Below are 56,629 nucleotides of genomic sequence, written 5' to 3'. Positions count from 1 at the left end.
CTGGCAATATCGATCCTGAACGGCGCTATCCATCGATGTTTGAACCCATCCACGGATCTGCTTTTGACATTATGGGTAAAGGACTTGCCAATCCGATTGGGACCTTCTGGTCAGCGGTCATGATGCTCGATTTTTTAGGAGAGCCGCTCTTAGGAGCCAAGCTGATGAATGCCATCGAAAAAGTGACGGCCAATCCAAAGTTACATACTCGCGATCTCGGTGGCACTGCCATGATGAGCGATGTTACTAATGCAGTTATCAAGGAGGTATCAAAATGAACGTATTACGATTAATCAGTATTGTCTTGTTCACATTCGGTCTACTATCAGGAGCGAGCGCGCAACCGTTTCCAGATAAAACCATTCAGTACATCATCCCCTTTCCTCCAGCAGGAGAGTCTGATTTAGTGGCACGCTATCAATCTGATATCTCTGCCAAAAAATTTAAGCAGCCGATGGTAGTGATGAATCGAGCTGGCGCTGGTGGCGCACTGGTCTGGAGCGCTCTCAACACCTACCCTACCGACGGAACTACTGTAGTGGGTGTCAATATTCCGCACACTATTTTACAGCCCTTACAAGAGGGCATTCAATATAAGACTGAAGATATTAATGCGATCTACTACTACCACTTCACTCCAGATGCCTTGATGGTCTCTGCTGATAGCCCCTATAAGACCTATCAGGAATTTATTGCAGCAGCTAAAAAAGATCCTGGCAAGCTATCTTTAGCAGGTTCAGCACAGTTCTCAGCAAACCATATGGCAGTAGAGCGACTCAATAAATTGGCTAGCGTCAAAATCAATTACGTACCATTCAAAGGTACGGGTGATTTAATTACTGCCTTAATTGGCATGCACGTAGATGGCGCTATGGGTTATTTACCGCTGGCTATTCAGCAAAAAGGGAAAGTACGCACATTAGCCATTGCTACTGAGAAACGGAACCCTGCACTACCCGATGTGCCCACCTTTAAAGAGTTAGGCTTGAACTGGGTAGACGGAGCCTATCGCGGCGTGGCCGTTGCCAAGGCGACACCTCTCATACTTCAACAAAAGTTATCTGACTACTTTGCACAACTGAATGCAGACCCAGAAACCAAAAAGAAACTAGAGGATTCAGGCTTTGTCATCGTAGATGTGCCTTTGGCAAAAATGCCAGCATTTATGAAAGAGAAAACTGTACAAGCAATGGAGGATGCGAAGAATGCTGGAATGATTAAGTAAATCCTCCAGATTTTATTCTTCAGAAGTAAAAAACCACCGAAATCACTCGGTGGTTTTCTTATTCAATGCTACTGTTTACTGCAGTTTACTGAGCGATCAAGAGGATGTTTTAGACATCATTCATAAAATCACCACCACCACTATCGTCCCAACCACTAGCGCCACTATCATCCCATGAGCCTGCATCACGCACACCAAAATTCTGGTCACCCAGTGGAGAGCCACCTACCTGAGTCAGGTTGGGGTTAGCAGTATTAGAGTTGCCAAAGTTATTATCGCGGCCACCCATTAAGTGACCAGCTAAAGCTTGGCCAGCATACATACCTGCGCCTAAAGCAGCGCCCGTTGCCAAGCTACCCATCAAGCCGCTACCAGCAGCAGGTGCGCCAGGATATCCAGGAGCACCAGGGCCGCCGGGAGCACCAGGGCCGCCGGGAGCACCTGGATAAGGAGCGGGTCCGCCAGGAGTGCCAGAGTTGCCAGCAGCTGGGGAGTTATACATCTGAGCCGCATCGCGCTTACGACGCTTTAAAACAATGATGGTGCCAACCACGAGAATCGCAATCAAACCCCAAAACAAAGGGCTACTAAAAATAGAAGTTGCGCCGACGCTAGGAATAGCTGCTGAACTTGCTAATTGTGTTTGCAATTTTTGCACTGAGCCTGCTTGTGCAAATGGTAATCCTGGCGCCAAGCTTTCCGCTTTCAAAAGGTGGCTACGTGCTGCGTCCAATTTACCTTGCTTGGCATTGATCTCTGCAGCAACGTAATGTGCTTTGGCACTATTAGGATGATTTTGTAAAACCTCTTTAATCATGGTATCGGCTTTAGTCAGTTGCCCTGCTTGCACTGTCTGATATATCTCAGATAAGGTGGCTTCTGCAAAGACAGCATTACTTATCAGCAAAGTCATTGCCGCAAATACACTCAGGAAAAGATTCGTTACTTTACGCATTTTCATAGAAACTCCTTGATGACTAAGTTGCCTACGGATAGGTGAATAAAAGCATTATCCCTACTTTAGGAAATTTTGTTACCTGCACAATATATGCGGTCTAAGTAGGGGAATTCAAGGGGGTCAAACTGCTCAAAAACACTGTTTTTAGGGCCGCTAAATGCCTTAAGCCAGCATTCAATGGGATTGACTATGAATAAAGTCTAAAACCAGTTTATTAAATTGCTCGGGATGACTTCTTGAATAAGCATGCCCACCCTTTTGAAAAAGCATTAATTGCGCATTGGGTATCAGTGACGCCATCTCTTTAGAAAAGTACGCAGGGGTTAAAAGATCATCCTCAGCGCAAATGACTAATGTAGGCGTCTTGATTTTTCTAAGATCAGCACTCACATCAAATTTCAAGATAGATTCAATTCGACTTCCCATAATTTCTGGTGAACTTAATTCAAATTGAGCCGTTCTTGCTTCAACTGCCAATAATTCATCATGATGTGCATTCGTAAATTCTGGCGGATAAAAAAGTAAAGAAGTTGTTCTTGCATAGACCTCGGGGCCCATGACTTCTAAAATTTGTTTTCGCAGACCCCAAACCCGGTGACGGTAATGATCTGCTTTATGAACGCTGGCATAAAGCACTAGACTGGCCAATCGTTCTGGGTAATGAATCGCGATGACTTGACCAATTGCACCACCCGTAGAGTGCCCAACAAAATGAACTTTTTCAATCTTCAATGCATCAAGGAGGCCAATAAAATCTGCTGCTAGTTGCTCAATCGATTCCACCTTCAGCGCAGAGCTTCCACCAGTACCTCTTTGGTCATAAGCTAGTACTTGATGTTCTTTAGCAAAATCGCCAATTTGAGACTTCCAATACGAACGGGAGCCTCCCATTCCAGCGACCAACACAATTGGTATTTCACTGGAGTTCTCTAGTCCATGCCATTCATATTCCTGAGCAATACTATTGGCATCAATAATTGGCATAGATACTTAATTTTCGATATGCGCTGTCGAAGCAATCTCTACCAAAAACTCAGGTTTGACTAATTGAGCTTGAATGCAATAACGAGCGGGTGAAGGCTGAGGGAAATACTCCTTATAAACCTCGTTTACCGCTGCGTAATCATCTAAAGACTTTAAAAAGATCTGATTAAAAGCAATGTCAGACATCGAACCACCTGCCTCTGTGACAACTGATTTAATACTTTCAAGGATGTTACGTGTTTGAGCTTTTACATCACCAATACCAACAATATTGCCTTGTGAATCTAAGGACAACATACCGGAAACATACAAAACGTTTCCAGCTTTGGCCCCCGGTGAATATGGCGCTAAAGGGGGTGCTGAACCTTTAGGAATAATGGGTTTAAAGCTCATCTTCTTCTCCTTGATAGTATTGACTTAATAATATTAATCGACCTTGATGCCAGCATCTTTGACTAACTTGGCCCACCTTTTAATATCCCCATCAAGGAATTTTACAAACTCATCTGTAGGTAAAACAAAGGGCTCTGCACCTATTTCAAAGAGTTGATCTTTTACTTCATTCGTTGAGAGGATCTTGACCATTTCATCATTAAGGCGTTTTGCAATAGGCTGAGGCAAACCATTTGGGGCAAGCACGCCAAACCATGAGGTCACTTCCGCACCCCGAATACCCAGCTCTGCAAGAGTCGGTACATTAGGTAATGCGCGTGTTTGTTTGCTTCCCGCAATCGCTAAAGCGCGTAACTTGCCACCGCGAATATTAGGTAATACCGTTGGAAGATTATCAAACATCATATCGACTCGACCCGAGATTAAGTCAGTCATTGCTAGTGGAGCACCTTTATATGGAATATGGGTTAACTTGATTCCTGTAGATTGCTGAAATAACTCTCCAGCCAAATGAGGAATTGCACCAGTACCGCTACTAGCAAAGGTCAGTGGATCCTTTTGATTTTTGGCAAGAGTTAATAACTCCTGAACTGTATTGGCCTTTAACTCAGGATTGACGACCAGAGCAACCGGAATCTGCGCAACCATCGTGATCGGTTGAAAGGCTTGTGGAGACTGATAGGATAAATTTTTATAGACTGCTGGTGCAATCGATTGGGTTGCTGCAGAACCTAGAAACAATGTATATCCATCAGGGTTAGCTTTTGCAACTGCTGACGCTGCAATGGTGCCTCCAGCTCCAGTCCGATTTTCAACTACGATTGATTGATTTAGGGCTACAGAAAGCTTTTGAGAAACCATTCGTGCAAGCAGATCAGCAGAACCACCTGGCGGAAAGCCTGCAATCATGGTGATCGGCTTATTAGGATACGTTTGTCCCATCACATTAGAGACACTTAATACCGACCCAGCAAGGACAATACAAACTGTTTTGAGCAAATTAGCAGAAAATGTTTTCATCACAAACCTTCTTTGTTGTTCATCTCAAGTAAATACTAACTGAATTATTGCCAAAGTGATTCTTCTACGGGGTAGCGTTCATTTCTACAAGCTCGCCCGTCGCAGAAACTAAATAAGCCTTGCTAGGCTTATCCTCACGGATCTTGGATAACTGCGTTTGATAGATCTGCAATTGCGCGAGGTATTTCTGGTGCAATGGCGAGCCCTTCTGAGGAATGCTCAGTTTGTAATCTAGGATAGCCAAATGATTGTCAAACTCAACTAAGCGATCGATTCGATAGCCTTTACCCTCTGCAGTAGCAATATCTAATTCATTCCAAGCAGCAACCCATTCTCCTAAAGCAATATAGGGCTTGAGTTCTGATGTTGCTAATACGGTTTTGGCACGCAAGATGAGATCTTTTGCCTGCGCTTGATCTATACCCATCCAATTGATGAGTTCTTGCTCACTTGGCATTGGAGGTTTTGCTTGATTGCCAGAGTCTGGGATTAAGAACTCAAGCAAGCGATGAAAGTTCGTGCCTTCTTGCAGGAGTTCGGGATCGGACTGGGTAATTGTTTCATCCTCTCCAGCAAATATATCTACTGTGATTCCAGCTTCAATATCACTGACTAACTGCGCATGATGATTGATCGCTTGCGGCCATTCAAGCACAAAGTCATCTATCGATACTGTTGTACTTATAACTTGAGGTGCTCTCGGAGCATTTTGAGTTTCTAATAAGGTGTTTTCTGCTACCAAATCAACCGTTAGCCCTGCTGTACTGGCCCTTCCATACCAAGACTCCTCATTCAAACCAGTAGGATTATTAGTAGTAGGCTTTTGAGCATCACCACTGATCCACAAGCCTTGTCGAGCACGCGTCATCGCAACATACAACAAGTTCCAATTTTCATTGATACCAATTGCTTTTTCCGCTTCGTTGATTTCAAATCGTCGGCTCGTCAAGGTTTTAGTATTAAATGCGGACAAATGCAAAGGCCCCCTCTCATTCGGTGGCCAATCCATCAGAACACCAATCTTATCGGGATTAGCCTTCGTATTATTTGCATCTAACATAATTACAAAAGGAGATTCCAAGCCTTTGGCACCATGAATTGTCATTAAGCGCACACGCAGATGTTGATCTTCATCAGACAGATCGCTTTCTTGATCTATCTCCACTAAATTGTCATCGGCAGTAGCATCAATCTCCCCCTCATCTGGCGTTTCATCATCATCGCCACGGCGCTTGGCATTAATCTCATGAATAAAGCGACTCAAGCTTGGATATTGACCTCCATCTTGATCTAAAGACAGCATTAAAAACGCATCTAAATTTGCCAAGACCTGCGCGCGATCTCTATCTTGGCAAACAGTGGCATAACGCATGCGTACATCACGTTCTTGATAAATACGATCTAGCAAATCATGTACTGGCAAGCGTTCACTCAATTCATGCCAATGTTTTAAGTATCGAGCTGCTTCTTGCAAACTTGCATCTGCGCTATCTTGCAAAGCATCCCACCAAGAGCGGTATGTATCTGGTGTTTTAGCAATAGCCAACTTTTGCATCTGCTGTTCAGTAAAACCAAAGATAGGGCTTCTCAATACCTGCGCTAGTGGTAAATCATGGCGTGGTGTCACCAATACACTTAAAAGCGCAATCAGATCATCTACCTCTAAGGTATTTAAGAGGCCGCCTAAGCGAGAGCTGTCATAAACCAGACCCATATCTCGCAAAGCCCTCTCGTACTGAGGTAAATATTGGCGGCGCTTTACTAAAAGTAAAAAATCACTTGCTCTAGCAGAGCGCCATATATCTTGATCGCCATCTTTGTCTGCTACTTTACGGGTAGCAATCAAATGGGAAATGAGTTTGCCAACCCTTAAGCCCTCTTCGTGACGCTGCGCCACATTGACTGTTTCATAGGGATCGATAATGGCGCTATCAAATGCACTACCCGAACGCAGCTCATTACCCTTTGTCTCATAAGGTAGCAATGGCAAAAGATATGCTTCACCTTGCTGCGCGTATTCTTGAGAAGGTCTATCTTGATCCGAAGCACGCCAACTGGTTTGTTGCTCTGAGTAAGGATAATCAGAAGGAATCTTGGAACTCGTAAATATGGCATTGACGGCACGGTTAATTTGAGGCGCATTACGACGTGTGACGCCTTGCTCCATATATACCGCGCCCCAGATTGAATGTAAAAACTGTTTAGCGCTCACAAATAAACGGGGATCAGCACGGCGAAAGCGATAAATAGATTGCTTTGGATCACCGACGATAAATACCTTTGGCTTATCAGGAGCGTTGCCATAGCCATCTAACCAAGAACGCAAAATCTGCCATTGCAAAGGATTGGTATCTTGAAATTCATCTACCAAAATTTGCGTATACCGAGCATCTAAGCGTGACTGAAGATAAGCGGCATGAGCAGAATCAGCCATCAAAAGACTAACGCCAATTTCTAGATCATCAAAATCACGCACCCGCATGTTTTCTTTTCTGTCCTGAATATGCGCCATCATGGATTCGTTTAATACAAACCAGGCTTGATTGATTGCATAGATCTCTTGCTCAGCTTGCCATTCTAAATATTGGACAAAAGCTTGGCCCCATTCATTCTTAATAGCGAGGTATTCGTCTGAACGCGTTGCTAGACCTTCATTAATTAAAAAAGTATTTAATGTGCCGACTAAACGGTTATTCCATGAGCGATTAATAGGCGGAGAATCTTTGGTTAAAAAGGTGCTCTGAAATGTTTGCACCACATCCATCACATCTCCGCCACGCTTTTTGCAGGCAATAGCAGGCAATAGATACTCTAGTAATCCTTGATCTTGAGTGCCGCTATGCTCAAAGCAATACGCTACGAACTCCAGGCGCTCTAGCGCATCTGGCGCATTCCATAAGGCGAGCAATGGATTTAGATCATTTAATTTAGGTAGTGATGTCTTAAGACGCTCTATAGGACTAGTATTGCTTTGCTCACAAGCTTTAGCAAAAAAAGTCCAGGCACCTCTTTGCTTTAGTAGGCTCGCTTTACCCATCAGCAATTGCAAGGCATTGAAAGATCCTAGGTGTTTTAACAGGACATCATATTGAGCCTTGAGATCGGCGCTCATTCCACCCCACCAATCTTCCAAACACTCTTCTTGTAAACGCTTGGCATCCTCGCGCAAAGTAAATCCTGGCTGGATACCTAAAGATACTGGCGCTGCTCCTAGTAACTTTCCAAACCATCCATGAAACGTGTCAATCACAATGGGCTGTGGATTTGCTAGCACTTGCATATAGAGTGCTTTAGCTTTAGGTAGATAAGTATCTATTTGAGCTGCATCTAGACCTCTTTCCATTAAGGCATTGACTACTACAGCATCATCGCTAGTGGAAAATTCTTGTAACAAAGCATATAAGCGATCCCGCATCTCTTGTGCGGCCTTGCGGGTAAAAGTTAAGGCGAGAATTTGCTGAGGCTTTACATCGTCAAGCAATAAGCGCACCATGCGCGCTACTAATAACCAAGTCTTACCACTACCCGCACAAGCAGAGACAACAACAGACTGCTGGGGATCACAAGCAATTTTTTTTGAAAACTCGATTACCGGAACGCCATCGGATATTTTCATGGGGCTAGAATCTGCTAAGTTATTCACCATACCCCCTTGCGACAAATACCACGTGCTTCGCAATACTGGCAAACACCATCTGGGGCAAATGCTTTCATTGGCTTTTTAGACCATAAATCTTCAAGATCTTGCGTGATCTGCTCAGTAAACTGCTCCATTAACTCTGGGAATGGACTTACCTCTTGAGATCGCGGCGCATATTGCCCATCTTTAGAGATGTTAGCTTTTAAAGAAACCCACTCAGCTTGCTCTACTTTGCGCCCCACGATTTTATGATTCTCAGAGGCCTCATTAGCTGCTCGCGCATAAATAAGTAGCTGAGGGTCATCTAAGATATGTTCTGCTCGGTCTTGTACTTTTTTATAGGCCTGGTGTTTGTAATCAATCACTGAAGCCAGCTGAGGATCGGAGGTATGAACATCAAAACGATCCGCATAACCTTCAATACGAATTTGGTGAAGCTCTCCATCAGGGCTCTGAATTGGCAAATCAAACACAACTTTTGCCTCCCCATCAAAATACTCCCAACCTTCTTGCTCATGCTGTAATTGCCAATTAATAAAACTAGGAATTTGCTTTTGCCAATCACGCAAAGTCCCCATTACCCTAGCGTCGCCCTCAATGAGATCCTTAAACTCTTGTTCTGAAATAGCAGACAAACGCTTTTCCATCCACTCGCGTCGTAACTGCTGGTCAACCTTGAGTTCAGGATTGTTGTATGCCTCTGTTTTTAACGCATGATAGAAAATTTTGAGAATCGCATGAAGCTTCTGCCCTGCTAAAGATGCATCAAAACCTTCGTCAAGTCCTTTGATTTTTCGCAAACCCAATAGACTACGTACGTAATAGCGATATGGACAATCACGTAATGCCTTATAAGCGCTTGGGCTCATTGATAAAGGCATTGGTAGATCATCCTCAAGATAGGCTACTGATCTTGCTAAGGGGTGTATTTGGATTGACCGTTGCGAAAGATCAGCTTGCAATGGATTCCACTTAAGCTCACTTTGTAGGCGCTGAATCCATGCCGATGGTCGTAAAGGTTCGCCACTTTTGCTATTGCTTTGCCAGAGAAAATCTACTGAAGCAACTGAAGCAAGTAATTGTGATAAATCACGCGCCTGCTGTTGAAATTGCAGGGCTATCGTAGACGTTTTTAAAAGTTGGTTGAGAGCATCTGAGAAAAATAAAGGAGGCTCTGCATAAGAAGGTAACTGCTGCTCATCACAACCAACCATCACTACCGCATCATATTTTCTAAGGCGTGTAGAGCTCAAGGGAAGAATGTCTAATGTTGCAATCGCTTCCTTGCCCTCTTCCTGATAACTTGCCCCTTCAATGACCGTCTTGATTAGACTGAGCCATTCACTCAAGCGCATTCTCACTTGTTGATGTGTAGAGGCCTTTAGATCAAAAGATTGAATCACCTCTAGCAACTGCTTGCCAGCAGAATCTTGAGATAGCCTATTGGCCATTCCAATAGCCTCAAGGTTCTTTTGTAATAAGTTATACGCTTGGTGACAATCTACTTTTAAGTTTTGCCACTCATAATGGCGCTCTCTTAAAAATTGCAATAGCTTAAATAAAGCCGGGTTTGGTAGTGCTGAGGATCTTTTCTGTGCATTTGCATTGGCCCCTTCAATAGCCAAATGAAAGGTCTTCCAACCAGACTCAGCTTTACTAGAAATTAAAATATCTTCGAGCTCAGCAATCAGTCCTGCACATAACTGAGGATCACAATCTAGCCAGTGAGGATTTTCTATTGCAATAAATGGATTTTGTAAAAACTCTAAAAGTACTTTTGCACTAGGGCCATCTTTCGGGGATCTAATGAGCCCTAACCAACTATGAAAGGCTGCGGCAGCACGTGTCGTTGATAGCTTCCAACCAGTCTCATCTCGAATATTTAACGATGGTCCTAGGCGCGTCAATAAGGCTCGTGCTCTTCTAGCAACTAAACGATCTTGCGCTACTAGCGCAATCTTCTTTTTATCGGCAATTACATGTTGTTCGATAGTTTTTGCAGTTAACCATGCTAGCTCTTCAAATCGTTTAACACCTATGAGTCGCCAATGTTCAGGTTGGCTAGCACGAACATTTTCTAAGGCTTGTAATTGCGCCCCATCCCCACCTACTGCTTCTGGCCAGAGGCCAATCGATTGCCAATCCATACTTACCTCAATAACAGAGGTATGACGCGCGTACTGACCTAGAAAGATACTGATCATTTCTTGATCAATTGGTTTTGGGTCTGCAGTTTCGACCCAGATTAGCGGTCGCTCTTGATGATGCTTTTTAGCTTGCTCAATAGCTTCTAAATGTGCGCCCATTGCCAGCTGTTCTCGGAATACTGGATCGCTTACGCTAGTGATATATCGCCAAAATATGAGTAGTACAGAAGCTTCTTGGTCAACTACCTTACGAGATAGCTGTGGATAGACTTCACTAATTAGTTTGTCTAAAAAGATACTGGCTTGATCAACCCACGCTTGACCAATCTGAATGGGTTTGTGATTGGCCGCTTCAAGCTGTTTATAGATTTGCTTTTGTAATTGAGGCAGCATTGCTCTAGACAAAGTGTCACAAGCCTTAATAATGGCCTGCGCTAAACCCCATGCACCCGCCTCGGTTTCTGCTTTAAACCGTGCTTGTAAATCGGGATGCTCACGCAAGGTTGCATAAACCCCTAACCACCGCTCAAGATCCGATTGCTTCTTAGGAAACTTCCAGGCATTGGGTGCAGCCTCTAACCAATCTGCATAGCTAATGACTTGGGGTAAAAAACGCAGGTGGCTTGGTAAATCTTTTGGTCTTGTTTGCTCAAGTGCCGTCCTCAGTCCAATGAGAGGTCCTGCAGTACTCAGCACCACTAGGGGGCGCTGATTCGTTTGTTTAGCGCAACTCCATATTCCTTGCGCTAGATCCTCAAGCGCCCCTGAATTAGGCGTTATTGCCCAAGCATATGGCTGCTTTTGGTCTGAAATCGTGGGAAATGGAAGGGGCATTAAAGAGGGCTAATAAAAAATATTGGGTGATTAATTTCTGATTTTGAGCACAAGGTACAGCTTATTGCTAATATAAGCGGTGTAGCGCCATAACTAAATAAGTCTAAATAAGGAATTTTCATGAGTGCCGGCATTAAATATGTAACTGACGCCTCTTTCGAACAAGACGTCCTCAAGTCCGATAAACCTGTTTTGCTTGATTTCTGGGCAGAATGGTGCGGTCCTTGCAAAATGATTGGTCCAATCCTGGAGGAGCTCTCCGGTGAATATGGTGACAAAATACAAATCGCCAAAATGAACGTGGATGAAAACCAAGGTGTGCCCGCCCAGTTCAATATCCGCGGTATTCCTACATTAATCCTCTTTAAGAATGGCACAGTTGCTGCTCAAAAAGTAGGTGCTTTGGCTAAATCTCAGTTGACCGCCTTTATTGATAGTCATCTGTAAATTGTCTTATGCCGCGGGTTCACTAGGCGAGCCTGTGGTTTTTACTGCTTAAACTCTTGTCACACCCGTTTTTTGGTGTAGTATTACCCATCGCACTTATCAGTGCTCCGATTTTCAGCAACTTACCTCCCCCTTCTTTTAGCAAAACCCCACAACTCTGTTTGCCCATATCTGCCTGATATCCATCTAGGCAGTGATCCCCAAAACATATTGATTGAATCTTTTTCTTCTTATCAAAACCCGAGAACCACATGCAATTAACTGAACTCAAAGTCCTCCACGTATCTGCTCTGCTTGAAATGGCAGCTAGCTTGGAGATTGAAAATACCCAACGGATGCGCAAACAAGAGCTGATGTTTGCCATTCTCAAAAAACGCGCTAAAGCCGGTGAAATGGTTTTTGGTGACGGCACTTTAGAGGTATTGCCAGATGGCTTTGGCTTCTTGCGTTCTCCCGAAGCCTCTTATATGGCTTCTCCAGATGATATTTACATCTCCCCTGCACAGATTCGCCGCTTTAACCTCCATACCGGTGACAGTGTTGAAGGTGAAGTGCGCACTCCTAAAGATGGTGAGCGTTACTTTGCATTGGTAAAGGTAGACAAGATCAACGGTTTGGCACCTGAGGCCCTCAAGAACCGCATCATGTTTGAGAACCTAACCCCATTGCACCCAAATCGTACAGTTCTATTAGAGCGCGATATCAAGGCGGAAGAAAACTTGACCGGTCGTATCATCGATATGATCTCCCCGATCGGCTTTGGCCAACGCGGTTTGATTGTGTCTTCGCCTAAATCTGGCAAGACGGTGATGATGCAGCACATCGCGCATGCTATCGCTGCCAATCACCCTGATGCAATCTTAATTGTGCTCCTGGTTGATGAGCGTCCTGAAGAAGTGACCGAGATGCAGCGCTCAGTTCGCGGTGAAGTTGTTGCCTCAACGTTTGATGAGCCAGCAGTTCGACATGTTCAAGTTGCCGAGATGGTCATTGAAAAAGCCAAGCGCTTAGTAGAAATGGGTAAAGATGTCATCATCTTGCTTGACTCGATAACTCGTCTTGCTCGCGCATACAACACGGTTATTCCTTCATCTGGAAAAGTACTCTCTGGCGGTGTAGATGCCAATGCTTTACAACGTCCAAAACGTTTCTTTGGTGCCGCTCGTAATATTGAAGAAGGTGGCTCCCTTACGATCATCGCAACTGCCCTGATTGAAACCGGTAGCCGTATGGATGATCTGATCTATGAAGAGTTCAAAGGCACCGGCAATATGGAAGTACACCTTGAGCGTCGCTTGGCTGAACGCCGTGTATATCCATCGATTAACCTGAATAAGTCTGGTACTCGTCGTGAGGAATTGCTGGTCAAGGCTGAAAACCTCCAAAAGATCTGGGTACTACGCAAATTGCTGGCCGACATGGACGATATCGAAGCGATGAACTTCATTGTTGATAAGCTCAAATCGACTAAAAACAACGGTGAATTCTTCGACTTAATGCGTCGCGGAGGCTAATTTAGGAGTACGAGGGGCTGTTTTAGGCCCTTTTTACTCCCAAAAGACGCGCTTTGTTGTTGATTTCATGGCATAATTTCGCTTTTATTGCTTTTAAAAACTTGGGAAAGTATTTAGGTTTAGCGACTTAAACGGCTCCCCGCTCATAGGACTCAAAATGAAACCTGGCATTCACCCCGAATATCGTGAAATCGTCTTTGTAGACGTTTCCAATAATTTCAGCTTTAAAACTCGCTCCACCATGAACACCAAAGAGAAGATCAAGTGGGAAGATGGCAATGAATATCCATTGGCCAAGATCGAGACCTCCTCTGAATCACACCCTTTTTACACTGGTACCCAAAAAATCATGGATACCGCTGGTCGTGTTGAGAAATTCCGTCAGAAATTCGGTACCAAAGCGGTTGCTAAATCTACCGGTGATGGCGTTGCTAAAACCGCTGAGAAAAAAGCGGCTGCTGCAGAAGCGAAAGCTGCTGAAAAGACATCTAAGAAAAAGGCTTAATACCCTTCAATTCGTAGGGTGTGGCCATAGCCCCCCTCTGAGATAATCAAGGCAGCGTTTGCTGCCTTTTTTATTTTTTGTTTTAGCTTTAGTTTTAGCTTTAGTTTTAGTACTAGTTCTAGCTTTACCCTTAGTTTCACCTTTTATAAAGTACATGGTTAAACTCACTGCCGCCGCCACTAAATCGATTCCGCGCATCATTATTTTTGCGTTAACTTTGGTTTATGGTTTTTCGGGCTTATTCTTTCGTGACCCCTGGAAGAATGAAGATGCGATTGGCTTTGGTGGTATGTGGACTTTATTTCGGGGCAATTCCATTGACTGGATTGTTCCCCACCTAGCAGGTAGAGATATCTCACTGGGCGCCCCTTTACCTTATTGGATGGGTGCAAGTCTGATTGAACTCTTTGGGCCTTTGATAGGCGCTGCGAATGCTGCACGTTTATATTCTGCCATTTGTTTTTTTGCTGCCGCAATAGCCATTTGGTATGCAACCTATCTTCTCGGTCGTCGTCGTGAAGTTCAGCCAATCGCCTTAGCCGTTGGTGGTCAACCTGACCTCAAAAGCTATGGCATGACTTTAGCTGATGGCGCATTGTTAATTTTCCTTGCTTGCGTTGGTCTTGCACAGCGCGCCCATGAAACCACGCCAATGATGGCGCAACTGATGGGCATCAGCATCATGCTGTATGGCACTGTTCGCGGCCTTGATAAACCTTGGCAAGGCGGTTTTTGGACTGGTCTAGGCGTGACCATCCTTGCACTCTCAAGTAATCTAGCCTTAAGCTTGATTGTGATTACCTCAACCATCATTGCGGTAATTGCTAGTAATGCGCGCTTACGTTATCGCTGGACTATTACAAGTACTTTTTTTGGTATTGTTGGCGTTCTGATCTGGCCAGCACTTTGGTATATCTCTGATATTTCGCCAGAGTGGCGACATATTGCTCAAGAAGGCTGGCGTGATACACCAGAGATGCGCTTACTCCCTGCTTTTGAATCCCTTGAATTTTTAGGTGTGAACTTTTGGGCATACGCATGGCCGGTTTGGCCACTAGCAATGATTTCCTTAGCTCACTGGGGTCGAACTAAGGAGTCTGGTGCTTGGCGTGCGCCCCACCTGTGCATTCCGCTCTGTCTATTTGTAGGCTGCTTCATTTACGTATTATTCCGTAGCCAAGCTAATGAACATGACCTCATGATTTTGATTCCCAGTCTATCGATTATTGCGGCATTTAGTCTACCCATTTTGAGACGCAGTCTCATTAGCTTTATTGACTGGTTCGCGATGTTTAGCTTCACCGTGATCGCCTTAGCGATCTGGATCATTTGGATCGCTAAAGTCACAGGCTATCCAGAACAAATTGCCAATAATGTGGCGCGTTACTTACCTGGCTATGAAGGTCAATTTAATCCATGGTCTTTTATTATTGCAGTTGTCATTACAGGTTTATGGTTGATGATTGTGCGCTGGAGAACCTCCCGAGCACCAAAAGAAATCTGGCGCTGCTTGATCATTTCTGCATCAGGCACTACCTTGATGTGGGTTTTATTAATGACGCTATGGTTACCTACCATTAATTATGCTAAAACGTATCGTCATGTATCCGCTCGTTTGGTACAAGCCATGCCTAGTGATGGTTGCATTGATACGAGTAATTTGGGTTATGCCCAGCTTGCCTCTTTTAACTATTTTACGAAACTGAATTTACGTGATGATCCAGGCTGTCCTTGGCTCTTAACGCATAGTCAATCAGAGGCATTAGCATATGCACGCCTCAATAATAAAAAACTCACTCTGTTATGGGAAGATCGACGTGCCTCTGACCGTGATGAACGCTTACGTCTATACGAAGTTATTCCGGAATAGAACGTGCTGCAATTTAGACTATCGCGCCTGCGCGAGGATGTTCCTGCCCTGCTTAAATTAGCAGGCCCTTTACTAATCGGTCAACTGGCAGTGATTGCCTTTGGCGTATTAGATACTGCGATGACCGCACGCTATTCTGCTGAGGATCTAGCCGCGCTTGCGATGGCCTCTGCAATTTTTATCAGTATTTACGTTGGACTCACTGGCGTTATCTCTGCATTGGCACCAATTGCTGGCCAGCTCTTTGGCGCTAAACGGTTTGATGAGATTGGTGAAGAAGTTAGACAGGCAACTTGGCTAGCAATTGGACTTGCCATATTAGGTTGCATCGTACTTATTAATGCGGATTATTTACTAAGTATTTCACGTGTCAGTATTGATATCGAAGACAAAGCAAAGTTATATCTCAACATCCTCGCAATTGGTCTTCCAGCCAGCATGGGAATGCGCGTCCTCATGGCACTCCATAACGCAGTCTCTAGACCAGCAGTGATCACGGTGATACAACTGATTGGGCTAGCGTTAAAGCTGCCACTCAACCTACTCTTTATTTATGGTGGTCTTGGCATAGAAGGTATGGGAGGTCCAGGCTGCGCAGTAGCCACCGCAATTATCAGCTGGCTCTGGCTCATCATCACGCTCTGCTTCGTTGTATTTGATCGCTTTTATCGTCCCTTTAAAGTCTTCAGTCGTTTTAGCGCTCCCGATTGGCATCGTATCTGGACCTTACTCAAATTAGGTGCCCCGATTGGCTTTAGTTATTTAATTGAGGTCACTTCATTTACCTTCATGTCTCTATTTATAGCTCGGCTTGGCATTACTGCTTTAGCGGGCCATCAAATAGCCGCCAATCTGGGTACAGTGATTTATATGGTCCCACTTTCTTTATCGATTGCTACCATGACTTTAGTGTCTCAATCGATTGGTGCTAATAAGCCTGAGCGCGCTGAAGAAATTGGCTGGTCCTCAGTATTTTTTACTACCGGGCTTTGTATTGTGATTGGCATTAGCGTTTGGGTTTTGCGTTTACAACTACTTGAGCTCTATGACCCGCCAATAGAAGTAAAAATATTTTCGATTCCGCTCTTTTTGTTCATTGCCTTTTATCAAATGTTCGATGCCTTGCAAATAACAGCTGCGTTTATTCTACGCGCCTACCGGGTTGCCTTCTGGCCGATGGTGATTTATGCAGGATCTCTCTGGGGCGTTGGTTTGGGTGGCGGTTACCTATTGGGCTTTAATATATTGGGCAATACTCCAGACTTCCTGCAAGGTGCCAATGGTTTTTGGGCTGCCAATAGTATTAGTCTAGGGCTAGCCGCCTGCTTACTGCTCTATCTATTTAGAAAAACGGCGGCACGCTTTGAAAAAACGCATCCGCCGATTACAGTTTAGTAAAGTGCTGGCTTAGCGAAAGCTTGGTACTTGATTGCCTTTAGCATACATACATTGTTGATAAGCAATGTTGTATTGAACTTGTGCTTGATTTTGTTTGCCAGAAGCATTCATAGAACCCATCGCGGCACCACCTAATAATCCAACGCCAGCGCCTGTTCCAATGTTGGTATGACTGCCACCTTGAATGACGGCGCCAGCCACTGCACCAAGTGCGGCGCCAATAGCTGCACTGGTTGCCGCTTCTTTAAGTGCAGCATCACTAGTGTCTTTTACAGAATTGGCTGCAAAGGTACGGCACTGCTGATCTTCTTGCTGAAATATTTCAAATGGCTTACCTGCACGCGGCATAACGGCAACTGTTGGCCCTGTTGGCGCTGAAACGCAAGCACTGAGGATGGTTACCAAAGTAAAACTGAGCACTAGCGCTGATGTAAAACGTTTCATGTCATACCTTTAAAAAATGGTGCAGTCAAAAGATCTCAATCGATATTTTAAATACCTTTACTACTGAGGTCTTACCGGTGCAACGCCACTAGTCGGAGGAGTAGCAGCCTGAGCTTGCCAGCCTGTTGGGCACTCTTGGACATAAGGAAAATATTTAGCACTGGCCTCGCAGTAATACCAAACTGCTGGTTGTGGCTGTGCAGCCAAGACCATCGGCTGCGGAGGAGAAACATAAGCCACTACTGGTGGCGCGTAATAAGCTGCTGGGGGATAACCATAATAGCCGGCACCCGCCCATTGGCCTCGCCAACCACCGCCGTAACCACCACCATAGCCATAGCCGCGGCCCCAGCCGGGACCATAAGCTGCTGGACGCCAGCCACCACCATAGCCATAGCCACCTGCATATCCGCCACCTACGCTGACATTCCAAGCCACATTGCCAGCATTTGCTGCAATAGGGCTTAAGCCAACTAAGCCAGCAAAGACGATACCGAAAACAAGGTGTATTTGAATCTTTTTCATCATCGACCCCTCTGTTTGGTCTATTAAAACCGCTTAGTAATTTGACTATGTGCCACTTTTATCATGCTTCTTACTTCTATAACGCCCCAAGTAGAAGCAAGCTGACACAAATGACTAAATTTATTGTTCTAATTTTGCGCCAGATTTGACAATGACTCTACCCCACTTGCTAGACTCTGTAGCAATCAATTTAGAGAGTTCTTGAGGGCTTCCAGGGGCTGGATCTAGGCCACCCGCCAATAATCTGGCTTTAATCTCTGGGTTATTAAGGGCTTGGCGAGTGAGCTGATTAAGGCGCATTTGAATATCTGGCGGCAAATTGGCTGGCGCCATTAAAGAAAACCAAGAAATTGCCTCAAAACCAGGCAGACCTTGCTCAGCTAATGTTGGGATCTCAGGGGCTGCTGGAGAGCGTTTTAAGGAAGTCACTCCCAAGGCCTGAACTTCCCCTGCCTTAATTAAGGGAAGTGATGAAGATAAGTTATCAAAAAGCATGGTGATACGAGCGCTCACTAAATCAGGCAGGGATTGCGCACGGCCTTTGTATGGAATATGCCGTATTTGCACTCCTGTCATGTCTTTAAAGAGTTCGCCAGACATATGTAGCGAAGTACCGATTCCGGAGGATCCAAAAGTGAGTTGATTCGGTTTTACTTTAGCAAGCTCAACTAACTCCTGCAAATTGGTGATACCCAATTGCTTACTCACAATCAATACATTGGGAGTACTTGCCAAGAAACTAATCGGCGTGAAATCCTTTACCGGATCAAAAGATAATTTGTCATAAAGCGCGCCATTAATCGCATGTATTCCGACGGTGCCAATCAGTAAGGTATATCCATCAGGCTCACTCTTAGCAACAAAGTCAGCGCCAATATTGCCACCAACTCCTGGACGATTCTCAACCAATACAGGGACATTCAAATTTTTTTGCCATTGCTCAGCCAATACCCGGGCCAAAATATCTGGTGCCCCTCCTGGAGTAAAGGTCACAATAATTCGAATTGGCTGCTTAGGCCATTGAGTCTGTGCCTGTACCCCACTTTGCAGCAATCCAAATAGTACAAGCCAGACTATGAAGAGTCGCTTAGCCGCTATCAAGAATTGCATGTTCAAGTGAACTTAAAAACCAAAGTAGCTGCGTAACCAAATCCAACCTGTATAGGAGACTGGATCATCTGGACAAGAGCCCACACCACATTCAAGCAAAGTAGATATCAAATTAGCCAAGACTAAAACAATAAAAAGGATGACCACAGTATTCGCAAACCAAGATCGCGAACGAATATCACGATTGGGCAGCATTAATAAAATTGCCAGTCCCACCAATAGACCTATATACCCAACAAATGCCCAGGTATAAAAATGGAGCTCTAGAAATGTTGCGCCGTAACCCTTATCTCCAGGCAAGATATGCAAGAAGACCTGACGTAAAGAAACCATCATGCCGATTAGGCCACCCAGAATTCCCCAGCCATAGTGCGCAGAATGAGCACCACATCGAATGTTGAGCACAAGTGCAAACCCAATGATGACAAAGCCTATACGCTGCATCAGGCAAAGTGGGCATGGGAGTTCGCCAAAATAGAGCTGATCCACAAAGGCGTAAGAAAGAACTCCGACTACTGCTAATAGGGCTAGTTGATTACCCAGTGCGGCAAGCGAAGGAGAAGAATGCTGACTCACAGGCTGATATTTAAATGATTAGTTGCATGAAGGCGGAACCAGACAATTAAGATGACGACTGTTATCGCCAGCATGATCAAACCTGCAAGACGTTTCTCAAACCAGACCAATAGCAGCCCGATGAATGCTGTCAGAAAAGGTAGAAACATATACATATAAGAATTCTAGCCCAGTATCAACAAACCATAGCGATTTTGGTCATTACACGACTTTCTGTAGGTCTTTTGTTTAGAATGCACCCATGAGTACAAAATCGATCCCTCCCTGTTTAGACTCGCTGCTTGAGGGGAATATTGCGCGCATCACTTTTAATAATCCTACCGCACGTAATGCCATGACTTGGCCGATGTACGAAGAACTGAAAAGCATTTGTGATGATTTAGCGCAGAACCCAGATATTCGGGTAGTGATCTTTAGGGGTGCAGGCGATAAAGCATTTGTTTCTGGTAGCGACATCGAGCAATTTGTCAGCCTCAAAAAAGACGAGGCTTATGAGCAAGCAATAGATCGAATATTGATCGCCTTACAAGAACTCCCTATGCCCACCATTGCAGTCATTGAGGGATTGGCCGTTGGGAGTGGTTTGCTGATGGCTAGCGCTTGTGATTTTCGGATCTCTACTCCCGATGCCCGTTTTGGTATTCCAGTAGCAAGGACTTTAGGTAACTGCCTTTCTCCTGGCAACCTTGCGTGGATTAGCGCGCATTTGGGTATCCCGATGGTAAAAAAAATGTTGCTTACTGCAGAGCTCATCAAAGCACCCCAATTACTAGAATCTGGATTTCTGTATCAAACAGTTGAGACGTCGGAGATTACTGAAGCTGCTGACGCTTTAGCCAATAAGATGGCTGTGCTAGCACCCATTACCCAAAAATCTAGCAAGCTAGGAATCGCTCGTTTATTACGTAGCAATCTCCCGGATTGCTCAGACCTGATGCGAGAGACTTATAACAGCCAAGACTTTCGAGAAGGCGTTACCGCCTTTCTCGAGGGTCGTCCACCTCAGTGGATAGGCAAGTAGCTAACTCTTAGCGTTTTTGGTGGCTCGATAATGTAATTGGTGCTCATGTATAAGCATTCCAATAAAGGTAATAAGGGAGAGGTCTTATTTCTTTTTTGGCGAAGTATGACGCAATTTCAACAACAAGATACTAAGGGCCAAGGCCAAGGTAAGAGCATTGGCTAAGATCAGAGGCCACTTTTCAATAATGAGGCCATAGATCAGCCATAAACCCACTCCAACTGTAAACAAGGAGTACATACCCAAAGAAACACCAGATAGATTACGAGTACGCCAAGAATGAATGGCCTGGGGTAAAAATGCGATCGTGGTTAAAAACGCAGCGCAATATCCAATGATCTCGATTTCATGAGGCAGAAGGTTCATGCTGCTATTGTAATGAGCTTCTCCCCATTATTGGCCAAGGGCAGAAAATGAATTACTTACTCTTATTCAAGCCTACTTTACGCGCTTCGATTTCTTTATTGATAGCAGCTACAGTAGTGGGATTTGGAGAGGTCCATTTGCCCCCTGAGTTATTCACCATATAAACTAGAGATTCTGCAAAACCTTCTACTGATAAATTGGGACCACCACCCTTTGCTGGCATACCTCTTACGCCAACATAACCATGAGCGGTAAGAATGACTTGCCCTTCTGCAATCAAAGGCGCCCACTTTGCCTTATCACCTAATTTAGGCGCATTCAGAACGCCACTACCATGACAGCTCACGCAATATTGTTTATAAGTCGTTTCACCGGACTGTGCGTTGGTAATCGTGGGGGCGGCCATCACCGTAGCAGCAAGAACCAAGGTTTTAGTGTTGAATGTCATTTCTCTATTTCCGTAATCAAGGGTTAAATATAGTGTTAATGAAAGTTTAATACCTCTGCGCCTTTCAGGCACTCCTCGCTCAACTCAAAAAAAACTTAGCCTGGTCTAAATAAATAACCCGATTGGGCTTTATTGCGTCGTCTAAAAAAAAGGATTTGAATGCATGTGATGAGTGCCCAAAATGCCAACAGTGGATCTAAGACGTAATCCCAAAGATTCGCTGACTCATGCCAATGCCCAGCCCAAGCGATGATGGCAATTGCAAAAATCCATACACCTTTGGTCCAGCCCAGTAAACCGCATACCAAAGCCAACAACACTACGCCAATCAAGAATCCTAAAGATGCATAACCCCATACATAGGGATCAAACATTCCCAGACCTAAGGCTAGAGGGTAGAACATCAGAGCGATGCATATCAGCGCGACTCGAAAGCCTACTGGTACGGGGCGACTAGGGAGCATCACAGCGCTCCATAGTAAGAGTGTTAACACGACACTCAAATCACCAGTAACTCCGCGCACATAGCCAACCAGAGGAAGCTCTAGAGATAAACCGATTGGCCAGAAAAATACATTGGCCAAGATCAACACTACAATCCATCTCACTGGCATTGGTAAAGCTTTGCTGATAATCAAATGGATGAACCAAACAATCACAACACCACAGGTAATGGATAACTCAATCAGCGCTAGGGTCTGCATCCAATTCATCATGGTTTAAGCTCTTTGGCATTGGCATCAGGCACTTGTGTAGGCGACGCTGAAAGTTGCTGGTATTCACGCTTTAACCATGCAGATGAGTAATGCACATGCCGAATCTTTTTGCGATCCCATGTATAGGCTAGATGTGCATCGTTGCCATCACTACTCATTAAATAGGGATAGGAATACTCTTTACGCTGATCATTAGGAAGAGCCTCATCATCCTCAAGTGTCTGCACAATCTGCCATTGATCCGATTGAGGCAGCTTCATTAACAGAACGAGACGAGCACGCCCTACTTCAATATTATTGAGCGCCAATAAACGAATTCCACTCTTTAACGTCAAACCAGCAACAGCAGCATTAGGATTGGCAATTGCTAAATCCTGAGAGACTTGCCACGTTTGCCCTGCATCACTTGTCATGCTGGCTGGTATTACTTTTGGAAGACCAGCGCTTCTGGTTTGGCGAAAATAAGCAGCAGCGTCTTGAGGGCTATTCGTAAAGATCACCGGCTGAATTGCACCGCGACCGGAACTCATCCGGCGCTTATCAATCACTTGGGCTGCATCAACTCTTAAAAACTCACCAAAGCGGCCAATCCATTCATGATAGGCAGGCAAGCCGAGACGTCCATCACTAAATGCTAGCGCAGGTGACTTCACTAGAGTGCTGATATTTAATAAAGGTGAGCTAATCAGGCGTTGTGGCTGACTCCATGTCAGACCTTCATCATCAGAAATGATGGTGGATATCGAGCTGCCAGCCCAACCACCAATCGAAACAGTGACAAAAAATAATTGTAATCGTACATCTGACATTCTGCTAGGGACTGGATTGCCTAGTTTGGCAATGTAGCGAGCTAGACCTTTTTCAGCACCCACTCGATCTATTACGACCGTTGCTGCAGTCCATAAACTCGCCTTGGGATCAAACACTGCGCTATTAATCACCACATCACGAGCACCTTCACGACTTCCAGCAAACCAGAACGCCCGAATACCGCCATCCTTTAAGGCAATCAGAGACGCAGCGTGGACTGATGGAGCATCAGTATCAGGCAACCAAGTGGCGTGAGGTTTTGCAATACTCGGCTCAATGATGGGTTGGGTCGATAATTTATTGACTGATTTATTTACTACTTGTTTTGGTGAAGATGCGGCTAAAGGCAACTCTTCTTCAACCGCCTCCTCAACTACCGTAGCCAAGCTATCAGCAAAAGGCGCCCATGCGGGTCGAGTATCTAAATGCAAAACACCAATCACTGCTGCGAGCAGTAAGAAACAGAATGCTATTACGCGACTCATCTACAAGCATCCTTTTTATCTAACAAAGTAGCAGTATTAGCCACCGGCGTAGCAACGAGGTATTCATTCACAAATAAATATTTTCCAAGGTGACCCTTTAGCATTTCTATAATTTCTTCATCAGAGTGACGTGCTCTCATTTCTATTCTATGGGCAATGATCTGACAAGCATCACATATAGCTGGTTTAACCCCTAATGGTGACTGCACTAATACCAAAGGATAGCTAGCAGTTAATTGAGCTACTTCACCTGCCTCTCCCGCCATATAGCCGTGCAAGCGAGCTCCGGGCAAGAGTAAGCGATATTCTTCATCTTTAGCGCGATAGTCGCAAGGAACCCAAAGGTCCTTATCTTGCACTTGAGAGATTGCCTGTGGTGTAAAGCGCCCCAACTCACCTTCCAAAGGAGATATGCTACTAGTCAATGTGCAGTAAGTTAAAAAACATCCTGCCAGAGCGATTGTCTTGGAACTATCTTTTTTGAATAAGCCTAAGATCACTAGGCCCAAGCTCAGGGCCATGAAAATCCAGTGCCCATCTGAATAGACCCACTCACTAGTGTCGCCTGTGAATGCAGATAAGTGTAGCTGGCTGCCCGCCCAAATCAATACTGAGAAAAGAATGACTTGCAATAACAAGGCAATTCGAAAACCCCATAGGGGTAAGCGATCCCAATGCAATGCTAGTAATGCGGCCAAAGCCGGCATGACTGGTAATAGATAACGGCCCGATCGTTGACTTGGCAAACTAAAGACCACAAAAAATGCCAACACCAGTAAGAGCAATAAGCTCTCTTCAAGAGAGAGGAAACGGCGATTACGCCAGCATTGAATTAGGGTCGACAATAAAACAAAGGTGAACAGGCCAGCATTTGCTAAAGAAGTCAGGATCAACATCCAAATACTGTCGCCACCGCTTACTAAGTCCAAGAAGTAGTTCGTACTCCGAGCATCAAACTTGCCGACGTTCTCACCCAGCACAAATTCTTTCCACACTGCCTGCGGATTAGGGTCTAAGGCAAACCAAAGCGCAAAGATTCCCAATGCAATAACCGCAATGAAAAAAAGCTTATATACATCTTTAATAAGTGTTGTTGATACGCTCCACTCTCGCCAGCGCCAGTAATACAAACCCAGAGCGAACGACGCAGGGACAATATAGGCAAACGACTTTGCAAGTAATGCAAAGCCTAAACAAAGACCCGCAAAGACCGGGAAAATTAATTGAGAATTAAAAGCAGCCTTCCCCCAATACAAAAGTGCCATAAACGGCAAGCTCATCCAAAATACTTCAGGAGGATCTGTTAAAAATGGGCGTCCGTAACGATAGCTAGCAAAAAAGGAAAGCCAGACTAAACCTGCTAATAAGCCAGTCTTTGCGCTGCCACTAAAACGACGAACTGAAAGAAATAAAAATAAAGCGGTAAGGGCTGTATAAAAAAGACTGGGCCAACGTAAATTAAAGAGCGTCCATTGATTTGCCCAATTGGTGCTCACGATGCCCTGCCAGAAAATCAAAGGTGGCTTAGTATTCCTCAATCCCGCCATTTCTGACTGCAATGGGAGCCAATCCCCTGTATTAGCCGTCATCCGAACAATATGCATATAAGGATATTCATCGCCATTCTTAGGGGCAAAACGACTATCTAAGCCATAAAGATAGGTGAAAACACCTAAAAGGAGTATCAAGAGAGCCGAACGGTATGAAAATGAACCTCGCATAGCGCTAGTTTATAGGGCTTAGCAGGAGGCTGTAGAAAACCATTTCATATGCTTTTTCAAATGAGCTTATGAGAAATGAATCTGAGGCAATGATCCATTCTCTCAAGTTCTTGTTTAAGATATGACTGAGTGAAATTCACTGGCATTCAACTTGAATAAACGAAATGGAGATTGTTCCTATGCGGGCAAAACATCTTAAAGCATCAATACTAGCTTCGGCCATCCTTGGTCTTGTCCAATGGAGTAGCACTGCCTTAGCGCAAAACGCTGCTACCACTGATCTTTATAAGCGAGGTTTAGCAGCTACTTGTGCTAACTGTCATGGTACAGATGGTAAGGGAGTAGTCGATGGCGGGATGCCCCTCATCAATAACCTTACCAGCGGGCAAATACTGGAGAAGTTAAAGGGATATAAATCTGGAGCTTTAGAGGGCACGATTATGCCGCAACTTGCTAAAGGCTATACCGATGAGCAACTCGAAACCATCGCCAATCAACTTGGCAAAAGATAAATAGGAGCCCATCATGGATCGTCGACATTTTATTGGTCAAAGTGCTGCAGCACTCGGCTTAGTTACTGGTTTCTCAACCCAAGCTCGTGCCAATTTGCAAAAAGCAGAAATACTAGTTATTGGTGGTGGGTATGGTGGCGCTACAGCCGCCAAATACTTGCGCTTGTTCTCTAACAATACTGCTAGAGTGACCCTGATTGAACCTAATCCCACGTTTATTTCTTGCCCAATGTCTAACTTAGTCATTGGCGGCTCACGCACCTTATCTGAATTAACCACCTCTTATAGCAATCTGAGCAAGCGTCATGGCATCAAAATGATTCAAGATAGCGTTGCCAGCATCGATGCAGATAAGAAGACAGTAAAACTCGCTTCAGGAAAAACTTTACGCTACGATAAAGTAGTCGTCTCTCCAGGCGTCACCCTGATGACGAATACCGTTGAGGGCCTAGCAGAGGCGAACAAGGCAGGTGTGACACTGCAAGCATGGAAGGCTGGCGCTGAAACGGTAGCACTGCATCAGCAGCTGGCTAGTATGCGGGATGGTGGAACCTATATTCTAAGTGTTCCTGAAGCGCCATATCGCTGCCCTCCTGGTCCCTATGAGCGCGCTTGCCAAGTGGCCAGTTATTTTAAGCAAAATAAACCCAAATCAAAAGTAATCGTTTTGGATGCAAATCAAGATGTGACATCGAAAGGTGCACTGTTTAAAAAGGTATGGGCTGAACAGTACCCTGGAATGATTGAGTACTTACCAAAACATAATGTCATTGCAGTCGATGGCAAAACAAAAACTGTGAAATTAGAAGTTCAGGATGATTTCAAAGGCGATGTATTAAACATCTTGCCAGCGATGAGTGCTGGAGAAATTGCTGTCAAAACGGGCTTAGCTAATTCCAATGGGCGCTGGGTGAATGTCAACTTCCTCAACTTTGAGTCAACAGCACAAAAGGATATTCACGTCCTGGGCGATTCTATTCAAATTGCACCTGCGATGCCAAAGTCAGGCCATATGGCAAATTCTCATGCCAAAGTCGCAGCAGCAGCAATTGTTGCTGAGCTGAGTGGGTGGGAAGTCAATCCTGCTCCTGTACTGACAAATACCTGCTATAGCTTTGTCAATAGCAAAGAAGTGGTTCACGTAGCAAGCGTTCATCAATACAATGCTGCCGAGAAAACCTTTAAGACTGTTCCAGGATCCGGTGGATTATCTCCAGCACCTTCAGTACTCGAAGGTATTTATGCTTGGGGCTGGGCGCGTAATATTTGGGCTGATAGCTTGGCTTAATCTAAACAAAGCTCTCCAATTAAAAAGAGGCTTATCAGCCTCTTTTTAATTGCGCTCTGAACAAAATATACTGAGACAAACAATGCAATCACTTAGACAATCTTCAGCAAGAGGCTATGCCGACCACGGCTGGCTCAAAAGCTATCACTCCTTTTCCTTTGCTGGATATCATGATCCTCGCTTTATGGGATGGGGAAATCTCAGGGTCATTAATGAAGACCAAGTTGCTGCTGGACAGGGATTTGGAAAACACGGTCACCGCAATATGGAAATCATCAGTTATGTTTTGTCAGGTGAACTGGCCCATGAGGATAGTATAGGCAACATTAAAGGCATTCCACCGGGTGATGTGCAACGCATGAGTGCAGGCACTGGAGTAACACATAGTGAGTTCAACCATGCCAAAGATCAAACAACCCATTTCTTACAGATTTGGATTGAACCGAATACTTTAGAAGTGCAACCTAGTTATGAACAAAAAACGATTCCACTCGCTGATAAGCAGGGCAAATTGTGTTTAATAGCCTCTCCAAATGGACAAGGTCACGCCGTCAAAATTCATGCAGATGCCAACTTGTATGTAGGTCTATTTGAGGGAGCACAAACCGCAGAACTTGCCCTAGATCCAAAACGTAAAGCCTATCTGCATTTGATTCGTGGCTCACTCAAGATCAATGGGCAAGCACTCGCAGGAGGAGATGCCCTCCTCATCGATGATGAAAGCAATATATTAATCAGTGAAGGTAAAAACGCTGAGGTACTAGTGTTTGACCTCAGCGCATAGAGAAACTCTCACTAGCTCAATCTAACTTGATCTTTGCTTTTTCTATCACCACTTTCCAGCGTGCGATATCCGAGTTATACAAGTCAGCAAATTGCTGGGTGTTCAAAGGGGCAACCTGAACTCCTGCCTTCACAAAGCGTTCTTTCATCTCAGGCGTATCAAGAATTTTAAGAATCGTATTGTTTAGTGTTTGCACAATAGCAGTTGGCGTACCTGCTGGCACAAATACCCCTTGCCAAAGCGCCATTTCATAACCCTTTACACCGGCCTCTTGCATGGTTGGTAACTCAGGTGCACCACTAAAACGATTTTTACTGGTCACTGCTAAGGCCCGGACCTTATCACCCTTATACAAAGGAAGTCCTACCGGCATCCCGGCAAAGTAAAAATCAATCTGTCCACCAACCACATCAGTTGCAGCTGGTGAGCCGCCTTTGTAAGGAATATGAATAGCTTGTAAACCCGTCGTTGCTAAAAATAATTCGCCAGCCATATGATCCGAGTTACCAATTCCGGAAGAACCAAAACTTAACTTTCCAGGATCCGCTTTGAGCATCGCCATTAGCTCTGCAACATTTTTTGCCTTAGAGTTGTTGTTCACAATCAGAATATGGGGTGTTGCAGCAACTCCGACTACTGGCAGTAAGTCTTTTTGCCCGTTAAACGGTAATTTAGGATTGGCTGCTACGTTAATTGCCAGGCCATTTTGCGCAAACAAGATGGTGTATCCATCAGGAGCACTTTTTGCAACGGCATCAGCAGCCAAACTACCAGCTGCACCACCACGATTTTCTACAATTACTGGTTGTTTCAAAGCAAGACTGAGATCGTTAGCAATCATTCTGCCCACAATATCAGTTGAGCTACCTGGGGCATAGCCAACCATCATCTTGATGGGCTTATCTGGATAGGCGGCTACTGCAGAACCTATAAGTGCTGGTAAAACCACTACGCTGAATGCTATGTTCTTTATTATTTTCTGAAACATATCGTCTCCTCCATAAAATTTAAATACTGAATGATGCTACCCCACATTCCTTGGCACAAATATTTAAGGCATCCAATAACTCGGGAGTAAGTGGAATGCCTTGACGCATTCTTTCCGCCATCATTCTTGCGGCACCTTCCCCTGGCACTCGAACCTCTTTTACACCCGGCAAAGTAGAGGAACTCTTCAAGTCATCTACTAAAGCCATCACTCTACTAATAAACTCCTGTTTATCTCCAAATGCGCTGGGATCTACCGCAATAATGGTTTGCCCAGTATTCGTCATTAAATCATGATGCGCATTAAAGTCGATAGTACCCTTACCGACTGCAGCATTATTAAGTGCCCCAGCAAGTAGGCCGATCATGACTGCCAAACCATACCCTTTGTAGCCACCAATCGGCAATAGAGAGCCCTCAGCAGATCTCTTTGGGTCAGTAATAGGCTGACCTTGACGATCAATCATCCAATCATTTGGTATCGATTCACCTTTTTGAGCCGCTAACTTCACCTTGCCGTAAGCCGCAACAGTGGTAGCAATATCAAGCAACACCATAGGGCTATCGCCAGCTGGCACTGCAATCGCAATCGGATTGGTTGATAAAAGTAAATCGATTCCACCCCAAGGAGCCATGTGGTTGGCATTTCCTACAGCCATGTAGATGCCAATGTAACCTTGTTCGGCTAATTTACGAACATAAACAGATGCTGCTCCAGAGTGATTTCCATAGTGACTGCCTACCCAACACACACTATGCTCTTTTACTTTTTTAATGGCTACTTCGACAGCCTTATTCATTACCAGGTGGCCCAATCCATTGTCACCATTAATGAGTGCAGTGGCCCCCTGCTCACGTTCAATACGAATATTGGGGTTGAGATTCACTCCGCCCGCACGAATTCTTTTGAGGTAAGCGGGTAAACGAAAAATACCGTGCCCATCAGCGCCTACCAAATCAGACTTGATCATCAGCTGCGCAACCATTTTGGCATCAGCAGTTGGGACCTTCACTGCGCAAAGTACCTCTGCAATAAAGTTTTCAGCATCGCTGATCGATAGGTATTCGAGATTGCCCATCAGAACTTAAACCTCCGTGCTTGCCCTAAATTCCATACTGTAAACATACTTACCTTCTGGGTGATAAGTCATAGTTACTTCAAAAAGTTTATCTTGATCATCAAAATACCGCCTAATAATAACCAAACACGGATCGCCAGACTTCAGCTTTAAATGTTCGGCAATGATAGGAGTCGCCCCAAGAACATAAACATCTAACTCTGCACGCTCAATTCTAGCGCCATACTTTTTCTCAATTTGCTCGAATACCATCACTTGAGGATGTTCAGGATCGGTAGTCAGTGCGGCAAACTGCGGCAAGATATAAATATCTGACCAGGCGATAATTTCTTCAGTCTCGAGACGCTTACGAATACCTCCAATGTGATACCAAGAGGAGCCGACGGGGCCGCTAATTGCATCGCTTTGTGCCTGATCTAATTCAATGTACTCCTCTACCAAGTTTACTCGGTAGGTATCTCTTGGATAGCTCAATATATCGACTGGGGAGTTAAAGCTTTGTGTAAAACGCCTTAACTTTTTCCTAGAAATAATTTGAGTAGGTGCTCCTTGGCGCCGAAATATCAGTCCATTTGTCTCTAAGATTTGTAGGGCATGTCTTAAAGTATGGCGACTAGCTTGAAAATTTTTGCAAAGGTCTGCCTCTGTTGGTAAGGCAGACCCCACTGGCCAGTCACCGTTATAAATACGCTGCTCTAAGGTATTAGCTAATGATTTATATAAGGGCAGGCGCTCAGTCAATTTAAGATAATCCAAACATCTTCTTGCCGGCGACGGGAAGGCGTGCTTTTAAGATATCTCCCGATAAGGATTCTGTTATGTAAAGGTCTTTGCCATCCGGCCCGCCAAAGCACATATTGGCTAAATGGTGATGGTGTGGATTATCTGAATAGATCAGATGAGTAGGCAACATATTGCTATCAAATCTCCAGATACCAATACCCAAATGGCAAACCAACAAACCATTTTCTGAATCCATTTCAATACCATCAGGCCCTGCTACTCCGCCTGTTAACTGAACAGCAACCCCCGTTTTAGAAACTGAGCCATCAGCCATCAATGGCAATCTCCAGATTTGCTGCGAGCGAGTTGCTGCTACAAATACATGCTTCTCTTGAGTATTTAAAGTAATTCCATTTGGACTAGGTACGTTTAAACACAAACGATCGAGTTGACCGTTGGCGCGCAATCTAAATACCCGACCTGTCGGATCAGCAATACCAGTCTGCCCTTGATCAGTGAAATACAAATCGCCATTAGCAGCAAAATGCAAATCGTTTAGGCCTTTAAAGTTCTCGCTATACATCGACCCTAAAACAGTTTCTATTTTTCCTGTCTTAGTATCTAAGGTAATCAAACCCATTTTGTAATCACAAATAAATGCGCGGCCATCTTTATGAAACTTCAAGCCATTAGGCCAGCCATCATATTGTGTGATGAGCTCCCAATCACCTTTTTGTGTAATTCTAAAAATTCGGCCAAAGGGAATATCGACAAACCATAAATTACCTTCGCGATCGAATGAAGGGCCTTCCAAAAAGCACTCGACTTCAGCACCCTGGCGATTTGGATCAGACCAGCCGGTACGTGCTTTTTTTCTAAACTTAGCAGGCATCGACATAAAAACTTCGGCTTTAATTTTCTCAACTGGCTGGAAAGGGTTATGCATGGTCATAAATGAGGGTTCCTTTTAAAGTTATCCGTACAAGTTATATTTATTCTTCAACTATTAAAACATAATTAATGATAATCTTTTGTAGAGATTGATTCTATATCAATATGAACTACTTTAACTTATCCATATAGGTTCAAATAATGATGAATTATGTCGCCGTTATTGGCACCGGAATCATGGCTGCGGGTATTGCCGCAGGATTTATTGCACAAAGCATCCCTGTAGTGATTTTGGGCAGAACTAAAGAAAAGGCTGATGCCTGCCTAGATAAGGCGATCACTCTGGCTTTTAAGATTGGCTTAGCCGGTGAGAATGCTCAAAAAGAGATAGCAGCAATCAAGCTTGAACAGTCCATCAGCCAATTAGAAGAATGGTCTAACTGGGATCAGTGCATTTGGGTTATCGAGACTGTGGCAGAAAACCTAGCGCTCAAACAACAAGTGTTTGCATACTTAGATCAAGTGGTTCCTGCTCATATTCCGATTGGTAGCAATAGCTCAGGCTTTCCAATCAGCAAAATTGCAGAAGGCCTCAAAACAGCTGAACGTATGATGGGCGCCCACTACTTTATGCCCGCTGAGGTTGTGCCTTTGGTTGAAATTGTGATGGGCCAAAAAACAGCCTTGCCATTTGCTCAACAAGCTTGTGAGCTTTATAAAAAGATTAGTAAAAAACCTGTTCTGGTTAAGAAAGATATTCCTGGGTTTTTGGCCAACCGCATTCAGCATGCCCTGATGAGGGAAGCCCTGTCCTTAGTACAGGAGGGTATCGCCACTCCAGAGGATATTGATGATGCAGTGAGATACAGCTTTGGATTTCGTTATGCCGCTGTTGGACCAATGACCCAAAAAGAGATCTCTGGATGGGATGGAATGGCCAATGCTGCAAGAGAGATTTATCCTTCTCTTTCTAATACCGCATTCTTGCCCCCTAAGGTAGAGCAATTAATGAAAGAAGGTAAAACGGGAATGAAGGCTGGTGAAGGTTTTAGGAAATGGACCCCTGAAGAAATCGCTAAGGTTTCTGATTCTTACTCTAGAAGATTAAAGGCAGCGTTTGATGTCCTTAACATTGAATAAGGGCATAAGCTTTAGCAATGGCATCTTTCACTCTACTCTCTTCAGGCTTGATTCCAATGCCGCTATCAGACAGTTGGGCCACATCTAGGTGCCCGTCTTTAGCTGTTAGCGCTTGAGCGCAAATATCAAACTGCAGATACTGATTTGACATGCTAAAACCCCAAGGGATCTCGCCAAGAGCAAAACCAATCGCAGCTGTTGCAGCCCCTGAGAGAGATGTTTCTGCAATTTTGCATGCCAAGTTAATGCCCAGATGGTTGGCCTTTAAAACTTTCGCAGCCTCAACTGCTTCGAGTACGCCGCCTGTTTTAATGAGTTTCAAGCTTGCCCCATCAAATGCCTTCGCTTGTATAAATTCTTCGATCTCTACTAAGCCATGGATCGATTCATCTAAGCCAATGGGAATCAGTGATTTTTGCTTTAACGCTATAAAGTCACTCAAAGGTAAATCTGCTGGCACCAGTTGCTCAGCAAAACTTAATTTACTCGCTTGCTTTGACTCACAAAAACGCATCGCATCAGCCAAGCTCAAGGCGCCATTCGCATCAACAGAAATCACATCTCCATCAAGCAGTTCAGAAAGCATGGCTACCCGCTCCATATCTTGGTCCAAGGGCAAAGAACCAATTTTGATCTTCCAGTGTTTAAAGCCTAGCGCGCGATACTCTTTAGCATCTGCTATCTCTTTCTCGGGTGAGCCGCCTAGCATGCGCAGCAAAGGAATAGGTAGAGGATCAGCTAGATCGGATAGTTTGTTTGCTAAACGGAGATATTTCCAAAGTGGTATTGATTGCCTTTGGGTAAAAAGATCTAACAAGGCCATCTCAAAACACGATTTTGCTGAGGCATTGCCATACAGGATGCTAGAGAAGACTGCAGCAAAATCCTTTGGCTCTGTCCATTCGCATGATTTTCCATGCTCAACTAGGTATTTCACGCTACCTAAAAGACTATCTAGAGTCTCACCAGTCATCAATGGCGCAACAGATGCTTCACCCCACCCCTGTCTACCCTCATCATCGGTTAAGCGCAGAAGAACTGTTTTGGCATCCCGCACCAATTCCCGCGACATCTTGATCGGCTCAATGAGCGGTATAGAGAGTGGGTAGATAGTCGCTTGAGTAATTTTCATTTGCAGATATTAATACTTAAATTGAACAGCTAAGAAAAAATATGTTGGTCGGTATTTTTACCTAAAATGGGAGAAAATCAGACTAATTCGTCATAATAAAGAATACACCTGAAGCGCTTAAAAGCAATTAATGCAAGGTTTAAACAATATGAAATCACATTACTGAAAGACTGACATGATTGAAACTTCTGGAAAAAAATTAGCTGGCCCAATCATTCGCCTACACCCCAATGACAATGTTGTGGTTGCCCGAGTTGATGTTGGCATTGGTGCTGAAGTCCCAAGTGAACATTTTACAAGCCGCAGCCAAGTTCCTGCAGGTTATAAAATCGCTACCAAGAAAATTCTGAAGGGCGAGCCAATTCTAAAATACAACGTCACTGTAGGATTTGCGAATGTTGATATCGAGCCAGGCACGATGGTTCATAGCCATAACACTGAGTTTCGTGAGTTTGATCGCGACTATGCTTATGCCAGCGAATTTAAGCCGACTAATATGTTGCCAGAGTCTGAGCGTGCGACTTTCCAAGGCTATGTGCGCCCTAATGGAAAAGTAGGAACACGCAATTTTATTGGCATCTTGTCGACAGTGAACTGTTCAGCAACTGTAGTGAACATGATTGCAGACTGGTTTACTCCTGAGCGCTTAAAAGATTATCCCAATGTAGATGGTGTGGTTGCCTTTAGTCATGATATTGGCTGCGGTATGGAAATGAGTGGTGAACCGATGCAACTACTGCGTCGTACTATGGCGGGTTATGCACGTCACCCCAATTTAGCAGCTGCATTAATTGTAGGTCTTGGTTGTGAACGCAATCAACTCAAAGGTCTGATGGATCAAGAGGATCTTAAAGAGGGTCATCTTCTGCATACCTTCATCATGCAAGAAACAGGTGGTACTAGAAAAACAATCGAAGCAGGTATCGAGGCAGTAAAAGCACTGCTTCCAGAAGCCAATAAAGCCAAGCGTCAGACAGTTTCCGCAAGTCACCTTACTGTTGGCTTGCAATGCGGTGGATCTGATGGCTTTTCTTCTATTACTGCCAACCCAGCGTTGGGTGCAGCGGTTGATATTTTGTCGCGTCATGGTGGTACCGGCATTCTCTCTGAAACCCCTGAAATCTATGGTGTAGAACACACCCTTACCCGCAGGGCTGCTAGTAAAGAAATAGGTGAGAAACTCATTGGGCGAATTCGCTGGTGGAAAGATGAATACTCTGTTGGCAGAGATGTACAAATCAACGGCAAGGTTAGTCCTGGCAATCAAATTGGTGGGCTTGCCAATATTTTTGAAAAGTCCCTAGGCTCTTCCATGAAGGGTGGCACAGGTCCTTTGATGGAAGTGTATAAATATGCAGAGCCTGTTACAACTAAAGGATTTGTCTTTATGGATACCCCTGGATTTGATCCAGTATCTGCGACAGGCCAAATTGCTGGCGGCGCTAACTTAGTAGCGTTCACAACCGGCCGTGGATCGATGTTTGGCTCTAAGCCTGCTCCTTGCCTTAAATTGGCTACCAATACCCCTATGTATGAGCGCTTAACCGAGGATATGGATATTAATTGTGGAGAAATCCTCGATGGCACCGTATCGGTTCAGGAAATGGGACAGCGTATTTTTGAGCTATTTCTCCGGACTGCCTCTGGTGAACCTTCCAAAAGTGAGCTTCTTGGCTTAGGCAATTACGAGTTTGTTCCATGGCAAATTGGTGTCATGAGCTAATAAGAACGGTAGAATTCATCCTTGAAGTTCAAGCAAGACTTAAACGAAATTAATACGGCTTATGAAATTTAGGGATTACTACGAAACACTAGGGGTAGCTCGCTCGGCGACCGAGGCTGAGATTAAATCAGCCTACCGAAAATTAGCTCGTAAATATCATCCCGATGTGAATAAAGAATCGGGGGCTGAAGATCAATTTAAAGCGATTGGTGAAGCCTATGCCGTCCTCAAAGATACTGAGAAACGAGCAGCCTATAATCGCTTTGGCGAAAATTGGAAGAATGGCCAAGACTTTACCCCACCCCCAAATTGGAATGAAGGTTTTGAATACTCTGATGGTGGTGGTCACCCAGGATATGGTGGCGGCTTCGAAGGTGATCAAAGCGAATTCTTTGAATCTCTTTTTGGTAGAGGCAGACAAGGACAAGGTGGTCGTGGCGGACAGACGCGCCAGGGCATGAATTTCAAGGGACAAGATCACCACGCAAAAATTCTGATTGATCTTGCTGATGCCTATAACGGCGCAAAGCGCACCATCGCGTTACAGATGCCAAGTATGGATGCAGAAGGTCATGTTGGCACCCAAGAACGTAAATTAGATGTCAGTATTCCTAAAGGAATCAAGGCTGGTCAAAATCTTCGCCTATCGGGCCAGGGCGGCCCCGGTATGGGCCAAGGCGGCGCTGGTGATCTCTATCTAGAAATAGACTTTCATCCTAATCCCATGTATCGCTTAGATGGCAAAGACGTCTACATTGATATTCCACTTGCGCCATGGGAAGCAGCTGTAGGCACTAGCGTGAATGTACCAACCCCTGCAGGCTCGACACTAGAACTCAAGATTCCAGCCGGTACTGTAGCTGGCCGAAAGATGCGCCTCAAGGGTAAAGGTATTCCAAGCGCAGAGCCAGGAGACTTGTATGTCGTTCCAACCATTGCATTACCGCCTGCACAAACTGATGCGCAAAAAGAGGCCTATCAAAACTTTGAAAAAGCCTTTGATTTCAATCCAAGAACTCACTTAAAGGGATGATGAAGATGACACAGACTAATATCACCTGGATCGAAGGTAGTGTTGTAGAAAATGAATTGCATATGACTATTGTGGAGCTCTCTCATGCCTCACGCACTCCCGAAGAGCTCATTATGTCTTGGGTATCAGAAGGTGTTTTAAGCCCTTCTGGCTCAACGCCCCAAGATTGGCGCTTCAGTGGGGACTCGCTACGCAGAGCAAAAACGGCTGCGCATCTCACTCATGATTTAGAACTCAATGTTCCTGGTGTTGCCTTAGCATTAGAGCTACTAGATGAGATAGCGCAGCTGCGCACTCGCATGCAGACCTCTAAATAAACTAAGACTCGGCACGACTTAAGAGCTTTTCCCAACGCTGCAGTTTTTGATCGAGCTGTTCTGTAATCTCTGTCAAGCGTGCCTGCATACTGGCAGCTAACTCAGGCTCATTTTTATATAGCTCAGGCTTACTCATTGCAATCCCAATATCGGCTTGCTCTGTCTCTAGGCCCTCAATTTGTAGAGGCAAAGTCTCTAATTCTTGACGCTCTTTGCTATTGAGTTTTTGCGCTCCGCCCTTACTGATCACTTTAGTCTGAGGCTTTGAGTCTTTCTTCACTTCTGCTTTAGGGCTGAGCTTTTCTGTACTGGTATTTGCATTAGCAGCACGAATTTTGTCAGAGCGGGCTTTCTGAATCTTCCAATCCTCATAGCCACCCTCATACTCACGCCAAAATCCATCACCTTCATTAGCAATAATGCTGGTCACGACGTTATCTAAAAAGTAACGATCGTGACTCACCAAAAAGACGGTGCCCTTGTAATCCTGAAGTAACTGCTCAAGCAGATCTAAGGTATCAATATCGAGATCATTGGTTGGCTCATCCAATACCAAAACGTTTGCTGGCCTAGCGAACAAACGCGCCAAAAGCAATCGATTACGCTCGCCTCCAGATAAGGTACTCACCGGAGAATTAGTACGCTCAGGTGCGAACAGAAAATCACTCAAGTAACTCTTGACGTGTTTTTTATTGCCGTTGATTTCAATCCACTCACTTCCTGGACTAATGTAATCCTCTAGTGAAGCATTGAGATCCAGGCCCTCACGCATTTGATCAAAATAGGCAACCTCAATCCGAGTGCCCATCGTAGCTGTACCAGAGTCAGGCGCAATCGTGCCTAAAATCAACTTTAATAAAGTCGTCTTACCTGCGCCATTAGGGCCAAGCAAGCCCACTTTATCGCCACGCAAAATCGTAGCCGTGAAATCCTGCACGATTGGACGATCGTATGCTTTAGAAATATTTTGTAAGTCGGCAACAATCTTTCCGCTACGGTCACCCGCTGATACTGCCAATTTCACCTGACCAATGGCATCTCTGCGCTGCGCACGACTCACTCGTAAATTTTCTAAGCGCGCAATTCGGGCAACACTTCGAGTACGGCGAGCCTCTACCCCTTTACGAATCCATACCTCTTCTTGAGCCAATAATTTATCCGCTCTGGCATTGGCTAAAGATTCAGAATTGAGCTCTTGATCTTTCAGTAGCTCATAAGCTGAGAAGTTCCCAGGGTATGAGCGTAAGATGCCTCGGTCTAACTCAACAATTTGAGTGCAGACATTGTCTAGGAAGGCGCGGTCATGGGTAACCAATATGACAGAGCCTTGATATTCTTTTAAGAGCCCTTCTAGCCAAGCAATCGAATCTAGATCAAGATGATTTGTCGGCTCATCGAGTAAAAGTACATCGGGCATTTCTACAAGGGCACGTGCCAAGGCCACTCTTTTCTTGGTACCGCCTGACAGGGTATTAATTTTGACATCAGCCTCTAGGTGTAAACGGTCGAGCGTTTCATAAACACGCTGCTCCCAGTTCCAACCACTTAAAGCCTCAAGCTGGGACTGAACTTCATCCAGGCGATGATGGGATGCGTCATCCCAGTCAGCTACGCTAAGGGCTTCATACTCTTCACGTAAAGCCTTGGCTTGTGCTACCCCCTGAGACACTGCTTCAAATACGGTTTCCTCAGCATCAAAAATAGGCTCCTGAGGAACATAGGAGATTCGTAAACCCTGTTGATATTGAAGCAGGCCATCATCCATTTTTTCGATACCGGCCAAGATCTTCAATAAAGAGGATTTACCTGTGCCATTGCGGCCAATTAAGCCAACACGTTCGCCAGATTCAAGTGAAAAAGCGGTGTTTGCGAGGAGGTCAACATGGCCAAAAGCCAGTTTTGCATCAGTAAGTACGATTAAAGCCATGGCGACATTATCCTCACTTCAGAAAAAGTTGGGATATTTACGTCAATTTCTGCCAGACTAATCACTCATCAACGATTTAGTCGAGTAAATCTACTTATCTGTATTGGTATTACCTCTAGGAATAATTACTTTGCGCAGTAATCTAGCGCAAGCGCTTCCGCTACCTTAATACCATCTACACCAGCTGACAAAATTCCACCAGCGTATCCAGCACCCTCACCTGCTGGATAGAGGCCTTTGATATTCAAACTTTGGTAGTTAGGGCCTCGTGTAATGCGCAAAGGCGAGGAAGTGCGAGTCTCTACTCCAGTAAGAACAGCATCTTTCATCGAAAAGCCTTTGATTTGCTTTTCAAAGGCCGGAATCGCTTCACGAATCGCCTCAATCGCATAGGCAGGCAAACTTTGGGCCAAATCTGTCAGGTATACGCCTGGTTTGTAAGATGGCATCACGCTTCCAAATTCAGTGGATGGTTTTCCTTCTAAAAAATCTCCTACCAATTGACCCGGTGCTTCATACGTAGAGCCGCCCAACTCATATGCTTTTGATTCAATGGCACGCTGAAATTCAATTCCAGCCAATGGGCCCCCAGGATAATCTTCTGGAGTAATACCAACCACAATACCCGCATTGGCATTACGTTCGTTACGCGAGTATTGACTCATACCATTTGTAACGACCCTATTAGGCTCAGACGTTGCAGCAACTACCGTACCTCCTGGGCACATACAAAAGCTATACACCGCTCGACCATTTTTTGCATGATGAACTAACTTGTAATCAGCGGCACCAATTAATTCATTACCCGCATGAGGCCCCAAGCGCGCCTTATCAATAAGAGACTGAGGATGCTCAATCCGAAAGCCCACAGAGAAAGGCTTGGCTTCCATAAAGACCCCTGCGTCATCCAATGCCTTAAAGGTATCGCGTGCACTATGGCCCAATGCCAATATCACATGATTGGCCAGTAAGTCTGGTTGATTTTCAATTCGGATACCTGTGATTTGGTCATCTTTAATATCAAATCCAATCACCTTTTGCCCAAAGCGAACCTCCCCACCAAGATCAATAATTTTCTGACGAATTTTTTCCACCACACCCACTAAACGAAAGGTACCAATGTGAGGCTTAGCAACATAGCGAATTTCCTCTGGTGCTCCCGCAAGAATAAATTCTGCAATCACTTTGCGACCATAAAACTTTGTATCCTTAATTTGACTATAGAGCTTGCCATCTGAAAATGTACCCGCACCACCCTCTCCAAATTGCACATTCGATTCTGGATTCAGGATATTTTTACGCCATAAGCCCCAGGTATCTTGAGTGCGTTCGCGAACTGACTTGCCTCGCTCCAAAACAATCGGTTTAAATCCCATTTGCGCCAATACCAGTGCAGCAAAGATTCCACATGGACCAAATCCAACCACCACTGGTCGTAAAGCCTTTCCATGAGTAATTGCTACAGGCGCCTGAGCGACAAAGTGATAGCTAGTATCTGGCGAAGGTCTGATATGGGTATCGTTGATGAAAGTCTTTAATACGCCCTCCTCATCCTTAACCGAGCAATCAACGGTATAAATAAAGGACAGCGCCACATTTTTCCTGGCATCGTAGCTTCGCTTAAAGACCTCAAATGAAAGCAGATCTTTAGAAGCTAAATGTAAACGCTTAAGGATTGCCTCCTCTAATACTTCAGGGGGATGGCTAATCGGTAATCGTAGCTCGGTAATGCGAATCATGGAAAAGGCTTACTCAGCTTTTGCTCCCGAGCTTTTCACTACATTAGCCATGCGATCAAAATCTTTCACCAATAATTGATTAAATTCGGCTGGATTCATATTGCCAATCTCAATTCCTTGACGACGCATGCGCTCAATAATCTCAGGCTGCTTTAAGAGCTTTGTCATTTCAGTCGAAATTTTGTTAATGACATCCCTAGGAGTGCCGGCAGGAGCAAGCAGACCAAACCAGCTATCGAATGCATAACCCTTGACTGTATTAGCAATCGGAGGAATGCCCGGCACAAAAGGAGATGGTTTCTCAGATGACACTCCAAGGAAGCGGGTACGGGAATCATTCGCAAAAGGCAATGCTGCCACATTGGCAGCAATCACTGCTTGCGCACGCCCTGCCAGCAATTCTGTAATAGCATCGCCAGTACCTTTGGTAGGAATGTGCACCAAGTCAATGCCAGCCATGCTGTCAAAATATGCCATCGCTAAATGGGATGCGCTACCGTTACCAGCACTTGCATAGTTATATTGGCCAGGCTTGGCTTTTGCTAAAGCAATAAATTCCGCAACAGTTTTCGCTGGAAACTCTGAATTGGTCATCATCACATAGCTACTAGTACCAATATAGGCAGCTGCTGTGAAATCTTTAATCGGATCAAAACTCAGCTTGGGAAATAAAGTGCCATTAATATTATGGCTAGCAGCTGACATCACGAGAGTATAGCCATCTGGTGCAGACTTAGACACCATACCAGTACCAATAGTTCCGCCTGCTCCAGATCTATTTTCAACTAGCACTGTTTCTCCAAGCGCAAGACCTAACTCATTAGAAAATGAGCGCGCTAAAGCATCTTGAACACTGCCTGGAGAGAACGGCACGATGATCTTGATCGGCTTAGTTGGCCATGGAGCGGCATTTGCCGTTAAGTGAATAAAACAAGCTAAAAACAGTCCACCAAAAAGGTTTGCTGCAAAGCGTAATTTTTTATCAAAAAAGGATTTCATGACTCTCTACATTAAATTGAACAAACTCCTAAAATGATACTGGGAATATTCCCATTTGCCCCGTATTTACGGTAAAAGGCGATAATGCGCCATGGCTCTACGCGCAACTATCCACAAAGCAGACCTTCATGTCGCTGATTCAGACCGTCATTACTATGGCAGTCACTCCCTAACCATTGCCAAGCACCCTTCAGAAACCGAAGAGCGAATGATGATCAGAATCATCGCTTTTGCCTTGCAAGCCCATGAAGATTTGGCTTTTACTAAGGGTTTAAGTGATAACGACGAGCCTGATATTTGGATCAAAGACCTCACCGATGCCATCAAACTCTGGATTGAAGTTGGGCAACCTGACGAGCGTCGTATCCTCAAAGCTTGTGGCAGATCAGATCAAGTGATGGTCTATTGCTATGGAGGTCACACTAGCAAAATCTGGTGGGATGGAATTGCCAACAAGCTAACCAGAGCCCGTAATCTACAAGTAGTGTCCATTCCTGCCGAACAATCACATCAACTTCATCAATTAGTAGAGCGAAGTATGGTCTTACACGTCAATGTTCAAGATGGCGAAGTCTATGTTTCATCCGATCAGGGTCAAGTCACTATTACGCCAGAGCTATGGCGCACGCATCAACAGTAATATTGAACGCTAGATCTTTGATGAAGTCAGTCGTTTTCGATACTAACGTCTTACTTGATATTTTTGTCTTTCATGACCTCAGAGCAATTCATCTCAAAGAAGCCCTTCTCAATCAAACATTAGATACCCTCGCAAGCGAAAAAACTCTGGAAGAATTAACTGATGTAATTGCACGTCCACTTTTTTCTCTAAGTCAAAGCGAGCAAAAAAGAATTACTCTTGAATGGAGATCACTGGCTAGGATAATCAAAGACGAGGATATTGTGAAGGCGCCTTGGGAATGCCACGACAAGGACGATCAAGTCTTTTTAGATTTAGCCTACACCGCAAAGCCTTGTGTGCTGATTAGCAAAGATAATGAAGTCTTGAAGCTAGCTAATAGAGCGGTTAAAGAAGGCGTAGTGATTACTGCTGATTACAAGGCTTTATAGACCTTGTGCTGCTTGGGCGGCGATTTCAAAGGATTTCAGTCGTGCTTGATGATCAAAGATTTGCCCGGTCACAACTAATTCACTAGCACCAGTGAGATCTAGCCAATGTCGCATGGTTTTTTTCACTGTCTCAAGCGATCCCACTGCCGAAACTTGTAAGGCGTGATCTGCAGTGGCTTTTTCATAGGGCTCACAAAAGTCATCGATATCACTAATCGGTGGCGGTAATTGACCGCGTGTATTACGCCTCATACGAATCACATTTTGCTGCAAAGTAGTAAAAAGGTATTGTGCCTCCTCATCTGTATCCGCTGCAACGACATTCATCAAAAAAGCAGCATATGGTTTGTCTAGTTCTTCTGAAGGCTTAAAGAGTTCTCTATAAATCTTCATAGCCTCTAACAATTGCTCTGGTGCAAAGTGGGATGCAAAGGCATAAGGTAAACCAAAGTGGGCAGCCAATTGCGCGCCATATAGACTTGACCCCAAGATCCAAATTGGCACTTCAGTATTAGCCCCCGGAATAGCCTTCACAGCCTGCCCCTCCTGGATGGGGCCAAAGTAATGTTGTAGCTCTCTTACATCCTGAGGAAAGCGATCATCACTTCCCAATAAATCTCTGCGTAGGGCCCTTGCCGTCATTTGGTCCGTTCCGGGTGCGCGTCCTAAGCCCAAATCAATTCTGCCTGGGTAAATTGAAGCTAAAGTGCCAAATTGCTCAGCAATCACTAATGGAGCATGATTCGGCAACATCACACCGCCAGAGCCAACGCGAATGGTCTTGGTTCCAGCAGCCAGATAGCCGATCAGTACTGCCGTAGCAGAACTCGCATTACCTGTCATATTGTGATGTTCTGCTACCCAATAGCGTGTATAGCCCCACTTCTCTGCATGCTGAGCTACATCCAAGGAGTTACGAAGGGCATCGCCCGCAGTAAATCCCTGTGGAATAGGAGATATATCTAGAATGGAGTATGGGATGGTATTGGCCATTACTAGATCATACTGAGAAAGTCGTTTCTGAACATGCAAAAACCTAAAATGGCAGATCCAGATGCTGGACTCTTTAAACCAGGCAGCAAACTAAAGCATCTGAAGACGGGTGGATTTTATAAAGTCGTCCTGCTAGCCAATATCGAGGCTACCCTTGAGCCAGCCTATGTCTATGAGTCATTACAATCTCACGATTTCTGGATTCGGCCTCAAGCAGAAATGGAAGATGGGCGATTTGAGCTGATAGAACAATAGCAATCAAAAAGGAATTAGAAATGACTGAAAATACATCAGATGCTCGAATAACCAACCTAGAAATTAAATTGAGTTTTACTGAGGATCTGATTGAAAAACTCAATGAGACCGTTTACAAACAGCAGCAGCAAATTGAATTTCTGTATCGAGAACTCAAAGCCATTAAAGAACAGGCTAGTAGTGGCTCAGGCGCAGGTAGCCTAAAAGATGAAATTCCTCCGCACTATTAGGCAACTGATAAAATGGGTAGCATCATTATTGATACTTTTGACTTTACCTAAAGGACCAAATCATGGGCAACTTAACACCGTTTCTTGTTCAGTGGGGCTTAACCTCTTTATCGCTTTGGGTAGCGAGCTATATCTTCAGTGGCTTGCGCTTTGCCGATGTTGGCTCACTCATCATCGCAGCCCTACTCTTGGGTTTTGCCAATGCTATTGTCAAACCATTGCTTATTGTCTTTACCTTACCGCTCACCGTGCTCACGATGGGATTATTCCTGCTAGTCATTAATGCTTTGGTATTGATGTTAGTTTCGACAGTTGTTAGTGGCTTTACGATTTCTAGCTTCTGGACAGCTTTCTTTGCCAGTATCTTTATTTCCCTATTTAGCCTCTTTGTAATTAAGTTAATTTCTTAATGCGCTTATTAGGTACTAGCCTTTTTTAAAACAGCATAAATTTGATCCTTTAAGAGTAGCTTTTCCTTCTTGAGGGTTTCAATTTGCTCTGGAGTACTTGGCTCAGAGTGATCCTCCATTCTGAGGATCTTTTGATCTAACTGATTGTGTTTATCAAATAAATGAGAAAAATGACGATCTGAGGTTTTCAACTGAGTGATTAAGTCACGATATTCAGGAAACATGGCTACCCTTTCTGTAAGCTTATTCATCACCTCCTACAATACAGTGTATCAAGCCCAGACTGATAGTTAATGGGGAACGCGGATATTTCATATCATCTCAGTCTTGAATTGAGCAGGATAAACCCCATATGAAAATGAGGATTTCCTTATAAAAATTGCAGTAATATTGATCTGTGCGTTAAGCACTAATGACTAAGCACTACTAAATGAAAAAGAAGGGTAATGAACCATGGCTACAAAGAAGTCTTCAGCAAAAAAGAAAGTAGCTACCAAGGTGGTAAAAAAAGCCCCTGCAAAAAAACCTGTCAAAAAAGTGGCTGCTAAGAAAATGGCTAGCAAGAAGACAGTGAAAAAAGTAGTGAAAAAGACAGCAGCAAAAAAGCCAGCCGTCAAAAAGTCTGTCAAGAAAACCACTAAGAAAGTTTCTGCTAAGTCACCTAAAGTAGATCAATATGGTCTTGAACAGGATGATGAGTTTTATGGTCTCTACTTTGCTAAATCAACTAATAAAGGTTTAGTTGAAGTGAAGCCCTGCACCTTCTCACTGATGTATTGGTGGAAAGGATTACTTGGCTACCCTGACATGATTGAAATTTCCAAAGGAAGCAATACTGCAATGCTGCAGTTTGAGTCTACTTTTGGTGGTGGTGACTCTGGTGAAACTGAGCTGACAGAACAAGATGTTTTAGATATCGACCACATCATTGAGGTGGACGAAGAAGAGATGTTGATATCTCTGTATTCTTATGTACCCATCTCAGTACCGGATAACTTGATTGGTGTCTTAGGACTTGCAATTCTGAATATCAATCCAGAAACCCGCTATGGTTGCTTAGAAATTTGCACAACCGAGAATGAAGAAGGTGAAACAGAGCACTTCTTACGCTATCGTGCTGCTACTTATCTACGTGGCATTAAATCTGGCAAGGTGGAGGCTATCGAAAGCATGGTTACTAATGGATCAGAGTTCTTCGGTCTTGCTTTAGATGCAATGTGCGTCAATAAGTCTATTAAGAAATGGTTGCTAAGCTAATTAGCGACACAAAAAGGTATAAGAATAAGGAAAGCGGTCGTTAGTAGTCTTGCGACTATCAACTAAACTAGCAGTCCGCTTTCCTAACTTCTGGCATTGAGCCTCACCTATTTGATGGGCCGCCGCTTCATTGGCTGACTTTGGTGCATGAACACCAATCGTGCCGTCCGACTGTTGAAAAACCCTAAAGTCGCTTACTGGCGTAGAGCAACCAAGCATGATCAGACCAAAACACATGTATAGGCACCGAACCATTATCATTTTGAGCTTAATCATTTTCTCATTCTAAGCTTGCATATATCCATAGCGAAGATTGGTCCTGCCATCTCCAAACTCGTCATAAGCTAACTTAGCCAAAGCTACTTTATCCCCTGCTAATGCTCTGCGTTGTGCTGGTGTGAAATTATAAATTCGTGCTGAGTTCTCACCAAAGATCGCGCGCTTTACTGCTCCATCAGCAGAACCTAAAGGTGCAAAGTTATATTTCTTTTGCATATCTTCAGGAATTTCAAGGCGGCGTAATGCTTCAATTTGCCACTGTGGTGAACCCGTCCAAATGGCATCTGTTCCCCACACGACGTGATCAGATCCAAGACCCTGAATCAGTTGACCGAGCATAGCGGCGCAGAGTCTTGGTTCAGCAATTGTGCTTTGCGCAAAGATTTGCCCTAAGTCGCCATAGACATTATTGACCCCTGCCTTTTGAGGAATCTGCGCTAAATCTGTCACCCAATCAATGCGACCTGTGCGCAAAAATTGTTGCCAGCCCTCATCCCAAGTTCCGCCGGTATACCGAAAGGCTGAGTGATAAATTACAAAATTGAGTTGCGGCCAATCTTTTGCCGCTTTAGCTACATCATCGACTTTGGCATATTGCAAAAGATGTGGGTACTGTTGTGTGACAGATGGTGGGTATAAACCTTTGTGTACACAAACGTTGGACAGACTTGGCTGAGTCTTGCTCCACTTGGCGAGTTTTTCATAAAAGGGATATACCAATTTCTCATCATCAAGACGCCATGGATGTTTAGAAAGCTGCTTATTAGTGTTATCGCCGATCGTATAACCCTTAAATGAATCGGGCTTGAGGTTTTCATAGTCGGATTCAGCTTTTTCTAACCAACCGGGCATTCCGGGCATGAAAATCGCGTGTGAGAACATGCGCCTTGTCCCAGCCTCTTGATTGACTGTCTTGCGTGCCTGAGCTTTCATCTCATTGGTCAAGAACCAATCCCTTGGATCCTCTGACCCTGATCCAGAAATTAAAGCTACCTTGGTATTGCTATCTAGGTAGATCTCTTTAAAGTAGTTTGCAAATTTCAGATCATCTAAAGTTTGTGACTTTCCAGCAAGAGCAGGATTCCATGCTGCCCTTCCTACCGCCTCGCGCGATCTGACAAACCCTTCTAAGCGTGTGTCATCCCGCAAATAGTGTGTGTGCATATCCATGATGAATTGATTCTTGAGCGAAGCGGCACGTTCGTTCGCTAGCTCAGGAGTCGCTGCTTCAGCATGACTAACGCCATACAGCGGGCCAAAAGTATCATTCATGGCAACAAAGGCCGCCGCCATTCCTGCAGCCCCCTGGAAAAATCGACGTGAAACGCCATGATGCTTGGCTAGTCTGGTACCGATTTCTTTAATGCGTCTCTCAAGCTCTTTTTGCTTAGGTGTTTGCAAACCTGGCAAGAACTCATCGCTAGAGATTGCTTGCGTAGGAATGGGCGAGCGAAATGTAGTAGTTTCTGCAGGAATTAACTTTTCTATCTCATCGGGCGTCATCATGGTATGAGTCTCCTATGCCATACTAAATCTTAGCGCTTTTGATACTCTTTGACTGTATCGTAAGCTACCTGTTGTAAATATAAAGCCACTTCTGGACTCAATCCAGCACTGTATTTGAGACCAACGGGTGACTGATTAAAGAGTGTTGCATAAGTGGTTGCTGCAGACAGGTAGGTTCCTGCCGCGCTAGGATGACGCTTATCCGGTGCATATAGTTCCAAGTCAGGCTTTGAGGCGATTGATTTAGCAAATGCCAATCCAACCGGAATGACCAAGACGCCATTTTCATTACCAGCAGCGGTATAAGCATCCGCCAGAGGAATCGTCATATCTGGCTTATCTTTATAAGCCCATGACATAAAGAAGACCGGCACTGAGCCATTACGCTTAACAGTATCACTATGTTTTTTTGCATACTCCGTAAAGACAGATTTCATTTGCGGATGAATGGGGCATTGACTGCAGTCCATTAAGATCGCTGCATCAAATAAAGGTTTTTGAGGAGGATTGATCACCACATCATTCTGGGCATTAAACGAATACTTACCAATCGCATTAGGGCGGAAATAAGAATCAACATCATGCCAATCAAATCCTGAGCCGCTAATTGTGATCATGCTTTGGCGCCATGGCGCGCCCTTCATTCCTTCTGCAATCATTGGCCCTAAATTACTAATAATGCCGTTATTGAAATAGAAAAAGCTATTGCCAATAAAAGCAGCTGACTTTGGTGCCTCCTTGGGATAGCTTTGAACCGTCGGCTTTTGCTGGGCATAAGCAATGCCTTGCGTAAGTATTAAGCAAAATACGATGCTAATAAATTTAGTGATTTTCATTATTCTTCCTAATGTTATTTTTCAAAAAAGAGAACTAAATACATCTTTATAAGACTAAGCTATTTACGGAATTGAAGAATTTCGCTATTGACTATCGCGTCAGTACCACTAACGATTCTTTCCCCAAGTTTTTCGTGAGTTGCCTTTAAAGATTTTCGAATGACGATGATCGAGTTTCTAAACTCAATCGACTCAACCCAGCCCTCCTTTAAGAAGGATGGCATTTGCCCTATAGGAAAGAAGGTTCTGAAATAAGCATCTACAGAAAGCTCATTGCCCCAAAACTGAATACTAATGACATCTACCAACTTTTTAAAGAAGCTATAGGCAGAAAATTCATTTAATACTCCACCACCCCAATCATTTAAGTACAAGGTATGAGCGTCTTCTACTATAAATAAACCACCTGGCTTAACCATAGGAAAATAGTTCATGAAGCTATTTAAAATATCATTGGATAAATGAGAGCCATCATCAATAACGATGTCAAAGTCTTTGCACAAAGCAGTAATTCGATCATGGGTTTCTGGCTGATTCGCGTCCCCTACTACTACATGGACCCTAGGGTCATCGTACTGAAGATTGGTGCATCGCTGATCGATATCGCAACCAATCAATATATTGGCATTACTAAAAAAGGTTTTCCAAGTCTCAAGGGATCCACCGTTTTGGACACCAATTTCTAGAAGATTGAGATTTTGTGTACGGTAATTTTCAAAGAGTTCATCATAAAAAGGAAGATATGAGGACCATTTATCACTCACTTTTCCCATTTTTTGCCGATGAATTTGCTCAATAGATAAATGACTCATGTCAAAAGCCTTCTTTTATATAAATGGCACTGCAATTTATTAAAGCAAATACTAAATAGTATTTGAACATAGGATGCATCCTAGAGATGCTAAAAATTAGTAGTCCCTAACCCAAAACCATCAAAGTACACCACTTGGGTTTGCCATGGTTGAGAAGCGAAAGACATGGAGGAGTTGTAGATTCCAACTCTTAAAGTATCAAAGGCATCGGAAATGGGTAATGTAGCCCTGGTCTCATTAATAACTAATTTGTCATTCACATATATCCGTATATAGCCATCAGAGGCATCCGTTGATTTAATCACATACCTTTACTTGATCCACTTGTTATATGGATTTGTATCTACTGTAACCACCTGGTTAGGAACCCAAGTAAAGTCTTGATGGGTTTGCAGAGAAAGTGTCCCTGTGTAATCAATTTTGAGAAATGCAAGGGCACCATAACCGTTTGTACCTAGGCTCGAACAGGGATTGCTAGTAAGGCATTGCCAATTAATTTGTGTGAGTACTGTTAGTGGTTTAGGGCCTGGGCCACTTGTAGGAGTCGGTTGAATAAGTGGCTGTGATGGTATGTAAACAGCATATTCATAAGTAATTATTTGACCGGCTGTTGAAGTCCTCCTATTTTGGAATATTTCCCAACGGCTACGATCATTTACACAATCATTAAATGAAGTGGCTGCATTACAGTCTCCAGGCCTTATCTCAAAGCGAGCAGATTGTGTACCAGAATAGACAGGCTGATTATTGGATTTATCAACTACCAAGCAACCCCAAGGTGACGCATTGATAGGATGTGACACTGTGAAAGTAATATTCCCAAAAGCATCTGTATTACTAAAATCATTAGCGCATTGAGTTCCTGCTGGAGTGGCCAGGCTGATGGTGGATGCGGGAGTTGAACTAGAGGATGAGCTTGATGAATCACCACCGCCACCGCAAGCTAGCAAAACTAGTGAGATGCTGAATAGGTATAGTGTCTTAAGCGAGATCATTAAGTCATATTAAAGGCTAAGGGCTATTTCCTTGAATAGGTCTCTGCTGAAGCAATTGCGCCGCCTGTGTTTCCACCTATACTTGAGCCACCTACTAATAAGACATCACCATTTAATAAACGTACGTCAGCATGACGCCAGCGAGGAACCGTCATAGATCCAGTAACGGAAAAAGTGCCCGTAATTGGGTCATAAAGCTCTGCAGAAGAAAGTACGTTCGTCAGATTGTATCCGCCAGCAACAAGAACTTTCCCGTCAATCAACAGCGTGGATGTTTGTCGGCCAGTTGGATTATTCATTGAACCGGTATAAGAAAAAGTACCAGTTTGTGAATTATATAAACTAGCAGATGTAAGCACAGTATCGTTTGCACCATATCCACCTAAAACCAATACTTTTCCATCTAACAAAAGATTAGCTGTTGGAAAGCGTCGAGGCGTTCCCATTGAGCCTGTCACGCTAAACTTTCCAGTCACTGGGTCATAAATTTCTGGCGCATCTAAATTGCTTCCATCGTAGCCGCCGGCGATTAATACCAAGCCGTTATTGAGCAGGGTTGCCGTTGAGTTTCGACGTCCGGTAGACAAGGATCCTGTAGGAGAAAAGGCTCCGGTAGCAGGATCATAAATTTCAGCACTAGTAAGAGGACAGCAATCACTGTCGTAGGAATATCCACCGACAACCAGCACTTTTCCATTATTCAGTAATGTTGCCGTTGGATTTACACGCGCAGTACTCATATTGCTTGTTACCTGCCACGTACCGGTTGAGGGATTATAAATTTCAACAGAATTAAGGCCGGTCCCAGATACACCTTCACCCCCAGCTACAAAAATCCGCCCATCCAAGAGTCGCACCGAGGATGCAGCATAGCGAGGATTGACCATCGATCCAGTTACGCTAAATGTTCTGGTTGCAGGATCATAAAGATCAGCTGAACCAACCGCGATGCTTGCAGATCCCACGCCACCTGCCACCAACACCTGTCCGTTCTCTAATAAATTAGCCGTTGGCATAGAGCGAGCAGAAGACATCATGCCAGTTGCAGTGAATGTTCCCGTAGTGCTAGATGATGTCGATGAATCACTACCACCGCAAGAAACTACAGCAGCGCCAATACAAGCAAATAAAGCTATTGTGACGATCTTTTTTATATGGAAAGCTCTATTTCAGATTTGATTGACGGGATTCATCGAATGGATAAATCAGATCCTCTAATACTACCAAATTCATAAATAGATAATCTAGAACTGTTTTCCCTATTGAGGGACTACTGTTACCCGCTGAATCATGCCCAGATCAGAATGCGCCAGCATTTGACAGTGCATCAAATAAGGTCCTGCAAAATCAGTAAAACGCATTCTGAAAGTAATCGATTTAGGTTCTGATGAAGTCCCGCCAGCAGGCAAGGCGATCGTATCGCACCAATAAGGCTTTACTGACACTCCGTTGATTTTGGTAATCAACATCGGATTGACGTGAATATGAAAAACATGCGATAAGTTGTTACAGTTGAAAATAGTCCACTCTTCCACATCGCCCAGAGTAACATTTTGAATCATCGTATTTGAAGGCTGTAACTCGTAATCATATTTTGGTACAGGATTGGGTGCAATATAAACTGAACCATCAATTGGTTTCTCAGTAATCTTGGCCACTTCCTGTTTTGCCTTGGCAGTATTTTTCTTGATGGACTCCCAAGCATCAGAACCCATCTCACTAGCTCTAGTAAATGCTGTATTCCACGCTGAGAAAATACTATCGGGCTGATGCTCTATTTCATTACCGATCATATTAAAAATGATGCTGCGCTTCTTACCGCCCGCACTAGCAAACTCTTCATCACTAATTGGCATTAAATAATCTGAAACAGGTAATGGTGTTGGAGGAATAGTACTTGCTGTACTTGCCGTACTTACTGAAGCTGCTGCTGTACTCTTTACATCCACGACAATCAGCCTGGCTAAAACATCTCCTGGCAATACGATTGGCTTGTTTCCTTGACTTAGTCTGACGGGTAACGATCTCAATAAATAAGTACCAGGTTTCCCAGCTTTTATAATCACTGAAGAGCGATTTCCTGCTGCCAATACCACTCCCCTGCCATCTTTTTGGCGGCTATCTGGAAATTCTTGATACAGACTACTGCCCCATCCATCTGTTGTGTATTGATGGAGAACGTGTTCATCTAGATTGAGATTGAGGTAGTTAAATACTTGAGTATTAATGAAACGCCAACGCTGTACTTCACCACTTTCCATCACAATAGTGGGCTGTCGTATTCCATTGATCAACACAGGCTGAGCATTGATATCACCACCAGATGATCCCTTGCTCTCTAAACCGTGCCCCGTTGGATGATTAGCAACCTGTGCAAACTTTTCTAATGAGCCTGCTTTCACACCATAGTGATTTTCAATACCATCTTTTGCAAAATACGGGGCCTGAAATAAGAAAATAAGCTCTTTTGCTTGCGCCATTTCTGGCAACTCATCGACTGGCCCGCGAACCATAATGGCGCCCTGCATCAAGCTTGCCAATTGCATAGCACTTGAACCATGGTATTGCGGATGGTAATAAAAAGGTCCTGCAGGATGATCTTTAGGCAAGTTATATACATACTGACGTGTATCACCTTGAGGAATAACACCTCCAGTATTGGGGTCCACTACATAATCGCCGTATTCAGTTTCTTTCTTATCTGGATAGATTCCTGGAAATACATGCAAGCCGTGAGTATGTAGATTTGTAGTATTGGGCTTGATATAGTTTGTTGGATCTCTAAACGCTAAAAATGGTGGATTAACGGGTAAGTTATTCACCAGCTTGATCCGCAATTGCTCGCCACCTCGAACCACCAAAGTAGGCCCTGAGTAACTGGGTCCATTGGTATCGTAAGCATAGGCTCGTAGGGAAACAGGATATTGTTGCTTCGGATCAGCTCCCGATAATTTGCTATCCCAGTACGATGCTGTCAGCGTGATATCGAGCACGCCATTTTTTGCCTCTAGCATGGTGGGCTGAACAAAAGTTTGAACTGAACTTGTAGTCCCTCTCTCACCTTCTCTGCTACATGCTACAAAGCTTGCGGGTAATACGATACCTGATGCTACCGTAAGCCCCATGCGTAAGAAATCACGTCGATGATTTTTAGGATCATTCATCTTTGACATGCTCGTCTAGGCAATTTCTAAAATAATATTGGGTGTTGTCTGCATCATTGCAGCTTTGCCAAGCTGGCCAGACTCATTACATCCCCATCCCAAAAAATGAGTCTGATTGCTTGCTAAGGAATGCGCTTCTCCAGCAGCTATTGCATGCACCCCCGATAGAGATGTAATGAGAGTGGGTTTATTCCTAGCCTTGAGATCACCCAATCCAAGCTGACCAAAGCCATTCCACCCCCAGGCATAGACTTTTCCTGAAGCTGCAAGAGCAAGTGAATAATGCATACCAGCAGCAACTGCTTTGATCTTTTCTGGAAAGGCGATAGCCATTGGACGATCAATATAAGGACGCTGATTATTTCCGAGCTGGCCGATATGATTACTACCCCAGCCATATACCGCACCATTAGCTGTGACAGCTAATACATGGGTCGAGCCAACAGCAATCGAAGCAATAGATACTGGAAGAGATACTGGCTCTGGGGACGGGCTTGACTGAAGGTGGCCTAGGCCCAATTGCCCAGCTGAATTACTTCCCCATGCATACGCTCTTTGATCTTTACTTAATGCCACCATGAAGTTATCGCCGACACCCGTCTCTTGCATTGGCGGAAGATCAGTCATTTTTTCAGGTAAGGCGTTCAATTGAGTAGTAGTGCGCCCTAATGCTCCATCGACATTAAGACCCCACGTGTAAACACTTCCTACTTGATCTAAGGCAGCATATATAAATTGCCCAGCAACAACTTTTGATGCGTCAGAAATTCCATCGATTAAAGTAGGCGCCTCAGTGAATAGTTCTTTGCCACCAATACCAATTTGACTAAAGCCCCAGATGTATGCCTGTTGCTTAGAAATTCCTAAGCTAACACCATATCCTGCGCAGATGTTTGAATACAGAGAGGGCTTTGCAATGTAGACAGGCTCCTTAGAGGGTGCTCTAGTACCACATATATCTACATATCCAACGCTGATCCGACCGCTACCTGCACCACCCCACCCCAGAACCTCACCTGACTTTAATACTGCTAGGGTTTGATTCTTGCCTCCAGAAATTGCACTAATTTCATAAAGATCTTTTTTAGGGTTTCCCATGCAGTATTTAGAAGGTGACTACCCTAGCGAATGAAAGTATTTAGATATGAAATAGTAATACTTTAGCTTAGGAACTCAACTCAATACTGCCAAGTAATGACTCACCTAATATAGATTAAGGCCCCGGTGGGTAAAGACTATTCAGATAGGGTGCGCCTTCTTTCATATAGTTATTGGGTCCTGGAGGCCCAAGCGCCTGGTCATAATTAACCTTGCCCCTAAAGCAGCCAATTGAATGGGGATACTCTCTATTCAAGACGTAGTGATAGGTTACCCTCTTAATGCCGTCAGGCATCGTAATCTCTGATGTAGTACCGTGACACTCATCTAACTCTGCATTGGTTAGATTACGTCCATCCGCTCCGCGAGGACCAGTGATCGGAAAACCATCTAATGCAAAACCATAGACAGGAGACTGGCCTGAACCACCTTGATCAAAACATTTCCATGACCAAGCATGGTAGTGATATTGCTGATTGTAAGGATGGCCAAAACATTGGTCATTCGGAAGGGCATTAATAGGCGAGTAAAAGTTACCACTTGAATCATTAGCCTTCTCAACATGCAGAGGTGCTCCGGTCAACATAATGCCGCTAATTAATGAATTTATTTTATAGACCCCCGTTGCTACTGGATTCAAGGGGATACTACTATCAAGCGGGTATGTAGAAATACCAATAGCTGCTGCGCTAGAGTAGACCTGTCCGGTTGCTGGATTGGAACCCCCTGGCAAAGCAACATAGTAAGGATAAGCGGCTTGTGAAGGCAGCACTGGGAAGTTACCCATTGGAGTAGTGGGTAAGCCATTACCAGAAAACTTGCGAATGCCTGGTGTAGGATAACCAGGAATAGTTGCCGTAGGGTCTATAGTCATCGAAAACACGCTGCCAGCAGAATCAAAGGCGGTGGCGCTATTAGATCCGTCTACATAAACAATCTTTGAAACGTCAATGATGCCAGTCTTAGTATCAGTCCATGGCGTTGCAGCAACACTCATGACGTTGGGCACGTCACCCAAAATTTTAAATTCCAAGGCGATACATTGGACATTTTTGCCGCAAATAACATTGCTGGCACCATTGGCCGTAGTCAGTAATGTAGTTACCGTATTAGAGTCAGATCCTGTACTGGAAGAGCTGCTACCACCAGAACTGCTGCTGCCCCCACAAGAAAATATGCCTGCAGCCACTAAGGTAGATAGCACTACTAAGGCTAGCTGTTTTTTTGTTGTTAATAGAAAAGCCATACACACCCCAGAATTGTTCTAAGCAATAATAGATGCATAATATCAATTTTAGATAGAAAATATTGTCTACATTTCCGATCAAGCTATCGTCCCTAAAAGCTATATACTGATTGGGTTTTAGAGACCCCTTAAGATTACTTTTTTACTGTCCATATTTCACAATGTCTAAAAACCTTGAAATTAACTTTTCAGATCCCAAGCAGGATCGGTCGAAAAAAACCTTAAACGATCTCCTTGATGCTGCCTATGAGATTGTTGAGGCTGCTGATACTGCAAAATTTACAAGTAGAACTTTAGCCTCTAAGGCTGGCTACTCACTTGGTACCTTAAGCCAACGATTGGGATCAGTAGAAGATGTATTTTTCTGGGCAATTCAGAGAGGCAGGAAGAGTAAATTAAATGCCTATATCAATGCTATGGAGCAATTTGATACTCAATTACCAATTCGGGTTTTTTTAGATAAGTATGTTGACATCGCTTTTGGCAATATGAATGTAGTCACCTCAAAAGTCATGCGCTATTATGATCAACGATTCACTCTAAAGTATGGACTAACTGCTAATTACTTTGACTATATCGATGTATTAATTGAGCCCTATCTTGAGCTATGCCAAAAGAATGAAACGAATACTTTCAGAGTTCTTTCATTAGATGAGGCGAGACTTATTTTTAAATGTGTGCTGATATTAGCGGAAAGACCGTTTGCAAATGATGATCCGATCGCCGGAACCGAACAGCATCGCCAGATAGTAATTGAAAATCTGATGAGATTACTTGCTAAGTGAACTAATCAGTTGCCGCAGAGGCAGGATCGAACAGTGATAAGGATGTCTAACCCTGTTTTTGAATCACGCCATTGTTTCTTGGAATGCCATTCTTATCTAACTTAGCTTCATATATCTGCCAAGTAATTTTATTATCTTGATTGATGGTCATCTCAAGTGCCCAGCCAGTATTCGTATCAACAGTATCAAAACCATCAAAGACAAAGTGAACTGACCTGATTTTTAGTACCACTCCCAAAGAGAGGATTTTTGATAATCTTC

At 44.2% G+C, this 56,629-nt stretch carries 59 protein-coding genes and 1 pseudogene (1 of these 60 cut by a window edge); 23 read left to right on the top strand and 37 right to left on the bottom strand.

Features of this window, described 5'->3' with window-relative positions; all coding sequences use genetic code 11:
* Together ABWP14_RS09110 and ABWP14_RS09105 are read left to right on the top strand one after the other, a co-directional pair.
* A protein-coding gene (locus tag ABWP14_RS09110) for a tartrate dehydrogenase (RefSeq protein WP_353202653.1) crosses the window boundary here: on the top strand, positions 1-278 show its 3' end. 790 nt of this gene lie to the left of the window's left edge; the window shows 278 of its 1,068 coding nt (coding positions 791-1,068); the start codon falls outside the window, past its left edge; it ends in the stop codon at positions 276-278.
* The gene (locus ABWP14_RS09105) at positions 275-1,225 is read left to right on the top strand and encodes a tripartite tricarboxylate transporter substrate binding protein (RefSeq protein ID WP_353202652.1); all 951 of its coding nucleotides are present in this window, start codon (positions 275-277) and stop codon (positions 1,223-1,225) included. The genes ABWP14_RS09110 and ABWP14_RS09105 overlap by 4 nt, the downstream gene beginning before the upstream one ends.
* A 109-nt stretch (positions 1,226-1,334) precedes the next feature.
* On the opposite strand, the gene ABWP14_RS09100 is transcribed toward ABWP14_RS09105, so the two are convergent.
* From ABWP14_RS09100 to ABWP14_RS09075, 6 genes are all read right to left on the bottom strand, one after another.
* Positions 1,335-2,186 carry a tetratricopeptide repeat protein gene (locus tag ABWP14_RS09100; RefSeq protein WP_353202651.1) on the bottom strand — a complete coding sequence of 284 codons (852 nt, stop codon included), beginning with the start codon at positions 2,184-2,186 and terminating at the stop codon, positions 1,335-1,337.
* Positions 2,187-2,357: 171 nt separating this feature from the next.
* A complete protein-coding gene (locus ABWP14_RS09095) occupies positions 2,358-3,167 on the bottom strand; it encodes an alpha/beta fold hydrolase (protein WP_353202650.1) in 810 nt (269 codons plus the stop codon).
* Positions 3,168-3,173: 6 nt separating this feature from the next.
* Entirely contained in the window at positions 3,174-3,560 is a 387-nt protein-coding gene (gene rutC, locus ABWP14_RS09090; protein ID WP_353202649.1) for a pyrimidine utilization protein C, read from the bottom strand.
* 33 nt (positions 3,561-3,593) lie between these two features.
* Positions 3,594-4,580 (bottom strand): Bug family tripartite tricarboxylate transporter substrate binding protein, encoded by a 987-nt coding sequence (locus tag ABWP14_RS09085; RefSeq protein ID WP_353202648.1) that lies wholly within the window; start codon positions 4,578-4,580, stop codon positions 3,594-3,596.
* A 64-nt stretch (positions 4,581-4,644) separates the two neighbouring features.
* Positions 4,645-8,223: a UvrD-helicase domain-containing protein gene (locus ABWP14_RS09080; RefSeq protein WP_353202647.1), complete on the bottom strand. Its 3,579-nt coding sequence runs from the start codon at positions 8,221-8,223 to the stop codon at positions 4,645-4,647.
* Positions 8,220-11,201 carry a PD-(D/E)XK nuclease family protein gene (locus tag ABWP14_RS09075; protein ID WP_353202646.1) on the bottom strand — a complete coding sequence of 994 codons (2,982 nt, stop codon included), beginning with the start codon at positions 11,199-11,201 and terminating at the stop codon, positions 8,220-8,222. The genes ABWP14_RS09080 and ABWP14_RS09075 overlap by 4 nt, the downstream gene beginning before the upstream one ends.
* Before the next feature lie 120 nt (positions 11,202-11,321).
* Between ABWP14_RS09075 and trxA the strand changes: the two genes are divergently transcribed.
* The 5 genes from trxA (at position 11,322) to ABWP14_RS09050 (ending at position 16,932) form a co-directional block, all read left to right on the top strand.
* A complete protein-coding gene (gene trxA, locus ABWP14_RS09070; protein WP_114691518.1) occupies positions 11,322-11,648 on the top strand; it encodes a thioredoxin TrxA in 327 nt (108 codons plus the stop codon).
* A 251-nt stretch (positions 11,649-11,899) separates the two neighbouring features.
* Positions 11,900-13,162: a transcription termination factor Rho gene (rho, locus tag ABWP14_RS09065; RefSeq protein ID WP_216172809.1), complete on the top strand. Its 1,263-nt coding sequence runs from the start codon at positions 11,900-11,902 to the stop codon at positions 13,160-13,162.
* A gap of 157 nt (positions 13,163-13,319) precedes the next feature.
* Entirely contained in the window at positions 13,320-13,667 is a 348-nt protein-coding gene (locus tag ABWP14_RS09060; RefSeq protein WP_353202645.1) for a type B 50S ribosomal protein L31, read from the top strand.
* Between the two features lie 154 nt (positions 13,668-13,821).
* The gene (locus ABWP14_RS09055) at positions 13,822-15,537 is read left to right on the top strand and encodes an ArnT family glycosyltransferase (RefSeq protein WP_353202644.1); all 1,716 of its coding nucleotides are present in this window, start codon (positions 13,822-13,824) and stop codon (positions 15,535-15,537) included.
* Positions 15,538-15,540: 3 nt separating this feature from the next.
* Entirely contained in the window at positions 15,541-16,932 is a 1,392-nt protein-coding gene (locus ABWP14_RS09050; RefSeq protein WP_353202643.1) for an MATE family efflux transporter, read from the top strand.
* Positions 16,933-16,944: 12 nt separating this feature from the next.
* On the opposite strand, the gene ABWP14_RS09045 is transcribed toward ABWP14_RS09050, so the two are convergent.
* The 5 genes from ABWP14_RS09045 to ABWP14_RS09025 form a co-directional block, all read right to left on the bottom strand.
* The gene (locus ABWP14_RS09045; RefSeq protein ID WP_353202642.1) at positions 16,945-17,379 is read right to left on the bottom strand and encodes a glycine zipper family protein; all 435 of its coding nucleotides are present in this window, start codon (positions 17,377-17,379) and stop codon (positions 16,945-16,947) included.
* A 60-nt stretch (positions 17,380-17,439) separates the two neighbouring features.
* Positions 17,440-17,904, bottom strand: a complete 465-nt coding sequence (locus ABWP14_RS09040) for a hypothetical protein (RefSeq protein WP_353202641.1) — start codon at positions 17,902-17,904, stop codon at positions 17,440-17,442.
* Positions 17,905-18,024: 120 nt separating this feature from the next.
* Entirely contained in the window at positions 18,025-19,014 is a 990-nt protein-coding gene (locus tag ABWP14_RS09035) for a Bug family tripartite tricarboxylate transporter substrate binding protein (protein ID WP_353202640.1), read from the bottom strand.
* 12 nt (positions 19,015-19,026) lie between these two features.
* Positions 19,027-19,590, bottom strand: a complete 564-nt coding sequence (locus ABWP14_RS09030; RefSeq protein ID WP_353202639.1) for a disulfide bond formation protein B — start codon at positions 19,588-19,590, stop codon at positions 19,027-19,029.
* A complete protein-coding gene (locus ABWP14_RS09025; RefSeq protein WP_353202638.1) occupies positions 19,587-19,745 on the bottom strand; it encodes a DUF5993 family protein in 159 nt (52 codons plus the stop codon). The genes ABWP14_RS09030 and ABWP14_RS09025 overlap by 4 nt, the downstream gene beginning before the upstream one ends.
* An 86-nt stretch (positions 19,746-19,831) precedes the next feature.
* Between ABWP14_RS09025 and ABWP14_RS09020 the strand changes: the two genes are divergently transcribed.
* Positions 19,832-20,611 (top strand): enoyl-CoA hydratase/isomerase family protein, encoded by a 780-nt coding sequence (locus ABWP14_RS09020; RefSeq protein ID WP_353202637.1) that lies wholly within the window; start codon positions 19,832-19,834, stop codon positions 20,609-20,611.
* Between the two features lie 84 nt (positions 20,612-20,695).
* On the opposite strand, the gene ABWP14_RS09015 is transcribed toward ABWP14_RS09020, so the two are convergent.
* From ABWP14_RS09015 to ABWP14_RS08995, 5 genes are all read right to left on the bottom strand, one after another.
* Positions 20,696-20,977 (bottom strand): SemiSWEET family sugar transporter, encoded by a 282-nt coding sequence (locus tag ABWP14_RS09015; protein ID WP_353202636.1) that lies wholly within the window; start codon positions 20,975-20,977, stop codon positions 20,696-20,698.
* Between the two features lie 52 nt (positions 20,978-21,029).
* On the bottom strand, positions 21,030-21,425 hold the full coding sequence (locus tag ABWP14_RS09010; protein ID WP_353202635.1) for a c-type cytochrome: 396 nt from the start codon (positions 21,423-21,425) through the stop codon (positions 21,030-21,032).
* A gap of 95 nt (positions 21,426-21,520) precedes the next feature.
* The gene (locus tag ABWP14_RS09005) at positions 21,521-22,138 is read right to left on the bottom strand and encodes a hypothetical protein (protein WP_353202634.1); all 618 of its coding nucleotides are present in this window, start codon (positions 22,136-22,138) and stop codon (positions 21,521-21,523) included.
* Positions 22,138-23,436, bottom strand: a complete 1,299-nt coding sequence (locus tag ABWP14_RS09000; RefSeq protein ID WP_353202633.1) for a sialidase family protein — start codon at positions 23,434-23,436, stop codon at positions 22,138-22,140. Before ABWP14_RS09000 ends, ABWP14_RS09005 begins: the two co-directional genes overlap by 1 nt.
* Entirely contained in the window at positions 23,433-25,157 is a 1,725-nt protein-coding gene (locus ABWP14_RS08995; protein ID WP_353202632.1) for an ArnT family glycosyltransferase, read from the bottom strand. The genes ABWP14_RS09000 and ABWP14_RS08995 overlap by 4 nt, the downstream gene beginning before the upstream one ends.
* A 164-nt stretch (positions 25,158-25,321) precedes the next feature.
* Here ABWP14_RS08995 and ABWP14_RS08990 point away from each other — a divergent pair, with 164 nt between their 5' ends.
* The 3 genes from ABWP14_RS08990 to ABWP14_RS08980 all read left to right on the top strand — a co-directional run bounded on the left by ABWP14_RS08990 (position 25,322) and on the right by ABWP14_RS08980 (position 27,741).
* Positions 25,322-25,669: a c-type cytochrome gene (locus ABWP14_RS08990; protein ID WP_353202631.1), complete on the top strand. Its 348-nt coding sequence runs from the start codon at positions 25,322-25,324 to the stop codon at positions 25,667-25,669.
* A 13-nt stretch (positions 25,670-25,682) separates the two neighbouring features.
* Positions 25,683-26,957 carry an NAD(P)/FAD-dependent oxidoreductase gene (locus tag ABWP14_RS08985; protein WP_353202630.1) on the top strand — a complete coding sequence of 425 codons (1,275 nt, stop codon included), beginning with the start codon at positions 25,683-25,685 and terminating at the stop codon, positions 26,955-26,957.
* A gap of 82 nt (positions 26,958-27,039) precedes the next feature.
* Positions 27,040-27,741, top strand: a complete 702-nt coding sequence (locus ABWP14_RS08980) for a pirin family protein (protein ID WP_353202629.1) — start codon at positions 27,040-27,042, stop codon at positions 27,739-27,741.
* A 16-nt stretch (positions 27,742-27,757) separates the two neighbouring features.
* Here the strand turns inward: ABWP14_RS08980 and ABWP14_RS08975 are convergent, their stop codons facing one another.
* The 4 genes from ABWP14_RS08975 to ABWP14_RS08960 are packed head-to-tail and all read right to left on the bottom strand — an operon-like array spanning position 27,758 to position 31,482.
* Positions 27,758-28,729, bottom strand: a complete 972-nt coding sequence (locus ABWP14_RS08975) for a Bug family tripartite tricarboxylate transporter substrate binding protein (RefSeq protein ID WP_353202628.1) — start codon at positions 28,727-28,729, stop codon at positions 27,758-27,760.
* Positions 28,730-28,748: 19 nt separating this feature from the next.
* On the bottom strand, positions 28,749-29,807 hold the full coding sequence (locus ABWP14_RS08970) for an Ldh family oxidoreductase (RefSeq protein ID WP_353202627.1): 1,059 nt from the start codon (positions 29,805-29,807) through the stop codon (positions 28,749-28,751).
* A gap of 6 nt (positions 29,808-29,813) precedes the next feature.
* Positions 29,814-30,563, bottom strand: a complete 750-nt coding sequence (locus ABWP14_RS08965; protein ID WP_353202626.1) for a GntR family transcriptional regulator — start codon at positions 30,561-30,563, stop codon at positions 29,814-29,816.
* Positions 30,550-31,482 (bottom strand): SMP-30/gluconolactonase/LRE family protein, encoded by a 933-nt coding sequence (locus ABWP14_RS08960; protein WP_353202625.1) that lies wholly within the window; start codon positions 31,480-31,482, stop codon positions 30,550-30,552. Before ABWP14_RS08960 ends, ABWP14_RS08965 begins: the two co-directional genes overlap by 14 nt.
* A gap of 140 nt (positions 31,483-31,622) precedes the next feature.
* Between ABWP14_RS08960 and ABWP14_RS08955 the strand changes: the two genes are divergently transcribed.
* Positions 31,623-32,561, top strand: a complete 939-nt coding sequence (locus ABWP14_RS08955; protein ID WP_353202624.1) for a 3-hydroxyacyl-CoA dehydrogenase family protein — start codon at positions 31,623-31,625, stop codon at positions 32,559-32,561.
* Here the strand turns inward: ABWP14_RS08955 and ABWP14_RS08950 are convergent.
* The gene (locus ABWP14_RS08950; RefSeq protein ID WP_353202623.1) at positions 32,548-33,693 is read right to left on the bottom strand and encodes a mandelate racemase/muconate lactonizing enzyme family protein; all 1,146 of its coding nucleotides are present in this window, start codon (positions 33,691-33,693) and stop codon (positions 32,548-32,550) included. The genes ABWP14_RS08955 and ABWP14_RS08950 overlap by 14 nt on opposite strands.
* A gap of 175 nt (positions 33,694-33,868) precedes the next feature.
* Here ABWP14_RS08950 and ABWP14_RS08945 point away from each other — a divergent pair, with 175 nt between their 5' ends.
* The 3 genes from ABWP14_RS08945 to ABWP14_RS08935 all read left to right on the top strand — a co-directional run bounded on the left by ABWP14_RS08945 (position 33,869) and on the right by ABWP14_RS08935 (position 36,766).
* Positions 33,869-35,416: a UxaA family hydrolase gene (locus ABWP14_RS08945; RefSeq protein WP_028818496.1), complete on the top strand. Its 1,548-nt coding sequence runs from the start codon at positions 33,869-33,871 to the stop codon at positions 35,414-35,416.
* A 61-nt stretch (positions 35,417-35,477) separates the two neighbouring features.
* Entirely contained in the window at positions 35,478-36,449 is a 972-nt protein-coding gene (locus tag ABWP14_RS08940) for a DnaJ C-terminal domain-containing protein (protein ID WP_353202622.1), read from the top strand.
* A 5-nt stretch (positions 36,450-36,454) separates the two neighbouring features.
* Positions 36,455-36,766, top strand: coding sequence for a chaperone modulator CbpM (locus tag ABWP14_RS08935; RefSeq protein WP_353202621.1), 312 nt, complete (start codon positions 36,455-36,457; stop codon positions 36,764-36,766).
* Between the two features lies 1 nt (position 36,767).
* On the opposite strand, the gene ABWP14_RS08930 is transcribed toward ABWP14_RS08935, so the two are convergent.
* The 3 genes from ABWP14_RS08930 to ABWP14_RS08920 form a co-directional block, all read right to left on the bottom strand.
* A complete protein-coding gene (locus tag ABWP14_RS08930; RefSeq protein ID WP_353202620.1) occupies positions 36,768-38,693 on the bottom strand; it encodes an ATP-binding cassette domain-containing protein in 1,926 nt (641 codons plus the stop codon).
* Positions 38,694-38,818: 125 nt separating this feature from the next.
* Positions 38,819-40,432, bottom strand: a complete 1,614-nt coding sequence (locus ABWP14_RS08925; RefSeq protein ID WP_353202619.1) for an NAD(P)/FAD-dependent oxidoreductase — start codon at positions 40,430-40,432, stop codon at positions 38,819-38,821.
* Between the two features lie 9 nt (positions 40,433-40,441).
* Positions 40,442-41,431: a tripartite tricarboxylate transporter substrate binding protein gene (locus ABWP14_RS08920; protein WP_353202618.1), complete on the bottom strand. Its 990-nt coding sequence runs from the start codon at positions 41,429-41,431 to the stop codon at positions 40,442-40,444.
* A gap of 91 nt (positions 41,432-41,522) precedes the next feature.
* Between ABWP14_RS08920 and ABWP14_RS08915 the strand changes: the two genes are divergently transcribed.
* The gene (locus tag ABWP14_RS08915; RefSeq protein ID WP_353202617.1) at positions 41,523-42,071 is read left to right on the top strand and encodes a YaeQ family protein; all 549 of its coding nucleotides are present in this window, start codon (positions 41,523-41,525) and stop codon (positions 42,069-42,071) included.
* A gap of 20 nt (positions 42,072-42,091) precedes the next feature.
* Positions 42,092-42,502 carry a putative toxin-antitoxin system toxin component, PIN family gene (locus ABWP14_RS08910; RefSeq protein WP_353202616.1) on the top strand — a complete coding sequence of 137 codons (411 nt, stop codon included), beginning with the start codon at positions 42,092-42,094 and terminating at the stop codon, positions 42,500-42,502.
* Here the strand turns inward: ABWP14_RS08910 and ABWP14_RS08905 are convergent.
* On the bottom strand, positions 42,497-43,495 hold the full coding sequence (locus ABWP14_RS08905; RefSeq protein ID WP_353202615.1) for an LLM class flavin-dependent oxidoreductase: 999 nt from the start codon (positions 43,493-43,495) through the stop codon (positions 42,497-42,499). The two genes, ABWP14_RS08910 and ABWP14_RS08905, sit on opposite strands and share 6 nt — an antisense overlap.
* A 33-nt stretch (positions 43,496-43,528) precedes the next feature.
* Here ABWP14_RS08905 and ABWP14_RS08900 point away from each other — a divergent pair, with 33 nt between their 5' ends.
* Genes ABWP14_RS08900 through ABWP14_RS08890 form a run of 3 tightly spaced genes read left to right on the top strand, consistent with a single transcriptional unit; the run spans position 43,529 to position 44,390 of the window.
* Positions 43,529-43,750 (top strand): hypothetical protein, encoded by a 222-nt coding sequence (locus tag ABWP14_RS08900; protein WP_353202614.1) that lies wholly within the window; start codon positions 43,529-43,531, stop codon positions 43,748-43,750.
* 20 nt (positions 43,751-43,770) lie between these two features.
* Positions 43,771-43,980, top strand: a complete 210-nt coding sequence (locus tag ABWP14_RS08895) for a SlyX family protein (RefSeq protein ID WP_353202613.1) — start codon at positions 43,771-43,773, stop codon at positions 43,978-43,980.
* Positions 43,981-44,039: 59 nt separating this feature from the next.
* Positions 44,040-44,390 (top strand): phage holin family protein, encoded by a 351-nt coding sequence (locus tag ABWP14_RS08890; RefSeq protein ID WP_353202671.1) that lies wholly within the window; start codon positions 44,040-44,042, stop codon positions 44,388-44,390.
* 8 nt (positions 44,391-44,398) lie between these two features.
* Here ABWP14_RS08890 and ABWP14_RS08885 read toward each other — a convergent pair whose 3' ends face one another.
* Complete coding sequence (locus ABWP14_RS08885; protein WP_353202670.1) at positions 44,399-44,614, bottom strand: HP1242/YdcH family protein; 216 nt, start codon at positions 44,612-44,614, stop codon at positions 44,399-44,401.
* Positions 44,615-44,843: 229 nt separating this feature from the next.
* Between ABWP14_RS08885 and ABWP14_RS08880 the strand changes: the two genes are divergently transcribed.
* Positions 44,844-45,647, top strand: a complete 804-nt coding sequence (locus tag ABWP14_RS08880; RefSeq protein WP_353202612.1) for a hypothetical protein — start codon at positions 44,844-44,846, stop codon at positions 45,645-45,647.
* Here the strand turns inward: ABWP14_RS08880 and ABWP14_RS08875 are convergent, their stop codons facing one another.
* The 7 genes from ABWP14_RS08875 to ABWP14_RS08845 all read right to left on the bottom strand — a co-directional run bounded on the left by ABWP14_RS08875 (position 45,648) and on the right by ABWP14_RS08845 (position 51,112).
* Positions 45,648-45,866, bottom strand: a complete 219-nt coding sequence (locus tag ABWP14_RS08875) for a hypothetical protein (RefSeq protein ID WP_353202611.1) — start codon at positions 45,864-45,866, stop codon at positions 45,648-45,650.
* 66 nt (positions 45,867-45,932) lie between these two features.
* On the bottom strand, positions 45,933-47,432 hold the full coding sequence (locus ABWP14_RS08870) for an amidohydrolase family protein (protein WP_353202610.1): 1,500 nt from the start codon (positions 47,430-47,432) through the stop codon (positions 45,933-45,935).
* Positions 47,433-47,461: 29 nt separating this feature from the next.
* Entirely contained in the window at positions 47,462-48,268 is an 807-nt protein-coding gene (locus ABWP14_RS08865; protein ID WP_353202609.1) for a hypothetical protein, read from the bottom strand.
* A 59-nt stretch (positions 48,269-48,327) separates the two neighbouring features.
* On the bottom strand, positions 48,328-49,080 hold the full coding sequence (locus tag ABWP14_RS08860; RefSeq protein ID WP_353202608.1) for a CmcI family methyltransferase: 753 nt from the start codon (positions 49,078-49,080) through the stop codon (positions 48,328-48,330).
* An 89-nt stretch (positions 49,081-49,169) separates the two neighbouring features.
* Positions 49,170-49,385 (bottom strand): hypothetical protein, encoded by a 216-nt coding sequence (locus tag ABWP14_RS08855; protein ID WP_353202607.1) that lies wholly within the window; start codon positions 49,383-49,385, stop codon positions 49,170-49,172.
* 6 nt (positions 49,386-49,391) lie between these two features.
* Positions 49,392-50,075: a hypothetical protein gene (locus tag ABWP14_RS08850; protein WP_353202606.1), complete on the bottom strand. Its 684-nt coding sequence runs from the start codon at positions 50,073-50,075 to the stop codon at positions 49,392-49,394.
* A 23-nt stretch (positions 50,076-50,098) separates the two neighbouring features.
* Entirely contained in the window at positions 50,099-51,112 is a 1,014-nt protein-coding gene (locus ABWP14_RS08845) for a Kelch repeat-containing protein (protein WP_353202605.1), read from the bottom strand.
* On the opposite strand from ABWP14_RS08845, the gene ABWP14_RS08840 reads away from it, so the two are divergent.
* Positions 51,111-51,254 (top strand): hypothetical protein, encoded by a 144-nt coding sequence (locus tag ABWP14_RS08840; RefSeq protein ID WP_353202604.1) that lies wholly within the window; start codon positions 51,111-51,113, stop codon positions 51,252-51,254. The genes ABWP14_RS08845 and ABWP14_RS08840 overlap by 2 nt on opposite strands.
* Positions 51,255-51,334: 80 nt before the next feature.
* Here the strand turns inward: ABWP14_RS08840 and ABWP14_RS08835 are convergent, their stop codons facing one another.
* The 3 genes from ABWP14_RS08835 to ABWP14_RS08825 all read right to left on the bottom strand — a co-directional run bounded on the left by ABWP14_RS08835 (position 51,335) and on the right by ABWP14_RS08825 (position 55,583).
* Positions 51,335-53,248: a multicopper oxidase family protein gene (locus ABWP14_RS08835; RefSeq protein WP_353202603.1), complete on the bottom strand. Its 1,914-nt coding sequence runs from the start codon at positions 53,246-53,248 to the stop codon at positions 51,335-51,337.
* 6 nt (positions 53,249-53,254) lie between these two features.
* A complete protein-coding gene (locus ABWP14_RS08830; protein ID WP_353202602.1) occupies positions 53,255-54,337 on the bottom strand; it encodes an RCC1 domain-containing protein in 1,083 nt (360 codons plus the stop codon).
* Positions 54,338-54,452: 115 nt separating this feature from the next.
* Positions 54,453-55,583, bottom strand: a complete 1,131-nt coding sequence (locus ABWP14_RS08825; RefSeq protein WP_353202601.1) for a YHYH protein — start codon at positions 55,581-55,583, stop codon at positions 54,453-54,455.
* Positions 55,584-55,744: 161 nt separating this feature from the next.
* Between ABWP14_RS08825 and ABWP14_RS08820 the strand changes: the two genes are divergently transcribed.
* Positions 55,745-56,368 carry a TetR/AcrR family transcriptional regulator gene (locus ABWP14_RS08820; RefSeq protein WP_353202600.1) on the top strand — a complete coding sequence of 208 codons (624 nt, stop codon included), beginning with the start codon at positions 55,745-55,747 and terminating at the stop codon, positions 56,366-56,368.
* A gap of 46 nt (positions 56,369-56,414) precedes the next feature.
* On the opposite strand, the pseudogene ABWP14_RS08815 reads toward ABWP14_RS08820, so the two are convergent.
* Positions 56,415-56,629: pseudogene (locus ABWP14_RS08815) on the bottom strand (hypothetical protein); the annotation flags it as partial.

It is taken from the genome of Polynucleobacter sp. (assembly GCF_040400325.1).
Taxonomy (GTDB): Bacteria; Pseudomonadota; Gammaproteobacteria; order Burkholderiales; family Burkholderiaceae; genus Polynucleobacter.
Note: the sequence above shows the minus strand (reverse complement) of the source record. Positions and strands in the feature narration are given on the sequence as shown.

Excerpts from the sequence above, each read along its gene's own strand:
- ABWP14_RS09105 (WP_353202652.1), top strand. The coding sequence starts at position 275 with ATGAACGTATTACGATTAATCAGTATTGTCTTGTTCACATTCGGTCTA.
- ABWP14_RS09100 (WP_353202651.1), bottom strand. The coding sequence starts at position 2,186 with ATGAAAATGCGTAAAGTAACGAATCTTTTCCTGAGTGTATTTGCGGCA.
- ABWP14_RS09095 (WP_353202650.1), bottom strand. The coding sequence starts at position 3,167 with ATGCCAATTATTGATGCCAATAGTATTGCTCAGGAATATGAATGGCAT.
- rutC (WP_353202649.1), bottom strand. The coding sequence starts at position 3,560 with ATGAGCTTTAAACCCATTATTCCTAAAGGTTCAGCACCCCCTTTAGCG.
- ABWP14_RS09085 (WP_353202648.1), bottom strand. The coding sequence starts at position 4,580 with ATGAAAACATTTTCTGCTAATTTGCTCAAAACAGTTTGTATTGTCCTT.
- ABWP14_RS09075 (WP_353202646.1), bottom strand. The coding sequence starts at position 11,201 with ATGCCCCTTCCATTTCCCACGATTTCAGACCAAAAGCAGCCATATGCT.
- trxA (WP_114691518.1), top strand. The coding sequence starts at position 11,322 with ATGAGTGCCGGCATTAAATATGTAACTGACGCCTCTTTCGAACAAGAC.
- rho (WP_216172809.1), top strand. The coding sequence starts at position 11,900 with ATGCAATTAACTGAACTCAAAGTCCTCCACGTATCTGCTCTGCTTGAA.
- ABWP14_RS09060 (WP_353202645.1), top strand. The coding sequence starts at position 13,320 with ATGAAACCTGGCATTCACCCCGAATATCGTGAAATCGTCTTTGTAGAC.
- ABWP14_RS09055 (WP_353202644.1), top strand. The coding sequence starts at position 13,822 with ATGGTTAAACTCACTGCCGCCGCCACTAAATCGATTCCGCGCATCATT.
- ABWP14_RS09045 (WP_353202642.1), bottom strand. The coding sequence starts at position 17,379 with ATGAAACGTTTTACATCAGCGCTAGTGCTCAGTTTTACTTTGGTAACC.
- ABWP14_RS09040 (WP_353202641.1), bottom strand. The coding sequence starts at position 17,904 with ATGAAAAAGATTCAAATACACCTTGTTTTCGGTATCGTCTTTGCTGGC.
- ABWP14_RS09035 (WP_353202640.1), bottom strand. The coding sequence starts at position 19,014 with ATGCAATTCTTGATAGCGGCTAAGCGACTCTTCATAGTCTGGCTTGTA.
- ABWP14_RS09025 (WP_353202638.1), bottom strand. The coding sequence starts at position 19,745 with ATGTATATGTTTCTACCTTTTCTGACAGCATTCATCGGGCTGCTATTG.
- ABWP14_RS09020 (WP_353202637.1), top strand. The coding sequence starts at position 19,832 with ATGAGTACAAAATCGATCCCTCCCTGTTTAGACTCGCTGCTTGAGGGG.
- ABWP14_RS09015 (WP_353202636.1), bottom strand. The coding sequence starts at position 20,977 with ATGAACCTTCTGCCTCATGAAATCGAGATCATTGGATATTGCGCTGCG.
- ABWP14_RS09010 (WP_353202635.1), bottom strand. The coding sequence starts at position 21,425 with ATGACATTCAACACTAAAACCTTGGTTCTTGCTGCTACGGTGATGGCC.
- ABWP14_RS09005 (WP_353202634.1), bottom strand. The coding sequence starts at position 22,138 with ATGAATTGGATGCAGACCCTAGCGCTGATTGAGTTATCCATTACCTGT.
- ABWP14_RS09000 (WP_353202633.1), bottom strand. The coding sequence starts at position 23,436 with ATGAGTCGCGTAATAGCATTCTGTTTCTTACTGCTCGCAGCAGTGATT.
- ABWP14_RS08995 (WP_353202632.1), bottom strand. The coding sequence starts at position 25,157 with ATGCGAGGTTCATTTTCATACCGTTCGGCTCTCTTGATACTCCTTTTA.
- ABWP14_RS08990 (WP_353202631.1), top strand. The coding sequence starts at position 25,322 with ATGGAGATTGTTCCTATGCGGGCAAAACATCTTAAAGCATCAATACTA.
- ABWP14_RS08985 (WP_353202630.1), top strand. The coding sequence starts at position 25,683 with ATGGATCGTCGACATTTTATTGGTCAAAGTGCTGCAGCACTCGGCTTA.
- ABWP14_RS08980 (WP_353202629.1), top strand. The coding sequence starts at position 27,040 with ATGCAATCACTTAGACAATCTTCAGCAAGAGGCTATGCCGACCACGGC.
- ABWP14_RS08975 (WP_353202628.1), bottom strand. The coding sequence starts at position 28,729 with ATGTTTCAGAAAATAATAAAGAACATAGCATTCAGCGTAGTGGTTTTA.
- ABWP14_RS08970 (WP_353202627.1), bottom strand. The coding sequence starts at position 29,807 with ATGGGCAATCTCGAATACCTATCGATCAGCGATGCTGAAAACTTTATT.
- ABWP14_RS08960 (WP_353202625.1), bottom strand. The coding sequence starts at position 31,482 with ATGACCATGCATAACCCTTTCCAGCCAGTTGAGAAAATTAAAGCCGAA.
- ABWP14_RS08955 (WP_353202624.1), top strand. The coding sequence starts at position 31,623 with ATGATGAATTATGTCGCCGTTATTGGCACCGGAATCATGGCTGCGGGT.
- ABWP14_RS08950 (WP_353202623.1), bottom strand. The coding sequence starts at position 33,693 with ATGAAAATTACTCAAGCGACTATCTACCCACTCTCTATACCGCTCATT.
- ABWP14_RS08945 (WP_028818496.1), top strand. The coding sequence starts at position 33,869 with ATGATTGAAACTTCTGGAAAAAAATTAGCTGGCCCAATCATTCGCCTA.
- ABWP14_RS08940 (WP_353202622.1), top strand. The coding sequence starts at position 35,478 with ATGAAATTTAGGGATTACTACGAAACACTAGGGGTAGCTCGCTCGGCG.
- ABWP14_RS08935 (WP_353202621.1), top strand. The coding sequence starts at position 36,455 with ATGACACAGACTAATATCACCTGGATCGAAGGTAGTGTTGTAGAAAAT.
- ABWP14_RS08930 (WP_353202620.1), bottom strand. The coding sequence starts at position 38,693 with ATGGCTTTAATCGTACTTACTGATGCAAAACTGGCTTTTGGCCATGTT.
- ABWP14_RS08925 (WP_353202619.1), bottom strand. The coding sequence starts at position 40,432 with ATGATTCGCATTACCGAGCTACGATTACCGATTAGCCATCCCCCTGAA.
- ABWP14_RS08920 (WP_353202618.1), bottom strand. The coding sequence starts at position 41,431 with ATGAAATCCTTTTTTGATAAAAAATTACGCTTTGCAGCAAACCTTTTT.
- ABWP14_RS08915 (WP_353202617.1), top strand. The coding sequence starts at position 41,523 with ATGGCTCTACGCGCAACTATCCACAAAGCAGACCTTCATGTCGCTGAT.
- ABWP14_RS08910 (WP_353202616.1), top strand. The coding sequence starts at position 42,092 with ATGAAGTCAGTCGTTTTCGATACTAACGTCTTACTTGATATTTTTGTC.
- ABWP14_RS08905 (WP_353202615.1), bottom strand. The coding sequence starts at position 43,495 with ATGGCCAATACCATCCCATACTCCATTCTAGATATATCTCCTATTCCA.
- ABWP14_RS08900 (WP_353202614.1), top strand. The coding sequence starts at position 43,529 with ATGCAAAAACCTAAAATGGCAGATCCAGATGCTGGACTCTTTAAACCA.
- ABWP14_RS08895 (WP_353202613.1), top strand. The coding sequence starts at position 43,771 with ATGACTGAAAATACATCAGATGCTCGAATAACCAACCTAGAAATTAAA.
- ABWP14_RS08885 (WP_353202670.1), bottom strand. The coding sequence starts at position 44,614 with ATGTTTCCTGAATATCGTGACTTAATCACTCAGTTGAAAACCTCAGAT.
- ABWP14_RS08880 (WP_353202612.1), top strand. The coding sequence starts at position 44,844 with ATGGCTACAAAGAAGTCTTCAGCAAAAAAGAAAGTAGCTACCAAGGTG.
- ABWP14_RS08875 (WP_353202611.1), bottom strand. The coding sequence starts at position 45,866 with ATGCTTGGTTGCTCTACGCCAGTAAGCGACTTTAGGGTTTTTCAACAG.
- ABWP14_RS08870 (WP_353202610.1), bottom strand. The coding sequence starts at position 47,432 with ATGATGACGCCCGATGAGATAGAAAAGTTAATTCCTGCAGAAACTACT.
- ABWP14_RS08865 (WP_353202609.1), bottom strand. The coding sequence starts at position 48,268 with ATGAAAATCACTAAATTTATTAGCATCGTATTTTGCTTAATACTTACG.
- ABWP14_RS08860 (WP_353202608.1), bottom strand. The coding sequence starts at position 49,080 with ATGAGTCATTTATCTATTGAGCAAATTCATCGGCAAAAAATGGGAAAA.
- ABWP14_RS08850 (WP_353202606.1), bottom strand. The coding sequence starts at position 50,075 with ATGATCTCGCTTAAGACACTATACCTATTCAGCATCTCACTAGTTTTG.
- ABWP14_RS08840 (WP_353202604.1), top strand. The coding sequence starts at position 51,111 with ATGCCAGTTGCAGTGAATGTTCCCGTAGTGCTAGATGATGTCGATGAA.
- ABWP14_RS08845 (WP_353202605.1), bottom strand. The coding sequence starts at position 51,112 with ATGATGTCTTCTGCTCGCTCTATGCCAACGGCTAATTTATTAGAGAAC.
- ABWP14_RS08835 (WP_353202603.1), bottom strand. The coding sequence starts at position 53,248 with ATGTCAAAGATGAATGATCCTAAAAATCATCGACGTGATTTCTTACGC.
- ABWP14_RS08830 (WP_353202602.1), bottom strand. The coding sequence starts at position 54,337 with ATGGGAAACCCTAAAAAAGATCTTTATGAAATTAGTGCAATTTCTGGA.
- ABWP14_RS08825 (WP_353202601.1), bottom strand. The coding sequence starts at position 55,583 with ATGGCTTTTCTATTAACAACAAAAAAACAGCTAGCCTTAGTAGTGCTA.
- ABWP14_RS08820 (WP_353202600.1), top strand. The coding sequence starts at position 55,745 with ATGTCTAAAAACCTTGAAATTAACTTTTCAGATCCCAAGCAGGATCGG.